Genomic DNA, 57,671 nt, shown 5'->3' on the forward strand with positions numbered 1-57,671 from the left:
AGTGATATCGTTCATCAACGACCAAGCCCTTTAAATGGAAGCTGTTATTATCGTGCTGCCATAAACGCAGCGATAAAGTGCCATTGTCTAAATATTTTTGACGTTTAGCTAAAAAGCTCGCGAGTAAACGCTCATAAATATAAGGCACAATTTCAACCGTTGAAAATGTTGCTTCATCGGCATTATAAAAGTCGTTGGCTTTTTTATCACCTACGGTCAAGGTGACTTTAACACCTCGTTTTAACGCGGCATCTAGGTCTCTTAATAAAGGCTTGGGTAAGTTAAAGTAAGGCGTAAAAATAACTAATGTATTACGACTGCTGCGCACTAAATCTCGGATCACCCGGTTTAATTGGTTACCCCTGCGACCACAGCCAACAAACATCGAGGCTTGAATATTAGTAGATTCAGTACCAATTTCACTGGCACTGAAAGGGCGATATTTTGACGATTTTAATAAGCGAGTTAAACGAAGAATATTACGTTTTACTACCTTGTTGTCTGGTAACTCCCCTTGGTTTAATAGTGGGGCCAAGTTTGAATCAATGAAGTAGCGCTGGAGATATTGGCAAAAATTATCAGCTAAGGCTTGGTTATTTAAGCGATAGTAGCGATCAAGGCGGTATCGCTCTGCTTGTTGCAGGTATATATCATTAATACTGGCGCCAGAATAAAGCAGCACGTTGTCGATCACCATGCCTTTTAAATGCAACACACCGAGTAATTCTTTACGCTTAACGGGCACACCATAAATATTAATTGAAACTTGATGCTGTTGTTCAAGTGCTAAATAAAGATCACGATTACCACCCGATGCTTTGTCACCAATCAATCCACGTTGTGCACGGTGAAAATCTACAAACAAACAAATATCTACTGTGGGAGTTTTTTGCTTTGCTTGATATAAAGCGGCTAATACTTCTCTGCCAGCCGCATCGTCTTGTATATAAAGCGCAGAAATATAAATGCGTGATTTTGCCTGGGAAATTTCTGCCAAGAGTAGCTGTTTAAAATCAGCGGCACTGTGGGCAATGTCTATATCTGAGGCTGCAATACCAGCAGTAGAATTAACGGTTACCATATTATCGGATATCCGCTAGCACGATGGCTAAATTAAGAGTTTTATTTTTATTCATTCAATCTGGTTATTTATTTCTTTAAAGTAAACTGAGCTAATTGTACCGCAAGATCTTCTGCGAGTTGAGAAATATTAATGCCAGTATGTGCAACACTTTGGCTTTACAGGCTTAACCTATCATTAAACTTAACTTTATTATGCTTTATTATGCTTTTTTTGCTTTAAAACAGAATATTAAGGTGTTGTTCAAGGTTTATAGCCACTTTAACAACACCTTCTTTCTCGAGTGAAGCAATTATATTTTCGCGGCTAGCTCTGCTGCTTGCCTAATAGCTCGTTTTGCATCAAGTTCTGCAGCGACGTTCGCCCCGCCAATCAAATGTGCACTTATACCTTGGGCTTCCAGCTGATGATAAAGGCTGCGTTCAGATTCTTGTCCCGCACAAATAATAATGTGATCTACTTTCAAGGTTTGCTGTTCTCCATCAACAGAAATCACTAAACCATCATCATTAACCTCGTCATAAGTAACGCCAGCTAACATTTTCACACCATTTTTTTGTAAGGTCGCGCGATGGATCCAACCCGTAGTTTTACCTAAACCTGCGCCCACTTTTGTGGCTTTACGTTGCAGTAAGTAAATTTCACGACTTGGCGCTTCTTGTACAGGTGCACCTGATAAACCACCATTTTCTTGGTAGTTTTTATCTACGCCCCAGTTTTGTAGCCACTTTTCAGGATTTGTAGTCAACGACTCTTCTTCGACTAAAAACTCAGCCACATCAAATCCAATACCACCGGCGCCAATAATGGCAACGCGCTTACCTATAGGTTCTTTATCGCGTAATACTTGAATATAAGATTTTACTTTTTCGTGATCGATACCTTTGATATCAAGCGCTCTGGGTACAATACCTGTTGCTAATACAATTTCGTCAAAGCCTGCAGCGGCTAATTGTTCTGCACTTTGCTGCTGATTTAAATGTAGCGTTATGCCCAACAGTTCAATTTGCTTATTAAAGTAACGTAAGGTCTCAAAAAACTCTTCTTTACCCGGTATTTGCTTGGCATAGTTAAACTGGCCGCCAATTTCACTACCACGGTCAAATATTTCGACATTATGACCACGTTGAGCGGCATAAACACTAAAGGCTAGTCCTGCGGGCCCTGCGCCAACCACGGCAATTTTTTTCTTGGTGTTTGTTTTTTCAAAGGTTAATTCGGTTTCATAACAGGCGGCAGGATTAACTAAACATGACGCGCGTTGCTGCTTAAATACATGATCTAAACACGCTTGGTTACACCCAATACAGGTATTAATTTCATCACTTTTATTTGCCGCGGCTTTAGCAACAAAGTTTTCATCGGCTAAAAATGGCCGTGCCATCGACACCATATCGGCTTGGCCTGAAGATAATATTTTTTCTGCGACTTCAGGGGTATTAATGCGGTTTGTGGTAATTAATGGTACCGATACCTCTTTTTTCATTCGCTCGGTGATCCACGTAAATGCTGCACGTGGCACTGATGTTGAAATAGTTGGAACACGCGCTTCGTGCCAACCAATACCGGTATTAATTAACGTTGCGCCAGCGGCTTCAACCGCTTTAGCCATAGTCACCACGTCTTGCCAGCTGTTGCCGCCGTCAACTAAATCAAGCATAGATAAACGGAATATTATAATAAATTCATTACCGGCACTTGCCCGTACAGCACGAATAGTTTCAATGGCTAAGCGCATTCTATTTTCAATGCTGCCGCCCCATTCATCGGTGCGTTTATTGACTTTGACACAGCTAAATTGGTTTATGAGGTAACCTTCAGAGCCCATAATTTCCACACCGTCATAACCGGCTCTTTTTGCCAGCTTAGCCGAATGGGCAAAGTCTTTAATCGTGCCTTTAATTTGGCGCACTGACATAGCTTTGGGCGTAAAAGGGTTAATCGGTGACTTAACTTTACTGGCTGAAACACTGAACGGGTGGTACGAATATCTGCCTGCATGTAGTAACTGCAAACAAATTTTTGTTGGATATTTATGTACGGCTGAAGTGATTTTTTTATGCTTGCCTACGTGCCAAAATTTGCTTAGCTCACAACCTAAAGGCGCTAAACGCCCGCGTAAATTTGGGCTAATACCACCGGTAACAATTAAACCTACACCACCTTTTGCACGCGCTTCATAGAATGCGGCGAGTTTATCAAAGCCACCCTTTTCCTCTTCAAGACCGGTATGCATTGAGCCCATTAAGGTTCTGTTAGCTAAGGAGGTAAAGCCTAAATCTAATGGCGCTAATAAATGTGGAAAGGCAGCATTATCATTCATGTTAAGTCACTTTTTGGTTGTTATACCCATCTTATTTATTATCTGATCATTTATACTGGTTACAATGATCAACTACTGTGTTATTTATTTAATAATGAGAACAACTAGTTATTAAAATAAATGCCTTGTATTTGACCATTTTTCCTACGTATAAAGTGGATCACCTAATAAATGAAACTGGTATTATTCTAATTTATAGCAATGGTGTTATCTAAAGCTAGTTCATATTTTTTGGTCGAGCTTATTAATATATAAAATATCTGCTCGTAAGATAAAACTCAAGCTTTATTTTGACACCTGTCAGATAGCAGCAATAATCGGCTGACATCTAGATTGCACAAAGCACTAGTTTACTTTCGATATATTCTACGTATGCTGCGTTATAGCAATCGGTTACAACAAAAAAGAGAAGTGTTATCTACATCGACAAAAATATCATCATTGACCAAGTCACTGAACAATTACAAAAAGAATTAGCGCTCGCATTAGTTGCTGCAAATAATGCTCATAAGGCAGCTACCGACGATCAGTCTGTCGCTGAAACACAATATGACACTTTGGCAATCGAGCAAAGCTACTTGGCAGAAGGTCAATCTAGACGGGTCGATGAAATTAAATACGCCATCAAACGTTTGCAAAATATCCCTTTAGCAGCGTTGAAGCCTAAGCTAGAGATAAATATTGGTTCAGTTGTGCAGTTAGAAAGAGATATTGATAAACAGCAGTGGTTTTTTCTGGCGCCAGTCGCTGGCGGTTATCGCTGTAAATTGGCCATGCAGATTGACACTATTACTATTGTTGTTATAACGCCAGAGTCACCTTTGGGCGCTGCGATAATGGGTAAAGTCATAGATGATGAAGTCAATATTAACATAGCTGAAAAAAGTATTACTGACTTCATTTCTATGGTGATTTAAATTCCATTTTTGTTCGGATTAAACGCCTATAATCAAGCTTAATTATTGATTAAGCAAGGCTTTGATACTCGCTAAATCAACAGTTTTATCGTCTACCTTCAAATACGCAACAGCTTCGTCATGCATGATAGTCGCTTCAATAACGCCGGGCATTTCACTGAGTTTTTGCGCCACTTCACGTGCTTGTTCATCATTAATAATTCTGGTTGAAAAGCTATACGCCTTAGATTTTTTCAACGGCTTCATGCCAAAGGTTAACAACAACCACACTAGCGCAAATAAACCGGTGACCAGAAATATAGTTTGCTCGCCAAATTCACCGGCAATAAAACCACCTAAAATACCGCCAGCAAATGCGCCTAAAAACTGGCTACTAGAATAAATACCCATCACACTACCTTTAACACCGGCAGGGGCAATGCGCGACAGTATTGACGGCATGGTCGCTTCTAAATAGTTAAAGGCGGTAAAAAACATCATCACTAATACAATCAAAGTGGTCATGCTCGTTGGTAGATACCAAAGTAATAATAACGCTAACGTTAGCAGCGCAACAGCAGCACTGAACATTTGCGTTTCTTTTTGCTTTTTCAACCCAATAATCATAAATGGCACCATCAGAAAAAATGAGCCTATTAGCGTCGGCAAATAAAGCTGCCAATGCTGTTCAAGCGCTAAACCATTAGCAACAAATTGCTTAGGTAACGTTACAAAACACGCGGTTAACGCCATGTGGAGAATGAACACTCCCCAATTTAATCGTGACAGTTGTCCATCACGAATTAAACTGCCTAGCTTTGAAGGCAGTGCAACATTGTCACCTTTGGGCGCGGTATTAATTGAATTAGGTACGATAAATTGAATGGTTAGCATGGCAAAGATTGTTAATATCGCGATAAACCAGAACAAGCCACTTAAGCCAAATGCTTGCGCGACTATCGGACCAATAATCATAGCAACAGTAAACGAGAGACCAATGAACATGCCGATAGTTGCCATAACCTTTGGGCGCTGTTCCTCACGGCTTAAGTCTGCCGCTAATGCCAATATTGCACTAGCTATCGCGCCTGTGCCTTGTAAAGCTCGACCAAACACCACGCCATAAATAGTGTCTGACATAGCAGCCACAACACTACCGATAAAAAATATAACCAACCCGGCTAAAATTACCGGCTTTCGACCGAATTTATCCGATAAAATTCCCATAGGAATTTGTAACATAGCCTGCGTTAAACCATAAGCACCAATCGCTAAACCAAGCCAAATTGGGCTGTAACCGATAAGTTCTTCACCATAAATGGCAAAAACAGGCAAAATCATAAACAAGCCGAGCATCCGCAAGCCGAACACTGACGCCAGCGATAACGCGGCCTTTTTCTCAATACTATTTAAACCGGATGCACTCATGAAGATTTTTAACTCTTAATTTATTGGGAGCGGGAATATAAACGGGCATATCTTAACACGCCTACCGAATGAACATAAACAGAGATTTTAGATGAATTTGGATTAAAAATTGTGCGATAATAATCGGTTCTAACTTTATGTTCGGCTAAAAACAACCTTGAGTAAAATTGACTGTAAAAACAACCTTGTTTAGGAGGGATTTTAAAGTGAACTATTATGTGCAATGTTGCTAAAACGTAAGGTAATTTACAATCAGTCTGATCTTGGCATACAACTCTTTCGTATAACAATTCTCGGGCGTTAAACTGGTCACAAAGTCATTATGAAGAAAATTGAAGTCAGGGGTGCTCGCACTCATAACTTAAAAAATATTAATGTAGATATTCCTCGCGATAAACTAGTTGTTATTACCGGTCTTTCCGGCTCAGGCAAGTCTTCATTAGCCTTTGATACCCTATACGCTGAAGGACAAAGACGCTATGTAGAATCACTTTCTGCTTATGCGCGCCAGTTTTTATCCTTGATGGAAAAGCCTGATGTTGATCATATCGAAGGCCTGTCTCCTGCTATTTCCATTGAACAAAAATCGACTTCGCATAATCCGCGTTCAACCGTGGGCACTATCACCGAGATCTATGATTATCTGCGTTTACTTTATGCTCGAGTTGGTGAACCGCGTTGTCCGACTCACCACTTACCACTTGCAGCACAAACTATTTCCCAAATGGTTGATCGAGTTTTAGAACTCGACGAAGGTACTAAGGTGATGGTACTAGCCCCAGTGCTACAAGACCGTAAAGGTGAGCATGTTAAATTATTAGATAATCTTGCTGCGCAAGGCTACATTCGCGCCCGTATTGACGGCGAAGTTTGTGATTTATCCGATCCACCAACATTAGAATTACATAAAAAACATACAATTGAAGTGGTGGTTGACCGTCTGAAAGTACGTGAAGACATTCAATTACGCCTTTCTGAATCTTTTGAAACCGCACTCTCACTTACCTCAGGCACAGTAAAAGTCGGCTTTATGGATGACCCCAAAAGAGAAGAGTTAGTTTTCTCGGCTAATTTCGCTTGCTCTAAATGTGGCTATAGTATGCAAGAATTAGAACCACGCTTGTTCTCATTCAACAACCCAGCGGGAGCATGCCAAACTTGTGATGGTTTAGGCAACCAACAATATTTTGATAAAAGCCGCATCATTACCAACCCAGAATTAAGTTTAGCCGGTGGCGCTATTCGTGGTTGGGATAAACGTAATTTTTATTATTTTCAAATGTTGAAAGCCTTAGCTGATCATTATGAATTTCCCTTAGAGCTTCCATTTAGTGAATTAGATGAAAAAACGCAACAACTGATTTTAACAGGCAGTGGCAAACAAGAAATTGAATTTAAATACATGAATGACCGTGGTGACATTGTTATTCGCAAACATCCGTTTGAAGGTATTTTAAATAATATGGATCGCCGCTACCGCGAAACAGAATCTAACGCGGTGCGTGAAGAATTATCGAAATACCTGAACAGTCAAAGCTGCCCAGATTGTAAAGGCAGCCGATTACGCTTAGAAGCACGTAATGTATTTGTTGGTGATACACCATTAACAGAAGTAGCTGAATTTGCCATTGCTGACGCCTTAGCATTTTTCCAAGGGTTAGAATTAACCGGTCAAAAAGGACAAATTGCCGAAAAAATTCTTAAAGAAGTTTGCGACCGTTTAGGCTTTTTAGTGAACGTCGGCTTAAATTATCTTAACTTGTCGCGCGCTGCAGGCACATTATCAGGTGGTGAAGCACAGCGTATTCGCTTGGCTAGCCAAATTGGTGCCGGCTTAGTGGGTGTAATGTACGTTTTAGATGAACCGTCAATTGGTTTGCATCAACGTGATAACGAACGCTTATTAGAAACCTTGATACATTTACGTGATTTAGGCAACACCGTCATCGTGGTCGAACATGACGAAGATGCCATTCGCGCTGCCGATTATGTTATTGATATTGGCCCTGGTGCTGGTGTACATGGTGGCCATATAATTGCCGAAGGTAATGTCGATGACATTCTAGCTTGCGAAGACTCACTTACGGGCCAGTACTTGTCAGGTAGGGAGCGCATTGAAATACCAAAAACCAGAATACCTTTTGATAAAAACAATGTAGTTGAGCTTAAAGGCGCTACCGGCAATAACTTAAAAAATGTCGATTTAGTTATTCCAAATGGCTTAATGACCTGTGTAACCGGCGTTTCCGGTTCAGGTAAATCAACCCTGATTAACGATACCTTGTATAAGCTGGCTCACATTGAATTAAATGGTGCAACCACACAAGAGCCTGCGCCACATAAAGAGATTATCGGTTTAGACCTACTCGATAAAGTTATCGACATTGACCAAAGTCCGATCGGGAGAACACCGCGTTCTAATCCGGCTACTTACACCGGTATTTTTACCGCTATTCGTGATATTTTCGCGGCGACGCAAGAGTCACGTTCGCGTGGTTATAAGCCAGGTCGCTTTAGTTTTAACGTGAAAGGTGGACGCTGTGAAGCTTGCCAAGGAGACGGTTTAATTAAAGTTGAAATGCATTTTTTACCGGATGTTTATGTGCCTTGTGATGTTTGTAAAAGTAAACGTTATAACCGTGAAACCTTAGAAGTAAAATACAAAGGCAAGAGCATTCATGAAGTCTTAGATATGACTATCGAAGATGCTTTTGAGTTTTTCTCTCCTATTCCAGCGGTTAGACGTAAGCTGCAAACCTTAATGGATGTTGGCTTGAGTTATATCAAACTTGGACAATCAGCCACAACATTGTCAGGTGGTGAAGCACAACGCATTAAATTGTCTAAAGAACTCTCAAAGCGAGATACCGGTAAAACCTTATATATTTTGGATGAACCGACCACAGGCCTGCACTTTCACGACATTAAACAATTGCTGCAAGTCATTCACCGCTTGCGTGACCATGGCAATACCATCGTAGTGATTGAGCATAATCTAGATGTAATAAAAACGGCAGACTGGATTGTTGATTTAGGCCCAGAAGGCGGTGGCGGCGGTGGTGAAATATTAGTAACCGGTACACCAGAGCAAGTAGCTGAACATAAAGGCTCGCATACCGCGAGATTTTTGAAACCACTACTAGCTAAAGAAAAACTGTCTAAAGCAAAACGATCTAAATAAGTCATTCGCTAAAGCTAAATTAGTATAAACATCAATGATGGTGAATGCCCAAAGGCTTGTTTTTTGTAACAAGCCTTTTTTGTATCTAGCATCTGATAGAAGTTATGTTTAATATGACTCATCTCAATTGAATTAAACTCTAAAGCAGTAAGTTAAATGACTAATAAAAAAAACAATAATGGGCCTTGGCAAAACCCGCTGATTTATTTACTGGCCTTTTCTAGTGGCTTTTGCATTATGGGTATAGAGCTACTAGGCGGGAGAATATTAGCGCCATTTTTCGGCAGTAGCGTTCATATTTGGGGCAGCATCATTACGGTATTTATGCTGAGCTTATCGTTTGGCTATTTAGCTGGCGGCAAACTATCAACTAAAAATGCATCTTTAAATCGTTACGGGTTAATTTTCATCTTTGCGGGTATTGCTGTTTTGCCCGTGGCATTTTCTTCAGAATGGGTAATGGAGGCTATTTTCCTAGCTGTTGAAGATACCCGTTATGGCTCTTTACTCGCGTCAATGGCCCTGTTCTTTGTGCCAACCGTGATACTGGGTATGATTTCTCCATACTCTGTGCGCTTGTTAGTTACTGATAAAGACAAAAGTGGCCAAGTGGCTGGTTTCCTCTATTTTGTGTCAACACTGGGCAGTGCTTTGGGCACCATTATTACCTCTTTCTACTTGGTTTTACTGTTCGAGGTTAACGATATTATTATGGTGTTCAGTACTGCACTTATTCTACTTGGTATTAGCGCGATGATCTTCAATCGTCTAAATCAACAGAAAAAAATCAGTAACGACAGTTCGGTTAACGCACAGGAAGCTGCACATGAATAAATTATCGATTACGCTCCTGTTTGGGATAGTCACTAGTTTGCTCATAAACGCGGCCTTAACAACACCAGCGATTGCCAAAACTATTCACAGTGAACGTTCGTTATATCGCAATATATTAGTCGAAGAAAAAAACGGACTACGCTGTTTAAAATTCAATGTTAGAAGCACGAAAACTCAGCAAAGCTGTATGTTAGTGGACGACCCACAACGTTTAGTTTTTAACTACACTAAAATGCTATTTTCCAGCTTATTATTAAACCCTAACCCAGAGCGTATTTTAATTATTGGTTTAGGCGGCGGCACTATGTCGAATGCCTTACATCAAATTTATCCAAAGGCGACTATAACCAATGTTGAAATAGACCCGGCGGTAATTAAAGTCGCGAGAAACTACTTTAGCTTCTTCGAAAACGACCATATTACGGCTGTGGCACAAGACGGGCGTATTTTTGTTAAACGTGAGTCGATAAAAAAACAGCAATACGATTGGATAATTCTCGACGCCTTTAATGGTGACTACATACCTGAACATTTAATGACGCAAGAGTTTTTGCAAGAAGCGAAAAGCTTACTCAGCGAAAATGGTGTGTTAGCGGCAAATACATTTTCGGTCAGTGATTTATACAATTACGAGTCGGCTACTTATAAATCAGTTTTTGGCGATTTTTTCAATGTTCGAAATAATAAAAACAGTAATCGCATTATATTAGCCAGTACAAAACCCTTACCTACTAACGATATTATAGCGGCGCGCGCGATAGAATTAAGTGAAAAGTTATCACTTTTTGATGTCGATATCACTGAGATAAGCCGTCAAATGTCCTCAACGGCGACAAGTCAAGATTGGCCAAAAGGTTCACCCCTTTTAACCGATCAATATTCGCCAGCAAACTTATTGAATTTAAAAAACTAGCATAGCCCGATGATCGCAAAACGGGCTAAACTACAGCCGATTTCTCCTACAACCTATGTTATCTAACACATATGATTAGAGAGCTGTTTTATAGCCAGGAAAACGGAAAATATAAGCCATAAACCAAGTTAATTCATAAACTATAATTTGAATTTTTATGGCTTAACTTTTCTTTTTCAAGCTTAGGCGTTTTTTACCCGTTGATGTTGTTGCCGGTTTTTTCACATCGATACGCGTTAATGTACGTGAAGAAGCAGGTGATTTAGACGCTATAGTTTTACTCGCGTGCTTAATATCAGAGATGTCGACTTTTACTGCATCATTTTTAACATCTACTTCCGTTAAATCAATTTCACTTTCATCTAACTCAGTAACGTCAGTAAAGTCATCATCAAGTGAGGTTTTACGAGAGTGTGACACGGCCGCATTTATCTCAGTCATTTCGCTTTGTGTTAAGTCGCGCCATTCTCCAGAACGTAATTTACCTAATTCAACATTCATAATGCGCGAACGCTGAAGCTCAATCACTTCATAGTCTAAGTATTCACACATACGGCGAATTTGTCGATTCAAGCCTTGCGTTAGAATAATGCGAAAGACAAACTTACTGTCATGTTTCACAACGCAGGGTTTGGTTATTGTACCTAAGATTGGTATACCTTTTGACATACGTTCAATAAAACGTTCACTGATTGGCTTATCAACTTTCACGATATATTCTTTGTCGTGAGCATTTTCAGCACGTAATATTTTATTCACTATATCACCGTCACTGGTGAGGAAAATCAAGCCTTCTGAAGGTTTATCTAAACGGCCAATAGGAAATATACGTTTAGTATGGCCAATAGCATCAATGATATTGCCTTTTACATGTCGCTCGGTTGTACAAGTAATGCCAACTGGCTTATTGTAAGCAATATAAACACGGTCAGTGTGATTACTGGCACTGGCTTTAATCTCATTACCGTCAATGCAAACCCTGTCACCCAACAAAACTTTAGTGCCAAGTTCAGGTACTTTGCCATTAATCGTCACGCGATTATTTTCGATCAATTTATCAGCAAACCGACGCGAGCAATAGCCCGAGTCACTAATGTATTTGTTTAAGCGTTTTTCGTAACTTGACACTGGCTATCCTAAAAAAAGCAGTAAATAACTGTAATTTCGAAATTTGATTAGCGCTATTTTACCTAAATTTAGTCACACTGTAGAGTAATGTTATAAATAGTTATAAAAAATCGTTCAATAGGGCTTAAATATCAACATAATTGCTCATAACGTAATAGTCTTATGTTTTAACTGTTGTATCGTATTAAGTATTAACGCCTTAAAATATTCACAATTAAAACATGCCTGACAATGGTAAATAAAAATATGCAAAAACTAACTTTTGAGCAACTTCCCCAAGACGGTTTTGCCGGATTAATTGAACGTCATTTTGTTATTAATCAAAATTATTTTGGTCGTTCAAAAACATTAGCCCTGCCTGGTTTGGGTAACTTCGTTTATTTATCTGATGCAAATTTTTTGCCTTTTGGTGAAACACATATGCATGGCCACAAAGAAGTTGATGTTATTTCTGTTATGGTTGCTGGTGAAGTTGAACATCAGGGTTCATTAGGTCATGGCGAGCTTTTGACTGCAGGCTCGGTGCAAGTGCAACGTGCTGGCGCTGAGGGTTTCCGCCACAATGAAGTCAACCCCGGTGATCAACAAAATCAAATGATTCAACTTTGGGTGCTACCAGACGAATTAGGCGAACCTGCTGGTTATAAGGTTTATCAACCTAAGTCTGGAGAACTAACAAAAGTTTACGGCGGTGAAAAAAATCAGCAAAGCACATTTAATAGCACTATTTCCATTTCAGTTAGTAACACTGTCGAGCAACAAAACATTACTATTTCTGGCGAAACATTAGTTTATCTTTGCCATGGTAAAGCTAACATTAATGGTGAGTTAATAAATGCTCGCAGCCTTATACACGACAAATTTGGTATCACTTTTACGGCATTAACCGCCGGCCAAGCGATATTTATTTACCCTTCAACACAGTTAAACTTAACAAACAAAGAAAAGGCAACGTTATCATGAAAATAATCGCATTTGGTGCAAGTACAAGCCGTCAGTCAATCAATAAGCAGTTGGCGACCTATGCTGCCAATTTAGCCACTGAAATACAGGAAAATACAGTCGTTGAGATACTCGATTTAAATGATTTTGAATTACCACTTTTCAGTCAGGATAAGGAAGCAGAATTAGGTCAACCTGAAGCAGCGAAGGCCTTCTTTAATAAGCTCGGCGAAAGTGACGCTATTATCATTTCATTTGCCGAACATAACGGGAGTTACAGTGCGGCCTATAAAAATTTATTTGATTGGACCTCTCGTATTGATCAAAAAGTTTTTCAAAATAAATCTATGCTATTTTTGGCAACATCACCAGGACCGGGTGGTGCAAGTAGTGTGCTAGCAGCAGCTTCAAGTTCAGCATTTTATTTTGCTGGCGATGTAAAAGCGTCGCTATCAGTACCTAGCTTTTTTGATAACTTTGATGTGGAAAATACTAAGTTAATAAATGATGAATTACAGCAAAAATTGACCGATGCAGTTAAAAGCTTAATGACATAAGCTAAGGTCTATCTAAGCGCTAAAAATTGCCTCGCAAGCTTTAGCGCTATCCCTTCTTTTTACCATTCTCGCTTAAATTGTCGTTCACATTCTCGTTAACATTGTCGGTAACATTGCCGTTAACAATAACGTTTGGCTGTTTAGGCTTACTTTCAACAGTAACTTTCGCACCGCGATTGCTTACAGAAATAGAGCCACACGCCGCTATATAAAATATGACTATTGTTACTAATAACACCCTCTTCATTCTATCTAATTTCATAGATAACTCATTAACTCGCAACAGAAACGTTTATTTTAGCCAATTGACGATCATGATATGTAGCTAAGACAATAATTGAAACAATTGCCCCTAATAATGCTAATGCCATGTCCGACTGCGTATCCCAAATATAACCTTGTGTCCCCAAGAAGGCTTCAGCATTTTCACCTGAGGCGACAGCAACCCACCATTCTATTAATTCATAAAACGCGCTAAAGGCTAAGCAAATAGATACAATAATGACATTTAACCATGCTTTACCATTGACTATATTTTTACGAATTAGAATCTCGCGGGCAAGTAACGCGGGTACAAAACCTTGGAAAAAGTGGCCTACTTTATCGTAATTATTTCGCTCAGATCCCATCCAATTAGCGATGTTATCGAAAAGCGGCACTTCCGCATAAGTGTAATGACCACCTACCATCAGCACGATGCAATGCAGTAAGATAAAATTATAAAGTAAACGCGTAAGCGGGAAGCTTCTCAAGCTTATCGCCATCAGCACCAAACCAATAATCGCCGGTAATACTTCCAAAAACCAAGTAAATTGATCTTTTGGTCCAATTCCCGACCAAATCAAGACAACAAAAAAGATCGTTAACCAGAAGGCCTTTAACATTTTATTCACCATTTAATAAATCACATGTTCATCAATAGCGGTAATCACTATTGATTTTTATATTACCAAGTAGTGTAAATGATATAACTACCAAAAATGAAAGAGAAAAACCAGAAATTCGAAACCTAGAGCTAAATTTTTCTGCTGACCACAAAGCAAATTTTCGGTGTTTATTAGCACCAATAACTAACAACAATATTGCGGCAAATATCATTAAGTAACCTAGCGCTGCATTCATACTTGGCGCTAAGGTCAAAGGTGAGTAATAGACAAAAACAACACCAAAAAATAAACGGCTTAAAATTTCAACAACATGAAAATATGTTTGTTGGCTAAACTTAATTATACCGGTAGCAAAAGTCTGAGGGTTTTTGATCATCACCAAACTTATCACCATCATCAGCAAACCAAAAAAACTTAATAGCCACACTTTACTTAATCTTCCGCTAACCAAAAAAACGTTATCGCAAGGCGTTTATCTCTTTTCTCTTTACCAAAATAGCTACTGGCGCTATGCGCAATATTACCTTTAAACAAAATGAGGCGATTAAATTTATTCTCAATCGCGACATCTTCATACCAAGCCCCCTTGGGTAAGCTCTCTGTTTTAAGCGCATCAACTAAGTTTACATATGGCGCTTCCACCAAATTGCCGCCGGCAGCACCGTTACTATATTTAAGCCGATAAAAACTAGTACCTGAATGCGGCTGAGGGTTTTGACTTAAATAAAGTACTGCGCCGAAACGACATAACTTTCGATTATCAACATGGGGTCTTGCTTCACCCTCTTCAGCACCCACTAAAATGGCGGTATTGCTGTCAACCACCACACTGTCTGATTCGGCCACCCAAAACTCAGCTTTATTAACTTGCGATTTAGCCCACGTTTCAACCAGTTGTAAATCACTCTTACTTAAAGCGTTTTTTGATCGCATTCCTGGCCAAAGCTCTTTCGTGTACGGAGAACCGAGCTTCCATTTCTTTTTGTTAAAACATTTATTGGCTAATTCAACAGCCTTCTTTTGTGGGAAGAAGTCATCTTGAATCCAATAATTCACCCCTAATTCTGGCTTTTCATAAGGTAATGTTGGTGAATTATATGGAATTTCTGGTAATGCCGTATTGTCATCATATTTTTCATACATACGAATTATTATCTATATCCTTAGCTAAATTTAAAAAACGATGCAGCAGGTTTACAACTTGTAATAATTACCCTTAGGCGCAGCACCAAATAAACTCATCGCTGCTTGCATATCATCTTGTGGATAATTAGTAATGGCAAGTTGGTGGCTTTCAATACAATCCCATCGCTCAATAATCATAAATTGCTCGCCATGCTCATTGTGCTTTAACAGTTCACAGGAAAGACAACCTTCTGCACCAGAAATATAAGGTAAGAGTGCTTTTAGAAAAGCATACAGTTCTGCCGATTTTTGAGCTGCAGCGGTAAATTCATTAACTCGGACTATACTCATAGTAACCTCTTTAAATATAATGATTTATTTTAATATTTTTAACCAAGGGCTTTTCTTAATGTTTATTATTCAACTCACTTTTCGCTGCACTTATCCGCGTTAAAACTCATTGTTAAAACCACGGTGTTAACTTTGTTTATACCGTGGTTTTCTTTAACGATGTAAGTAAATTAACAACTTCATCTTTATTATATAATACGCCACAATTTTCGGTAAACGCAGTCAATTGCTCAGTACTTGGAAAAGTAAAATAATCGCCTGCCTGAGCTTGAATATCTGTTGTTAATTCGCCACTATTTTCAAGTATATTAATCGCTTGTACAATTAATTGGCAACCGCCTATATACAAAGACAACACATGCCAGAGATATGACTTGTCTTGCTGAACTGTCAGTGTTGAATTAGCAATAACTCGGCCGGTATCTATCGTACTGTCATCTATAAAATGTAAACTCGTCGACAGTTGCGCATCGCCATTTAACAAGGCCCAAAACGTGGCCATAACACCCCGGTAGTCTGGTAACTTTCCAGAGTGCAAGTTAATAACACCGTGTTTTGCCAAGCCAATAATGGGCTTCTTCAGGATAACCCCGTAACGAATAGAAATAATTAAATCGGCTGCAAGCGACTGAATTTTTTCTATGCCCTGCGCTGAATTAATTTCATTTAAGGTTTCTATTTTAATACCGCAGTGCTGATGTATTTCAGCATAGGTTTTAAATATTAGCGACTTTTCTGCACTATCTGGCTTCTGCTCTAGCGCCCGATAAACATCGTGTTGTTCAAATTGCGCTAAATCCAGTAAGGCTTGAGGCCGTGTGGTATTACCGCCCACTTTACTAGATAAAAACACGGTAATATTATGCGTTTTCAACGCTGGCAATAATAAATTTAATGCTAAGTTGCTAGCGATGTCATTATTCAGCAATAAAACAATGTTCATGGCGACAATTCCTGTAGCTGTTGCTTATTCATTTTGGGTTAAAGACTGAATGAAGGCTAAATGTGTAATCAAACCTTCATTCCCGTCGATGTTTCCCGATTTATTTATTCGCTTAACTGCTTCATCATATAATATCTACAGCCAGTTTTGGGGTAGCCTTGCTGCGTCCATTGTACTTGATAACCGTGTTTTTCATAAAAGGGCATAGCTTGAAAATTTAAGGTGTCGAGTAACGCTTTATTACAACCTCTTGCCTTGGCTGCCTGCTCCATTTTATGCAATATTTTGCTACCTACCTGCTGTCCTCGCAAAGTATCTGAAACCCATAAAGTGTTGATCATCAGCCAATCACCAAAAGTTCTTCCCGCAGCACCGGCAATAACGTCACCATTTTCATCGTTTAACTTCACGGCAATCGCTTTACGTTCACTCACTTCCCAATGCGCCCAGTTAAATTCAGCAATTTTTGCATCTAAAAAGGCAATCAATTCTAATTCAGGGTTTTCTATAACTTCAATTTTCAAGGTAGCATTCTCATAAGCTATTTTTGTAATAGTTTTCTATAAGCTATTTAATAACATCAACTCTTTTGGGTGCGGCTTCATATAATATGACTCGGTAACGTAATCATGCGGGAAGCGTCGAAAATGGTGGCGTAATAATGTTATCGGTACAATCAATGGCAGTAAACCATTACGATATTGGTCAATAATATCGACAAGCTCGGCTTTATCGTCAGCACTGATTGAATTTTTTAAATAACCTTGCAAATGTTGCAAGGTATTCACGTGTCCTTTGCGACTAGCTCTTAACTTTAATAGCGTCATCATTTTTGATAAATATTGTGGCAATACTTCGCTAGGCTCTTCACCGTGAGCTTGTGCTAACCAATGACCTAGTTCTTTTGCTATTGATTGACTATGGCTCATAAAAATATATTTATGCTGGGCATGAAAACGGTTTAGCGTTTGTAATGAAAACCCTTCTGCTGCAAGCTTTTGCCAACGCGCATAAATAAACACTCGCTGAATAAAGTTTTCACGCAAAATAGCATCACCTAATCGACCTTCTTCTTCGACCGGTAAATCAGGGAAGTTTTCCATCAACTTTTGTGCATAAATACCAACACCGATACGATCTGGCATATCACCTTTATAAAGTCTAACGCGCTCCATCCCGCAACTAGGAGAGTCTTTCTTTAAGATATAACCACTGAGGTTTTGTTGCCACGGCTTTTGCGCTTCAGCACAATCTTTAAGGCGGTCAGTGACATCTAAATCTGGATTTTTTGAACCAACACAGTGTACTTTTTCATCCAGCAAGACCAATCGAATAGTTTCGCGAGGAATACCTAAGCCAATATCCACTTCTGGGCAAAAGGGAATAAAATCGAAATACTCACTTAAAGTATTATTAATATATGAGTTGTTCTTGTGGCCGGAATCAAATCTCACTTTATGACCCAATAAACAGCTACTGATGCCAATTGATATTTTGTTATCCATGCTTAATTTCCCTAATACTAAATTTTTATATTTTGTTTAGATTCAGTATAACTAAAAGCCTAATCAAGTTAATCATTTAAATAATGTTTTAGTTTTACCCTCCTGCTTTAACTTCAGCGTAGAAAAATATCCTCATACTGCACAGCCATGGGTGCCTCGAAAGACAGGATGTCTGAGAGAGGCCTGAACATAAAAAGCCCGGAAGTTCCGGGCTTTTTCTACAACGGCGGTTAGAACATTAAACGTTATTTTTCAAAATAAAATTTAGCACGCTTATTATCGTAGTTACCCACTTCATTCATCGTTTCAGCATTATACAAACGACCATTAACCATGGTGTAAATAACTTTATCAGATAAACGAATATCTTTACTCACGTCGCCATCAACCACTAATATATCTGCCAATTTACCAACTTTTATCGATCCTAACTGGCTGTCTAGACCTAAGGTGTGTGCTGGTGCCATGGTTGCCGTGCGAATGGCATTTAATGGTGTCATACCACCTTGTGCCATCATCCACATTTCCCAGTGCATCGCTAAACCTTCACGTTGGCCATGACCACCAGAATTCACCACCACACCTAAGTCTTGCAACTCTTTCGCTACTTTCGCAACATTAATGTGGTTGTAATGATGATGTGGTGCTTTGGTGCGTCGCATTGAGCGCGGATCTAAGAACTCGCTCGGTACATACTGACTCAAACGTGGATGTTTCCATACCTCTGTTGTGTCATACCAAAAATGCTCGCCTGAAATACCGCCATAGGCTACGCCCATCGTAGGCGTGTAGGCCATTTCAGATTGCGACCATAATTGCTTAATATCGTCATAAATTTTCGCGGTCGAAATTGAGTGCTCTAACGTCGTATGACCATCAATAATCATAGATAAGTTGTGTTGTAGTAGCGAACCACCTTCTGGTACCACTAAAATTTGGGCTTCACGCGCTGCTTGGATCATTTGTTGACGTTGATTACGACGCGGTTGGTTATAGCTTTTAACACTAAAAACCCCTGCCTTTTTCAAACGTTCGATATGAAATTTAGCATCATCTAAACTATCAACATGCGAGGTATAACCAGCAATAGTCGCACCGTATAAAATACTGCCCGTAGAGAATAAACGTGGTCCAACAATATCACCGGCTTTTTGCATTTCGCTAGCAGCAAAGAATTCAGTGGTGTCGTTCGATGGGTCATGAACCGTTGTTACCCCTAAGGCTAAACCAGCGTAGTTTTTCCAGTTTTGTTGTGGAATAATTTCATCACTGCCTTGCGGACCATGGGCATGGGCATCAATCAAGCCAGGCATAATCGACTTACCGGTAACATCAATAATCTTGGCATTTGACGGAATACTCACTTGCCCTTTTTTACCGACGGCAATAATTTTATTACCTTCGACAACCACAACACCATTTTCGATTATTTGCTCACCTTCCATAGTGATCACTTTACCACCAACAAAAGCGACACGACCTGAAGGCTTATCAGCTTTTGCTTTAAAACCTAAATAGGTTTTAAGTGGCTCAGGTGTTGTTTCTGCTTTTTTCTGCTCTTCGTCACTATCAACATCGTTGCTTTCAAGGTCAGTTTTCGCAAGTGCTTTGGTGTCCGTTATATCAAATAAACCGCCAACACTTGCTTGGTATAAATCTGGCCCTAAGCTCCAGTAAAGCTCATTAGACTCACCATTCCAGTTAATACCTTCGCCAGCGCGTAATGATAATTTTTTCACTGGTAAGTTTTTTGCTTTCGGCCCAATATCAATCACTTGTCCACGCTCAACAAATGGCGTTACAAATACTTTAAAACGTTCAGCAAACGCTAAATATTTACCGTCAGGTGATACTTTAAATTCGGTAGCAAACTTACCTTGATAAAGCGTTTGCTCCTTCTCAGCATTTGATGAATTATTTAAATTAATTTTCACCAGTTGTGGCTTTTCACCGTTACGTAAAACATAAATACGATCGTTTTTAGCGCCAAAATGTGGCAATAAGCCAGACTCTGTTACCCGCTTAGGCGTTCCACCTTTAACACTAACGGTATAAACCCCTGAGTTTAATCCCCACGTTGGGTCGGTGATGTAACCGCCAGAAACTTTGCGAAATACCACGGTTTTTCCGTCTGGAGAAAAGCTAGGTTCTATGTATTTACCTGGTTCTTCGGTTAATAAACGGCTCTTACCACCTCGCGATGATACGGTGCGAATTTCACCGAGTTCTTTATCATTCCAAGTGCTATAAACTACCGTTCTGCCATCACGAGAGAAGCTAGGGTTCAATTCAAAATGGGACTTTTGCTTAGTTAAACGCTTCGCTTTACCTTTGACTTTGCCATCCGCAATACTACGGACATAAATATGGCCCATTGATTCGTAAACAACTTTACGACCATCCGGTGATATTTCAATATCACGGAGCATTTTCACGTCAAAGTTATCTTGATCAATATCTTGTTGAAAGCGCAACGCTGTTTGGATTTTTTTCTCAGTTTTTACATGAAACGGGATAACCGTTGTCTTTTGGCTTTCAAGATCTAGTTTGTTGATTTGTCCGCCAGACCAAAACACCATACCAGCGCTATTTGGCAACCACGCCATATTAGGATACACACCGTGAATTGCCCATGTTTCCTGCATATCGCGGTCTAAGTTTTCAAAAATCAGGCTTTCTTTGCCACTTTTTAAATCGTAAAGGTAGAGATTAGATTGGAAATCGTCACGGCTAATATAAGCTAAGTACTTACCGTCAGGTGATGGCACAGGTCGTATTGCGCCACCTTTGCCAGAAACAACGACTTTAATTTCACCGGTTTCAAGTTCAAGGCGCTTAATTTTATAAATGCCTTTTTCTGAATCTTTACTGTAATGGAAGGTTTTTCCTGGAGTAGCATCTTGTGAGAAATAAACGTATTTCCCGTCATGTGAAAATGCCGGTTCGCCTAAATCTTTCTGCTCATTCGGACGTTTAGTTAACATTACGCCATTACCACCGGTTTTGTGGTACATCCATACTTCGCCAGCTCCCAAAGAACGAGAACCGGTAAAATGTTTACGGCCGACAAGATAGTCTCCGTCTGGTGACCAAGCGGGGCTATTTAATAAACGAAAGGTTTCTGAGCTAACCGCTTTGCCAGCACTGCCATCTGCTTTCATAATCCATAAATTATCACCGCCATCTTCATCAGAGGTAAAAGCAATATGTTGACCGTCTGGGCTAAAGCGCGGTTGCATTTGCCAAGCAATATCTGTCATTAACGCTGTGGCTTCACCACCATCAACTGGCAAGGTATAAATGTCACCAAGTAGATCAAACACTAAAGTTTTACCATCTGGGCTTATATCAACATTCATCCAAGTGCCTTGGCGAACATCAATTTTTGCTGTGGTGAATTCACCTTGTGGGCTATTAACTGACCACTTTTCAGCTTTGGATTTTTCTGGTGTTTTCGCCGTATTTTCTTCAGCAAAAGCTTGATGACCGGCACCTGCGACTAATGCAATGCTAAGTGCTAGTGAAGAGATCCGAGCGGTAAATCTAGACATATATTCAACCTAATCAGCTATGTAATTTATTTTTATAACCTTACTACAACACATCATTATTGAAAACTTAAGTCGAATGCGACAAATAGTCGCTATTTGCCGTTCAATACCCGTTACATAACGCTAAAAGCATTGTTGTCATCAAGAAGATATTATGCAGAAAAAATAGACAATATTTTTATTTTTCAGTATGGTATGTAAGTACTATAACTGTTCTCGACTGACGACTATTCGCATTTCGAAATAGACCAGTTTTAAAACAATAAAAACAAGGACTGATTTTTATGAAAAGACTAGAAGAAGCACAAGCAAGTTTAATAACCACATACTCGCTCTACAATGCCGCAAGTGAAAAAAAGTTGCCGGCAATTGATGCTAACGATACTGAAACCTTGAAGACTTTGTTAGAAGTTATTCAAAATCGTGAAGCCATTGCTTACGTTCAAAAAGTAAAGAAAAGCATTCCCACTGAAGTCACCGAACTTAAAAGATTACTCGCTGATGTTATGCTGTTACTTGATGGTGTCGATATTAAAATTCTTAAAGCAAAAAGCAAAGTTACGGCAAGCGCTGAATAACGCGCTGTTAAATTAAGTACCTTACTTAAAGCTCGCTACTTTAGGGCTTAATTTAAAATATAAATTTATAGAAATATAAGTAATCAACTTGGTATAAAGTTATCTACACAGGCTTATTTATATCTGATGGATAGTAAATAAGCCTGCATTATCATATCAATAATAAATATAATCGCTCAATACACCTTGCCTGAACAGAACAGGCTTTATTGCGTTTGTGTGGGTGATTGATAGCCCCAGCGTGGCATAATCGATTGTTCGATATTTAGATGATCGAGTATTCGACCAACCATAAAATCAATCAGATCATTAATCGACTCAGGTTGATGATAAAAACCAGGAGATGCCGGCATAATGGTTACGCCCATTTGAGATAACGACAACATATTTTGCAAATGTATCGTTGAAAAAGGTGTTTCGCGTGGCACTAAAATTAATTGCCCTCGTTCTTTAATGACCACATCCGCAGCGCGTTCAATCAGGTTGTCACTCATCCCTTGGCTAATGGCCGCAAGCGTGCCAGTAGAACACGGACAAACCACCATAGTTTTCGGTGCAGCAGAGCCAGAAGCTACCGGAGAAAACCACTGTTCTTTGCCAAAAACAATAATTTGCTCAGGCTTTGCATTAAATTTCTCAGTAAAAAATTGACTAGCAGCGTCGGGCGAACTCGGTAACTTTAAGCCAACTTCGGTATCAAAAACCACGCGAGCAGCGCTAGAGCATAATAAATATACTTGATAGTTTGCTGCGACTAAACATTCCAATAATCGCAGCGCATAAGCTGAGCCAGAAGCACCTGTGATGGCCAAAGTTATTTTCTGCTCAAATTCGCCATTGTTATTAATTGTCATTGCTTTATTTTGCACACATTCACCTAAATTGGGTAACGTAAATTAACGGTTACCCTGTCTATACTCATAACATTAATGAATTGTTCACTAATAAATTCTTTACAAATAAATTCTTCACTAATAAATAGATTGCACTGGCTATTATAGCTTAGAAAGTGCCGATAACAGTTTTTCATGAATACCGCCAAAACCGCCGTTACTCATCACGACAAGCGTATCGCCTGCTTCGGATTTTGCCACAATATCGGCCACCATTTGGTCAATATTCTCACCGACAAAACAAGGTTGAGAACAGTCGGCAATTAACGCATCAACTGACCACTGCACTTGCTCACCTTGATAAACAAATACCATATCAGCGTCAGTTAGCGATTTTGCTAGGGTGTCTTTATGTACACCTGACTTCATGGTATTCGATCTGGGCTCTAGTATCGCTATTACGCGTTTGTTGCCAACATTGGCCCGCACACCCGCTAATGTTTTAGCGATCGCGGTCGGATGATGAGCAAAATCGTCAAAGACTCTTACTTGATTAACTTCACCTTTAAACTCAAATCGGCGCTTAGTATTTACAAAGCTTGCTAACGCTTCAATGGCTACCGCTGTTGGTACACCAGCATGACGCGCCGCCGCAATCGCCATTAAACCGTTATCAATATTAAAGTCGCCAATGAGCGCCCAATTTACTTGTCCTTGTTTTACACCTTCAAAACTGACGATAAACTCACTGCCATCAGCAATACATTTTTCGGCATGCCAACCAGATAATTTATGCGTTTCGTCGACACTATATTCAGTCGGTGTCCAACAGCCCATCGCCAGTGTTTCAGTAATGGCTGATTCATTTTTTGGCGACAAAATAAGGCCATTGCTTGGCACCATACGAATTAGGTGATGAAATTGACGTTGAATGTCGCTGATATCATCAAAAATATCCGCATGGTCAAATTCCATGTTATTGATCACTAAAGTATTAGGGCGATAATGGACAAACTTAGACCGTTTATCGAAAAAAGCCGTATCGTATTCATCGGCTTCGATAACAAAAAATGGCGCATTACCTAAGCGCGCAGAACAATCAAAGTTTTGCGGTACGCCGCCAATCAAAAAACCCGGCTCCATGCCTGCATATTGCAATATCCAGGTCAGCATAGAACTGGTGGTGGTTTTTCCGTGTGTACCCGAAATAGCTAACACCCAGCGGTCTTTCAAAACATTGTCTAATAACCACTCTGGACCTGACGTATAAGGAATTTTTCTATCAAGCACATATTCCACCATAGGGTTACCACGCGCCATGGCATTACCGACGATGACTAAATCAGGCTCGTCATCTAAATGTTCCACTAAATAACCTGACTTTAATTCGATACCCAATTGTTCGAGTTGAGTACTCATTGGTGGGTAAACATTAGCGTCACAGCCAGACACTCGAAAGCCCATTTGCTTGGCAATAGCGGCAATACCGCCCATAAAGGTGCCACAAATACCTAATATATGAAGATGCATAAAAGCTCATTTTGTTAGCTCTTACACCACATTTGCTAGTGCGAGCTTAGGTTTAAATCAGAATGGCCTCAATATACCTTAATCCACCAAAAATACATATTGCAAAATCAATGCATTTTGCCCACTATCAAGGTGATTAACACTAACGGAAATAATTACTGCCTCCTGAGGAGAATTAAGCCCATTAGTATTACCATTAGCAGTATTTGAGGGAGTTCATGAGTCAGGCTATTCTGCAAAACATCCATATTTATCCAATTAAATCTAGCGCCAGCATCGAGCTTTCAAATAGCTGGGTTGAAGAGTTTGGCTTAGCCTTGGATCGTCGCTTTGTTGTTGCGAGCCCAAATGGTGAGTTTTTTACCGCTCGCACGCAGCCAACTTTGTGCTTAATTCAAGCGAGCCTAACGTCAACCGGACTGATGGTTACCGCGCCCAATATGCCGACATTGGTGATTGAGTACCATAGTCTTTGCCAAAGTTATGTCCCGGTTAATGTATGGCAAGACACAATTAAGGCACAGCAATGCCATGACAATATAAACCAGTGGTTCAGTGACTATCTTAACCAACCTTGCCAATTACTATTTTTCGGCGCAGACTCGCAGCGCTTTGTTAAAAACAAAAATAGCCAAGTGGGCTTTGCAGATGGCTACCCTTTATTGCTTATTTCACAAGCATCGCTTGATAGCTTAAATAGCCAATATAAACCTGATACTGAAAGTATTGCCATGGCGCAGTTTCGGCCAAATATCGTCGTGAATAACTGTGATGCATTTGCAGAAGATACTTGGCAGCATGTTCGCATTGGTGAAGTAGAATTTGAAATAACAAAACCCTGCACGCGCTGCATTTTTACCACGATTAACCCTGAAACCGGCGAAAAACATCAGCAGCAAGAACCTTTAAAAACACTAAAAAACTATCGTCAGTTAGCGAATGGCGATATTTTATTTGGGCAAAATTTAGTGGCGCTTAATCAAGGTCAAATTAAACGTGGTGATAAAGTTGAAATAATCAAACGCCAAGTCGCCCCAGTGTTTGCTGTAAGAAATAAGTCCAATATAAATATCACCAATAGTGACACGAAACCCCAGCTCAAAAAGGAGCCTGTCTTGAGCAAAAAGAAGAGTAAACCGTTAGTGACATTTAGTAGTCACAATAAAACTATTACCGGCAACAACATCCAAACTCTCCTTGAACAAGGTGAAGATGCAGGCTTAATACTGCCATACTCATGCCGCGCAGGCATGTGTGGTAGTTGTAAAGTAAAATTAGAACAAGGTGAGGTAGAGCAACTTTGTCAAGATGGTTTGTCCGACGAAGAGCAACAGCAAGGTTATATTTTAAGTTGCAGCTGCACACCAATTACCGATGTTGTGATCAGTCATCCACCACGACAACGTCGTCATATAAATGACGACTAAATAGAGCGCATACAATGAAGTTGAATTGTGATTTAGGTGAGTTTAAAGAAAATAACGATGCCGATATTATGCCATTGATTGATATGGCCAATATCGCCTGTGGATTTCATGGTTCTGATCCTTTAACGATTAAAAAAACCATTAAACTTGCCCAGCAACATCAAGTCATTATTGGTGCTCACCCTAGCTATCCCGATGTAGAAAACTTTGGCCGTCAGTCAATGAATTTATCGCAGAATGAATTAATCGCTAATGTGCAATATCAAATTGGAGCCTTACAAGCACTTTGTTCAGTGGAAAATACCCAACTTGATTATGTTAAACCCCATGGGGCGTTATACAACGACATGATGAAAGACTTGAAGATATTTGAGCAACTTTGTCTGGCCATAGCACAGCTAAATCAACACAACAGCAAGCCACTATCTTTAATGATACAAGCAGTAACCGACAGTGATAAATTTGATCAGATAGCAAAAAAACATCACATTTCACTCTATTATGAAGCCTTTGCTGATCGCCAATATTTAGATAATGGTTTGTTAGTGCCTCGTAGTGAAATTGGCGCCGTATTAACCGATAACCAAACCGTGGTAAGTCGCTGCCAAGCCCTGCTTAATAAGCAACCTTTACTCAGCCAAAATCAACAACCTTTGCAGTTTCACATTGATGCCTTATGCGTGCATGGCGACACCCGTAACGCTTTAGAAATGCTTAAAGCGTTACGAGCAAGCATTAATAATGCACAAGGTCAGCGTTAATACGATGAGTAGTTATCAATACAGCGATAAAAATGACGCTAAACAAAGTGCAAACTTTACTATCGACGTAGTCGCCGAAAATGCTTTACTGCTAAGTTGGCAAGCAAAAATATCGCTTACCCAACATAATAAAATCATTGCATTACAAGCCATTATTGTAAAACAACTGGGCGAACAAATTCTAGAAACGGTGGCAAGTTATCATTGTTTAATGCTTTATTTTAACCCTGAACATAACACTAGCACGCAAGTGATCGAAGCAATAAAGTGTATCGCTAAAACTCATAACGTCAGTTTAGAAAAAGAACACGGTGAAACAGCAAACGTTAAAAGCCTAAATAACAATTGCATCAAAATACCGGTGTACTACGATACTGAACAAGAATGGGATTTAGCCGACGTTGCAAAGCGCTGCAATATGTCGATAGAAGACGTTATTAAACAACACAGTGCTGAAACTTATCATGGTTTTGCCTTAGGTTTTACGCCGGGTTTTTGTTACTTAGCTAGCTTACCCGAAAGCCTGCATTTACCAAGAAAGTCCTCACCGCGCATAAAAGTACCTAAAGGTGCCGTCGCTATTGCTGAACAACAAAGTGCTATTTATCCGATTGAAAGCCCCGGTGGTTGGCATATTATAGGCCAAACGCCATTACCTATGTATGAAAGTAAAAATGGCCAGTTCAATGCCACCATTAACGTTGGGCAAAATGTACAGTTTTATGCCATTACCAAAGCTGAATTTATAGCACTACAACAAGGTTTACCGGCATGAGCCAACATTATCTTGAAATTATCAGCATAAATGGTCAGGCAAGTATTCAAGATCTTGGCCGCCTCAATGCACAGCATTTAGGATTTAGCGCCAGTGGCGCCGCCGACGAATTCGCTTTTCTTAGCGCTAATAAGCTTATTAACGATAAATTAACGGCCAATGACATAAGTGTCGCGCAGGACAATAAACAACGTCATTGTGCAACCATTGAAATTACGCTTGGGCAAGTCAGTTTCGAAGCCAAAGCGGCTTGCATAATTGCGATAACGGGAGCAGATTGCCAAGCGACAATTAATAATGTCGCCGTTAAACCCTGGCAATGTTACCAACTAAAAACTGGCGATATACTTGATTTTGCCATGCCCAAAAACGGTTTGCATAGTTATCTGGCGGTATTCGGTGGATTTACCTGCCAAAAAGCACAACAAGCCTGGTTAGGAAGCTACGCTCAAACGAACAATGAAATGGCTTTAGGTTTTACAGGCGAAAAATTAACGGTTGGCAGTAAACTGTATTTTTCAGTCCAAACAAAAGCGTTAACTCAGCTAGCATCAGCGCAACCAAGTAAGCTAAAAGAAGCAAACAAGCCATTTACCGCACCCACTCAGTTTTACGCTCAGCAACATCTAACCATACGGATGATGCCCAGTAGCTTATTTTTACAAATGAGTAGCGCGCAACAACAACGATTTTTGAGCACCGAATATATTATTTCACCTGATAGCAATCGCATGGGTTATCGTCTTGGCGTTTCGCATTCACAATCCTATACACCAACGTTACCCAATGCATCAGTCAACGAAAAAATACTTTCTGAGCAATTACGCAGCCGTTGTTTATTATCAATGCCAGTGACTTACGGCATGGTGCAATTTCCTGATAACGAACAACCTATAGTATTAATGAAAGAGCGACAAACCATGGGGGGTATCCGGTGCTTGGTACCGTAATGCAAACTGACTTATTTAGATTAAGCCAAATGCGTCCAGGCGAAAAAATTAACTTCACTTTAATTAACCATCAACAAGCCCAACAACAATTAATGGCATTTTACCAAAAGTTCCGCTCATAATTCTTATCAAGGCACGTTTCAGAGCTTTAATCGAAGTGTTTAAAGGTAGAATGGCGATCAATAAAAGATTAGAATAACGCCCGCTTTACGATTTAGTCTTACGCAGGTGTTTTTTTGTTATTAATGATCGACAATTACGACTCTTTTACTTTCAACCTAGTCCATTATTTTCAGGCGCTAGGACAGCAAGTTAAAGTGTGTAGAAACGATGAAATAAGCTTAGATGCAATCGAAGCGTTAGCGCCCCAATATATTGTTATTTCACCCGGTCCTTGCGACCCAGATGCTGCCGGCTTGTCACTCGCGATAATCGAAAGATTTAAAGGTCGCATTGCCATACTTGGCGTTTGCTTAGGTCATCAATGCATCGCCCAGCACTTTGGCGCTAAAGTCATTAAAGCGAAGAAAGTTATGCACGGTAAAACCAGTATCATTAACCATAATGAACAGGGATTATTTGCCGCTTTAAAGCAGCCATTAACGGTCACGCGATATCATTCGTTAATTGTAGATATAAACTCTTTGCCTGATGAGCTAGAAATAACCGCTTGGGTCACTGAAAATGGTCAGCAAGAGATCATGGCCTTACAACATAAACAATTAGCCATCGCCAGTGTGCAATTTCATCCTGAATCTGTGTTAACAGAACAAGGTCATCAATTATTACAAAATTTTATTGACCAATATGCAAATCAAATAGATGATAATAATAGCGCCTAATGAAATAAGCTAACAGGCCGATAACTTAGCTAACCTCACAAATTATAAACTAATAACGAAAACCAATAATGAAGTCCTGATGCAAATATTTGAAAATAATAAATTAGTTAAGCCTATTTACAGTCGTGTGCTCAGTCTCGCGATCAGTAAAGATTTTGCCAATCAAAAAAATGGCAAAATAAATATGTCTCAGCATCAAGACAGTGAGCAGTTTAACCGCCGACGAGAGTTATTAGCGGTAGAAGAAGAAGCACACAAAAATAAAATTATCCAAGCGCACGGCCAAGAACACTTTAAAACACAGGTGAAAAATAAATTTTTTAAGCGTGTCGATATCCAAGTTAATAAAGAGTTTGATAATAAAGAAAATCTCTACTTGAATGTGCTAAAAATAGAAGATGCCGCCCCTTCTATTATGGAAATACTGGCAGTAAAAGCAGCCAGTATTAATCGCATTACACCTTTAGCTAAATCACTGCCTTGGCTTTGTAGTGAATTAATTAACTTGGTTAATAAACCCCAATACCGTAAACGCTCTGACATACAAGTAACTGAGCCAAACTTAGCGCTAAGTTATGTTGGCTTAGATAACCTTAAATTGGTTATGCCAACATTTATGCTAAAGCATTGGTTACCCACTAGCACCTCACCTTATCCGCTAATGAAACGTAAACTATGGAACGATAGTTTATCTATTGCGCTAGCGTCTCAGTTATTAGCCAAAGAACAAGGTCTAGATGAATTCACTGCCTTTACAGCTGGCATGTTAAGCAATTTAGGCTTATTAGCAGTCACCCGTGGTTTTTTAAATACTTATAGCAGTCTCTATACACAAGAGCTAAAAGCAGCTTATGACAGTAAAGATAAAAAACTACACGACATATTAGTGACGCTCGATACCGCACCAGAATTATTACTAGAACAACTACTACTACGCAGCAGTAACGTGGCTGCAGATATGGTCGAACTCATGCGTTTTGATCGTTTACAAATTACTGAGCCGTTATTTGATCTTGCCTACGCAACTGACATAAATCACATGTGTCCAATTGCTAAGTTAGTCACTAAAGCCAAAGCTTATGTTGCGTTTAGAGGCTTAGCAAAAGAAAACCTCATCAGCACAGAAGAAGCAAAAATATTGCTAACCGCAGGTCGATTGACAAAAAATGACATAGCCTTATTAAAGAAAAGCGATATTGATCACATAAAGCTAATTTTTAATTAACACTCGTCACAATTTCAGTCCAATGTACGGACTTATTTATATCAAATCTTATCTGGGTTAGGTCCACTTAGCCCTATCAACCTTGTCTAAAGCTGAAAAATAGCCATAAAATCACCTAAAATGCTCAAAACAATAATTTATTTTTGATTAATTATGAAACATGGTCTGTTATTACAGATCAGCTTAGGTGACATAAGAATCTCATTACTAGCCACAGTGTAGAAAAACACAGCAAACATAGTTATGCAGTAATACTGAATAAAAACGGAGGAACCTTTATTTTACAAGGGCTTCAGCGCATTTTGACAAGACACTGGCTATTTTTTCTGTCATAATCCGTGCCTATTTTTAATAAGTCTGTATTTAAATAATAGCTGACTCATTAATACATTTAGTTCTGCTAGCGTTAGCGCTCCAAACTAATAAACAACTTTTGATTACAATATCCTAAATATAAGAGGAATTTACAATGTCTAACCATTTCCCAGTAAATCGTGAATTATTTGATGATGTTATGGTACCTAACTATTCACCATCTGCAGTTATCCCCGTTCGCGGTCTAGGTTCACGTGTTTGGGATCAACAAGATCGTGAATTTATCGATTTTGCCGGTGGCATTGCTGTTAACTGTTTAGGACATTGTCATCCTGCATTAGTTGGCGCATTAACAGAACAAGCTAATAAAATTTGGCACTTATCAAATGTTATGACTAACGAGCCAGCATTACGTTTAGCGAAAAAATTAACTGACAGCACTTTTGCTGATAAAGTTTATTTTGCTAACTCAGGTGCAGAAGCAAACGAAGGCGCTTTAAAACTAGCTCGTCGTTGGGCACTTGAAAACTTTGGCGCAGAAAAATCTCAAATCATTGCTTTTAAACAAGGTTTCCACGGTCGTACTTTTTTCACAGTTACTGTTGGTGGTCAAGCGGCTTATTCTGACGGTTTCGGCCCTAAGCCTGGCGATATCGATCATGCTGAATACAACAACTTAGATAGTTTAAAAGCGCTTATGTCTGACAAGACTTGTGCCGTAGTAATGGAACCATTACAAGGTGAAGGCGGTATAATCTCACCAACTGATGAATTTGCTAAAGGTGTGCGCGAACTTTGTAATGAACATAACGCTTTATTAGTTTTTGATGAAGTACAAACCGGTGTTGGTCGTTTAGGCGAGCTTTATGCATACATGGGCTTAGGTGTAACACCTGATATTTTAACCACAGCTAAAGCACTTGGTGGTGGTTTCCCAATTGGCGCTATGATCACAACAACTGATATTGCTAAGCACCTTAAAGTGGGCACACACGGTAGTACATACGGCGGTAACCCATTAGCTTGTGCTGTAGCAGAAGCTGCATTTGATACTGTGAACACACCAGAAGTATTAAATGGTGTTAAAGCCAAAGCAAAACTTTATGTTGCTGGTTTAAATGCCATTAATGCAAAATACAATGTATTCAGTGAAATCCGCGGTAAAGGCTTGTTAATTGGCGCTGTATTAACTGACGCATACCAAGGTAGAGCAAAAGAGTTTTTAAATGCCGCTATGGACGAAGGTGTAATGACACTAGTCGCTGGCGCTAACATTATACGTTTTGCTCCTTCATTAGTTATTCCAGATGAAGATATCGCTGAAGGTTTAGCGCGTTTCGAAAAAGCGGTAGCTAAACTAGCTAAGTAAGCCTTCCTTTATTATAGCGTTCAAATACCGTTGACTATGACGGTGTTTGAACGTCTCATTGAGAGTTTTCTATGATTATTATTCGCCCTATTCAAAGCAGTGATTACGATGCACTTCATCGCATTGCTGTGGAGTCAGGACACGGTTTCACCTCACTACCGGTCAACGAAAAACTGCTGAAAAATCGCATTTCTCACGCGGAAGCTTCTTTCAACAGCTCAGTTACTGAGCCAGGTAATGAAGGTTACCTGTTTGTTATGGAAGACACCAAAACGGGTGCAGTAGTTGGCACGAGTGGCATTGAAGCGGCTGTTGGTCTAGATGATGCATTTTACCATTACCATTTAGGTAAGGTCGTGCACAGCTCTCGTGAGCTTAATATTTACAACACCGTTGAAACATTATCTTTATGTAATGACTATACTGGCGCCTCTGAAATTTGTACTTTATTTTTGAGCGAAAGTCACCGTAAAAACCGTAACGGACGCTTGTTATCGCGTTTTCGCTTTCTATTTATGGCCGAGCACACCGAACGTTTTGCTGAAACGGTTATCGCAGAAATGCGCGGTGTTTCGGACGAAGATGGCGCATCTCCATTTTGGAAATGGTTAGAAGAGCATTTCTTTTCGCTCGATTTCCCCACGGCTGACTACCTTACAGGTATAGGTAAAAAAGTATTTATTGCTGAATTAATGCCTAAGTATCCAATTTACGTTAATTTGTTGAGCAAAGAAGCGCAAAAAGTTATCAACAAGGTACATCCAAAAACAGTACCCGCATTAAGATTACTTGAAGCTGAAGGCTTCTCACGTCGTGGTTACGTTGATATTTTTGATGCCGGCCCAACGGTTGAAACGCAAACAGCCTTAGTGAAAACTGTACGTCAGAGCCAAAAATGCCAAGTCATCATTGGTGATGTCGTAAACGATAATAAATATATTATTTGTAATGACAAAGTTGCAGATTTTAGAGCAACGCAAGCACCCATTTTATTACGAGAAACCGCCAAACAAGTGGTGATATCACAGGCGGTTGCAGATGCGCTAATGGTTATTGAAGGAGACTGGGTGCGCCTAGTTTCAAATTAAGCATTAAGCATTAAGCAAAACTAATTACTCGCGATACACGCGCAGAGGAATAAATAATGTCACACAATATACAACTTATTAATGGTCACTGGACAGCCGGTTTAGGCCATGAAATTTTCTCAAAAAACCCGGCTAAAAATCAAGTAATTTGGCAGGGAAATACCGCTTCAGCAGCACAAGTTGACGAAGCCGTTATGTCAGCTCGTGCAGCATTTGACACTTGGTCTAATATGCCGATTGAAGAACGTATTGCCATCGCCGTTAAGTTTGCTGAGTTATTAACTGAACACAAAGAAGCATTCGCCACAACTATCGCGCTTGAAACGGGTAAGCCACTTTGGGAAACCCGTACAGAAGTCGGCGCTATGGTAGGTAAAATTGCTATTTCGGTACGCGCAAATGAAGAGCGTACTGGTACCGTTGAAAACCCTATGCCAGGTGCAAAAGCGTTTATTCGTCATAAACCTCATGGTGTAGTTGCTGTTTACGGGCCTTATAACTTCCCAGGTCATTTACCAAACGGTCATATTGTTCCAGCGCTAATTGCCGGTAACACCGTGGTATTTAAACCGAGCGAATTAACACCAATGGTTGCTGAAGAAACCTTAAAACTATGGTTGAAAGCAGGTCTACCTGCTGGCGTTATCAACATGGTGCAAGGTGAAGTTGAAACCGGTAAAGCATTAGCAAATCATCCACAAATTGACGGTTTGTTCTTTACAGGTAGCTCAACAACGGGTCACTTCTTACATGAACAGTTTGGTGGCCAACCGGGCAAAATATTAGCGCTAGAAATGGGCGGTAATAACCCATTAGTCGTTAAAGATGTTAGTGATGTAGATGCCGTAGTACACGACATTTTACAATCAGCATTCATCACAACTGGTCAACGTTGTACTTGTGCTCGTCGCTTATTTATTGAAGCGGGCCCACAAGGCGATGCTATTTTAGCTAAATTAGTCGCCAGTACAGAAGCGATTAAAATCGGCTACTTTGACGATGAAGACCAGCCATTTATCGGTTCAATGATTTCTGAAAAAGCGGCATTAAGCTTAGTAGCTGCTCAACAGCAATTGCTTGAACTTGGCGGTGAATCAATTGTGATGATGAAGCACCTTGAAGAAGGCACAGGCTTTATCTCACCAGGCATAGTCGATGTAACAAACATCTCTGAAATGCCAGATGACGAGCACTTTGGTCCGTTATTAAAAGTGTACCGTTATACTGATTTTGACGCAGCTATCGATGAAGCGAACAATACTTCATTTGGTTTATCTGCCGGCTTATTAAGTGACAGCGAAGCGCTATATACTCACTTTTTCCGCCGTATTCGTGCCGGTATCGTCAACTGGAACAAGCCAATTACTGGCGCCAGCAGTGCTGCACCTTTTGGTGGTATCGGCGCAAGTGGTAACCACAGAGCCAGCGCATTTTATGCCGCTGATTATTGTGCTTACCCAGTAGCATCGGTTGAAGCTGAAAAAGTGTCATTACCCGCGACGCTTAGCCCTGGTTTAACGATTAAGTAAACAGAAAAATTTACGCTTAATGAAATACTACTGCCCATTAAAAAAAGCTGGGATCCGTCCCAGCTTTTTCAAGAATATCGATCAAATATAGTCGCTAACCCTGAGTGTCTATCCATCACGCTATCCTAAATATTATCTTCTTAACGAGAAAATACCTGAGTTAAATACTTAGCTATTGAATAAGTTAAAAACCTTTTTGAAGAATAAATAGCCTTGCATATCACTCAACCGATTTTAGTATTCGACTTTAGCAATCGACAAAAATTTAATTTATACATTTAGGAAATACCCATGACTCCCGTTAAAAATTTATTTAACAATATTTGGCAAAACTACTTAGAAGTTACACCGTCAGCTGACAAAGTACATAAACTTTTAAGCACTGGTGACGAGCTAATCAACGACCACGTTGCTTACCGTACCTTTAATATTGCTAAAGTTAATATCGCTAAAATTTCAGCACACTTGCTTAACTTAGGTTACAAAGAATGTGGTGAATATCATTTTGAAGCCAAAAAACTCTATGCAAAGCACTTTGAGCACACTGACACTAATTTACCGAAAGTATTTATCAGTGAACTATTAGTAGAAGAGTTTTCTCCACGTGTACAAGCCATCATCGAAAAAATGGTCGCTGGTATAAACGAAGCGGATATTAACGTTGAAAGCTTTTTATACTCAGGTACGCATTGGCAAGTGAGCCACCAAGAATACTTAGATTTACTCGCCGAAAGCGAATATGCAGCATGGGTTGCAGCCTGGGGCTACCGCGCTAACCATTTCACGGTAAGCATTAACCACTTAACAAACTATGATTCAATTGAAGCCGTGAATGAAGCCGTTAAAGCCGGTGGTTTTACGCTAAATACTACAGGTGGTGAAATCAAAGGTGATGAAGCCGTTAAATTAGAGCAATCTTCTACTATGGCCGATCACGTGTTAGTTGAGTTTTCTGATAAAACCGTTGCTATTCCAAGCTGTTTTTACGAGTTTGCCAAACGCTATCCGATGGAAAATGGCGAGTTGTACACGGGGTTTGTGGCTGCTTCTGCCGATAAAATCTTTGAAAGTACTAACGCTGCTTAAATAAACGATAAACCAGTTCACCAAAAGCTACATGGGTTTTGGTGAACTTTAACTTTTTTCTTGCCTTTTACCTTTCTTTAACTCCAAATCGACGCCATATTGTAGTAACCTTTATACTCCATTTTTTGATGTAGATAACAAATTGACTGACTTAGAACTGGCCAACAGTGTCTTAAAAGATGTAAAAAATCAACAGCGTACTAGCGCCGCAAAAACCATCCAAGCATTATTAGATAAGAATGCTGATCTTAAAGAAAATTGGGGTGCTATAACAAGACTAGCCATATCGATAGGTGAGTTTCAATTAGCTGTACTGTGCAGCAAAAAATATTTAGCTATTTCACCAAAAGAAGCAAAACGCATTATTCAATGTGCAGCAATATTAGCAGAGTGTAGAGAAATAGAAGCAGCTATTGAACTTGTAAACCCGCTGCTGCAAGAAAAAAATACGCCCGATGTACTGCACTTTTTAGGCACAACTCATAGCCAAATTGGCAATATCGAACTCGCTAAAAAGTACCTAGTCGAACTCGTTAAAGTAGCGCCTAAATCAGCGATATCTTGGTTAACACTGGCTGCGATTCATCAGTTTTCAGAAAATGATGAGCTTTATACTCAAATTACCGCCGTACAACAGCAGCTAGAGCATGACAAAAGTGCACACAATGCGCCATTTTGGTTTGCCTTAGGTAAGGCCGAACTAGACGTAAAAAATGAGCAACAGGCCTTCGACTACTTCTCGCGTGGTTGCCGTTTAATGCACAATGACAAGTCTTATATCCCTAAACAACACAGTCAATTTATTGATGATATTATCAGTCATCAAAATGCCGAATATTTAGCGACGCTGCCCAGTTTAGAGCAAGCTGAAAGCTGTCCGCCAATATTTATAATCGGTTTACCGCGCAGTGGCACAACTTTACTACAACAAATGCTAAGTGCGCATAGTGCTATTGGTCAAGGCGGCGAATTAAAGTACTTAAGTTATTCAACAGCTGAAATTGGTCAGGCTAAACTTAATAAGTTAGCCGATAACGAACCATCAGATAACTTAGCAGTTTTTAAAAAGATACACGCTGATTATCAACACTTGCGCGCGCAGCAATTTAGCTTAGACAAACCTATGGTCGATAAAACATTAAGCCTTAATCATCATTTAGGTTTAATAGCTAAAGTTTTCCCAAGCGCTGCGATTATTCGCATTACCAGAAACCCAGCAGATAACGCTTGGTCTTGTTTTCGTAACTTCTTCAATCAAGGTTTGGGCTGGAGCTACGACTTAGAGAATATTGCTGAGTTCTTTCATCATGAAAATCGTCTTGCTAAGCATTGGCAATCATTACTTGGCGAAAGAGTATTAGAAATTAGCTATGAAGATCTAATTAATCAGCCTGAAGCTACACTCACAAAATGCCTAAGCCATATTGGCTTAACATTTGAAGAGTCAATGCTAACCTTTTACAAAAACAATGCGCTAGTGCAAACCGCCAGTGTAGGACAAGTTAGAAAGCCTATTAATAAAGCTTCAATGAATACTAACCTTTCCGTACAAACGCGCTTAACTGCCTTTAACGAGCGTCTGCAGAAACTAGAAAACGCTTAACGGAGTGCGAGAGTTATACTAATATGACTCTCGCTTCTTGATTGCTCAACCACCACTACTTAGACGACTTAAACTACTTAGACACGCTATTATTTTTCGCTAAATCCGTGATAGAAGTTCGATATTCACTGCGATCTAAAGTTCTTAACATAGCATCTGCATTTTCACCATGCTGTTGAACGTAGGCCAAAATACTTACCCCATTACACTGCACATTCTTAGCGATAAATTGCTTGCTATAACCTGAAGATTTAATATTGTTATGCATTGCTGCACGATTACCGGCTAATGCGGTCATACATAATTGTGTAAAATTTGATTCATCTGCTGCTACCATTTCATTCGCTTGGCTCATCGTCGATGCAGCACCTAATATAAACATGGCTAAAACTATTTTTTTTACAGTCATTTAAATTCTCCAAAGAATAATTAATTAATCGCTTGCTAGAAAGGCGATATAGCCTTGTTCATATATAGTGGCGTAAATTATAAAAATAGTTGTAACAAGCAGACTGACAAATGTAAGTAAAAAACATTATATGATGACAGCAGACGTAGGATTATTTAACAAAAAGTTAGGTTAACTGGCTGTAATTAGACTTATTTACTCACGGATATTACAGCTCAAGACCGGATACACCCGCTTACATTTAGTAATCTATAGACATAAAAAAACCTCGCTAGGCGAGGTTTTTTAGGTCAGGGATTTAACAAATCCTTAATTAAAACTCAGCAGATACGCTTATACGCACGTAACGTGGTTTCTGGAAATCAGTTGGTAAACCGTAAGTCGGATTCGCTTCACCGCGGTAACCACCAAAGGCACCATCATATGAAGCAATACGTTCATTAACTTCATTGAGTTGCGTTGCTTTATCATTATTAGTCACGTTAAAGATATCAGCGCGGAAAGTAATTTTACTCTCATCAATGTAGTAATCGTAAGTTGCAGAAAGATCTAACGTCCAAGTATTAGACGTTCTACCTTCAGAGCCACGAGTTACTAACTGACCATCTTTAACAAATGATTCTGCACCATATAACGATGCAAAAGCATCAGTAGGATGTAAACCAAAAGCGTTTAGCGGGCGACCAGTAGTGAAGTTAAAATTTGCGCCTAAAGATAAATCTTCTGTAACCGCATAAGCACCATTAATTTTTACATTATGACGACGGTCGTTCGGTAGATTACCGTTTGCGCCATCAGTTAGGCCAGGTTGGTCAAAGTTAGTTGTTAAACCAGAATCATTTTGATCGTTGTCTGAACGAACAAAACCTTCATTGTTACCCCAGCTATGAGACCAAGTATAAGTTACGTTTAATAGCCATTCGTCATCCCAAGCACGGTTCAATGTTAAATCAACCGCAGCATATTGACGCTTAGCTTCTGGGTAACCTAATTGGTCAGCTGTAATAGTGTATTCTTTTAATTCTAAAGGACCATCACCATCAGGGTCAGTCGTAATCGTTACATCTTGGCCAGGGTTAGTTAATACATAGTAATGGAAACCAGAACAAAGCGTACAACCACCATCTAAAGAATCGTCGAAACCTTTATCGATAGCAACATCTTCCAACGAACTACCCAAATCACGGTAAGTTGCTTTAACGCCATAGCTCCATGAATCATTAATAACTTGCTCATAACCTATCATGAACTCATCTTGATACATTGGATCTAAATCAGCATTAACTGTTTCTTTGGTATCTTTTAATTGACCATCAGCAAAAGTAGAAATAGCACCACCACTTCCTGGCACTACATTAGGCGTGAAGTCTGCATTGATGCTTTCTACATCAAAGTTTTGGCGTGTATATAATTCATCACCGGCTAAACGTACGTTAGTATTAGTTGCAACTGGCAAGAAGTAACGGCCGTAGTTAGCATAAACTTTACTATTACCATCGCCTTTAATGTCCCAGCTCAAACCAAGACGAGGAGCTAATTGATTAGTAACATCAACGAATTTATCGCCAGCTTTATTATAGTTTTCAAACGATTCGTTACGTAAACCAATACGAGCAGTTAAATCATCAGTCACTTGCCATGTATCTTCAATATAAAACGCAGCACTTTTAGTTTCAAAGTCGCCTTGGTTTACATAATACTCTTCTCGCACAGTATCACAATCAAGCTCATTATTTGCTAATTTAGCTGAATCACAGTCTTCATATCTGTAAGCTACTCCGCCCGCACGTTGCGTATTTTCAGTGGCTTCCAATTCTTCATAATCGATACCAAATCGCAATGTATGGTCGTCATGAACATACCAATCAACATCAAAACGATAAGCGGTACGTTTATCATTTTGAACTGATGGAGTACCTAAACCATAAGAGCCGAATTTCTTACCGCTTCTTCGTTCATAAATAACTGGCTTGTCACCCAACGGGCTTGAACCAACATTTAAGTTACTATAACTGGCTTCATTTACTGAGTATTGCGCACTTACTGTTAAATCGTCAGTTAAAATACCTGTATATTTAAGACCCCAAGTTTTACCACCACGCTCTAAATAATAATCACCAAAATTTTCTCCTTTGGTATCAGAGTCCGCGTCATATCCAACTTCGTTAGTATCAAGATCTGAGCCGTTATCCCAACCAGTAAACTCTAAAATATGCTCATCTGTTATATACCAGTCAATTTTTGCAGCATATAAGGTATCACTTGCATCACGACTATAAAAACTAGAAGTGTTTGCATAATCACGTGTGCGATCTTCTTGATTCAATAAACCAAAAAAGAATAATTTATCTTGAATTAATGCGCCGCTGGCCCATAAATTGTAATTAGTTGAACCAGTTTTATCTTGGTTGTTAACTACGTAATATTCGCTGTCTGCTTCTATAATATTATCAGCATCGGTGCGCTTAACATCTGGCGAATGTGCTTGCCATGAGCTAGGTTCCCAAAACGCACTTGCACCAAATTTAAACTCGTTTGAACCACTTTTAGTTGTTGCATTAACAACACCACCAGTTGAACGGCCAAACTCTGCTGAGTAACCACCGGTTTTAACTTCAAAAGTTTTATACATTTCAAATGGTAATTCTGAACCGCCTAAACCGTTACGGAAGTTAGTCGTGTTTATACCGTTAATGTAATAAGTGTTTTCACCAACTGATGAACCACCAAAAGAAGCATTTTTACCAAAATCAGAATCACCAGACACTGTACCTGGAGCAAGAAGAGCTACTGAAGCAACGTCGCGTGCAACCGGTACTTTGGCTAAATATTCTAAATCTACAACTAATTGCGACTCACTTGATGAAACATCAATAGTTGATACAACAGCACCAGTAACACTGATACGCTCAATATCTCCAGTTTCTAAAGTAAAGTCTGCACTTGTGCGACCAACAGAGCTAACTTTTAGCTTTTCCTGTTTAACCATTAAAAAGCCATCTTTTTTAGCTTCTAATGAATAATTACCGGCTGGTAATAGTGGGAACTTATAATTACCTTGGCTATCAGTCTCTATTGTACGGGTTAAACCAGTATCAATATTGATAATAGTAACCGTTACACCTGAAAGTACATTACCAGAATTACTTAGCGAGGTACCAGCAAGTAAACCATCGTTTGCCATTGCTGGCATTGCTAAACCTAACGATACTGAAACAGCTACTGCTGTTACCGAACGTTTGAATGTTTTAGAAAAATTATTTCTCATGATTGTGTTTCTCTCCGAGATTATATTGTTTTTATTTTGTTACTATTATCTATTATAAATGTTTCATAATGTTACTAGCTGTAACATTTTCCCTATCTTTACTTGAATTGAAAATATATTCAAGCATTTAATTGTTACATTGAATACAATATACAAAAATTAAAAGTAGAGTAAAAACAATTTATTAATATAGAACAAGAAAGTAACGCAACATTTATATAACATATATGCAATATTGCTTAATTTTTAACGCATAAATTAATGAAAAAGCAATTTTTATGTCTGCTGTAGATGTTTCATTTTGTGAATTACTTCATATTGAATCTATATTTATTGGCTTAACGTAGGAAATTTGACTGTTTAAAAACGAAAAACACACCAGTTATCTTCATTATCGACTTCGTATCTGAGGTCACTTTGCTTTATATACTGATATAAACTCTTTCTGGTTTTAAAAGCCGCTTGATCAGCACCTTAATATGCGAGTAAAGTAAGACAACGATAAATAGTACAGATACAAAGATGGTCACCGATACTGATGGTTATATTCATGTTGTTGAATATTTAACTGCTCATTTAAACTTATTTGAAAATAGTATCAATATTGAGAATGCAAACAGCTCGGTATTAGAAGTTATTGAACAAGAAATGAGTGAAAAAATTATTGCTTTATGCAATCAAAACCAAAACTTAACCTTTAAGCAACGAAATACTATTATTAGAGAAGTTGATGCGATAGTTTATGACTTACAAGAAATATTATCGGGTGTAGTCAATAATTCGGTAAATAATGAGCAGCTAGCGTTTATTAAAGAGTTTGCTATTTTAATTAAAAATTTATTTGATACAGAAATTAACAATCAATTTATACGCTAGTCATACTATTGGTCGTTTAAAACGCTCGACCATTTTTTTCCTATAACAACAAGTAGAACTATGTCATCTGAATTACCGCAAAACCATTTATGCACCGTTACCCTTTTAGGCAACTTGGTTAATAAGCCTGATATTCGCTACCAAGCTAACCCTGTTGTTGCTTTTGCTGAATTTACGTTGGCAACGCATAGCCGTTGGTTTGATAAAACCAGTAACAAATTTAAAGAATGGACCAGTTATCATACCGTAAAAGTTATTGGTGACATTGTTGAACGTGCCCTGATTCACGCTGACAAAGGCGATATCATACTGCTACAAGGCTATTTAATTAATAGTAAAAAGAATAATCGCGAAATTATCCACGCGAGTTACGCACAAACTTTTCCAAAGGGCTATGCTCAATCTATTAATCAAATTCATTGTAGTGGTAATATAGTTTCTGATATTAAGGTTATTACCACTGAAAACAATAAAGAATTAACCGAAGTTATTATAGAGTCTCAGCAGCATATATTTTCCGCCATTACACATAAATACCATATGGTCACAATTCAGCGCCCAGTCCATATTTGGGGTAAACAAGCACTTTATCTTGCTGAACACGGAACAAGAAATGATCAAATAATAGTTGACGGAAAATTAAGCTATCTTAATAATAAGGATAAAAACCAATTTATAGATGCGCAACAAGCTGTTTTAATAGCAAAGAATTAAGCTTAAACTCCCTCTAACTAATTTTTTAAAGGAATATGCTGTTTTATGGACAAAAGTATCTGGTTCAATCGCTGTAAGTTATATTTTATTTTTACATTAATGGCTATGCTTAGCCAAATTTCTCATGTTGCAGCACAAATTGCTAACGAACTAGAATTATCGGCAATAGCCAGTCTTGATAAAGCAGTTTTAGCAAATGATCAGTGGCAAAGCGTGTTACCTGTTTCAGGCGACGAAGATCAATACTTTGTAGCTACAAAAGCGGGTAAAATTTACCATTTAAACCATAACGAAATAGCACAAACTGCTTTTTTCGATCTAAAGTTAGCGTTAAAAAACCCTAATATTATTGCCTTAACCGCTGTAACTTTAGATCCAAACTTTCATTATCGTGATCGAGATGGATATCAAACTTTTTATACAGCCCATACTGAAACAAGTAAAAAAACCAAGTCGAAGTTAACCCCCAAAAATACTGAAATTATCGCCCCATACGATGCGGTTATAATACGCTGGCAAATAACAGGGCTACAAAATGAAACACCTCAACTTAGTCAACAATATGAAGTTATGCGTATTGCTATTATGCAACCTCAAGAACATATCCAGCTGCTAAGCTTTAATCCTTATGTTGAATCTTGGCACGATGATTTTGGTTTACTTTTTATAGCCCTTGCCCTCAATGAAACATTAAAGAGTGAGGCACTGTACGCTGGGAGCATTCTGCGTATAAAACCCGAAAAATACGGTTTACTAAACTACACTATTCCAGTTGATAACCCTTTTACAAAAACAGATGATATTCGAAATGAAATTGTATTTATAGCCGGACACAAATCAGAGCATTTTGATTGGATAAAGAAAAGCACCTACAGCTTCCTTATACAACTTAACCAACAAGACGTAAATATGCTAGTAGAAGCAAAAATAGGTGATGATTGGCGTAAAGCTATCCCACAAGCACAGATAAAAAAGAGCTTACCTGTAGCGACTACAAAGCATAAAACTATACTCTATCACGGTAGAGAGCTGAAAACCTTATGGGGTAAAGCGTTACAGTTACAAGAAACAGAAAACGCTTGGCAATTACAAGCAATAACATTAAATTCAAGTCTTGATAGTGAAGATGAAATTCAAGACATCCCCTATAAACTGATAAAAGAAAATCCTAGTGAGCAATCAAAATTCAGTTTGCATCAAAACCACAATGGCGAATTGCTACTGCTCGAACATAACCAGCAACGCTTATACACCATCAATATACCTATTATTGCTGAGACTAAAAACGCAACTAATGAAGTATCAATAAGCAGCTCAAATACTAAGAGTATTTTTGCTTTCTTGTTTGTCATGATACTTATTTTAGCCAGCTACTTCTTGTTTTTGAAAAATAAAGGCGTTGTGAAAAAGAGCTTCTTGCAACGTCAATGGGCTAATTTTGAATTAGATGTTGCAGAAAAATCGTTATCTTTGTATAAACGCCACGCTAAAAATGCAGACAAAACCATCGATATATCGTCACTTACCCGAAGTGAACTGTTACTAAATGATGAGGTTATTTCAACGGTTAGTGACGACTCATTACAAGCCTTCCCTGAAGATGCAGAAGATATAATTCTGACATTATTTGCGAAAGAGCGCCGATTAAAAATGAGTAATGAAAAGCAAAGAAGCATTCAGATACGCTTAACCGATGATCAAAAAAATCATTACTTATTTTGCCTTTATTTTCGCGTTGGAAATATTCGCCATACCAGACTTACATACCAAGAAGTGACTAATAAAGCTATTGATTGGCAGCAGTTTTTCGCACAATATATCAATCAAAATATAACCGTTAAACGAAAAAATAAAGTTAATTTACCTCACGAAATACCATCACCTAGTGAAACAAAAGAAACCTCAACTGTGCCTAAAACTCAACCAGAAACGCACGAAGATAATTCGACACTCGTAACGTCGCATAGCAACAATACTGACTTACCAACGAATAATACTCAAGATGGCTATTCTGACCCTGATAGTAAGCTTGTTGAAGCTTTAGACAAACTGATTATAATGAAAAAACAAGGTTACTTGAGTGAAAGCGAATACAATGTTGCTAAAACAAATATTTTACAAGAATTAACGAACGATTAGTGCTTTTATTTTACTCGACATTAATTTGACTCTCATTGTCCTATTAAAAAATAACAATGATTTATACTTAACCATAAATCATTGTTAAGTAAGGTCACTTAGCACTCGTTAATGCCAATGCATTAGAGTGCTAACACCTAACTAAGATTTTATTTACGTTAGCCTGTGATAAAATATATTCCATTCATACAAAACCAATGTCATACCGAAGTGATTAATTATCTACTCAAATTAAATTTTCTCGTAAAACAGTAGTCACCTTCGATGTAAAAAGAGCCTAAATAAGCATAAAGAGCCCGCAAGTGTTTAAAACAAAATCAGCAGTAAAAGTAACCGTTATCGCGACCCTAATATCAATATTGTTGGCGATTACCTTGGCTACACTATTGCTAGGTAACTATGGCGCTATTATTCAAAACTATTTGAACACTATCATTCCCAATACCCTATTTGGCGCTTTATTATTTGTATTAATACTGACTCCAGCAATGGCTGTTGGATTGCCAAGACAAATTGCCGCATTAAGTGCTGGTTTTTTATTTGGTGCAAGCTTAGGTATGGTGCTAGCAACAATATCTGCAGTTTTGGGATGCCTAGTAACCTTGATCTTAGCTCGAAAATTTTTTGCGAATATCATTGAGCGAAATTACCCACAACAACTCGCAAAAGTAAGCCATTTCTTTAGTCATAATACATTCTTAAAGGCGCTGATTATTCGACTTTTACCTGCGGGTTCAAATTTTCTGACTAATGTACTAGCAGGCACAGCACGCTCACCAGTAAAACCCTATATATTAGGGTCGGCACTGGGCTTTATTCCACAAATGACAATATTTTCATTAATGGGCGCAGGATTACAGGTCAATGGTCAACAGCAACTGATTATCAGTGTTATTTTGCTTGTTATCGCATTGTTATTGGGTGGCTACCTGTATCGAAAAACTCACAATAAGTTAACCTTGAATTGAAGTGCTACTGAATTGCATTAAGTGCGCCTGATAATCTTTAGATAAGGTCGCATTGGGCTTATATTTAGGACTTTAGCTTCTCATAGTGAGTAGCAGTATATTTACCATTTGACGGCATAAATACCGACCTACAATCGTCACTTCACGACATCTGTTTATTGGTTTTGCTTTGTTAAATTTTTGCCAATAAAAAAGAGGCCGCAGCCTCTTTCTTAAATCACTTACTCGCTTATTTTAAGGTTAATAAGTGATTTACAAGATTAATGTAATCTTGTTCAAAATTATTTCTATCTAAACCTTGAGCATCTACGCGGTACTTGCCGTTAACAATAACTGCTGGTACACCCGTTAAAGCGCCTTTGCCAGAAAAGTAGTCTTGGTGTTTCTTCATCGCATTAGCTTTACTTACGACACCAAAGCTTTTCATTAACTTATCGAATTGCTCACCATCTGCACCATTAAGTACAAATACGTTACGAATATCTTTTTCAGAAGTAAATACCGCTTTTTGAACGTGAATGTAATTAAACATTGCACCAACCATTTTTTTCTCTAAGCCCATTTGATGAGCAACAACAACGGCTTTACTCAGCATTTGTTGTACTTTAGGCGAAGCAGCACGTAAGAAGTCGACATGGTTCATTTCGAACTTAGCATTTTCTGGTATTGATGTTTTTAGCTTCTGCATAAAAGGTTCAAACTGAAAACAATGAGGGCAATAAAACGAGAAAAACTCACGTACTTCTTGTTTCGCAGTGACTTCCTCACTGACTTTAGTGTAATGCTCGCCTTCAGTATAATTTGCTGAGAATGCGAATACTGGTAATAACATTAAAGCGAATAAGCTCACTAATTTTTTCATAAAATTAAAATTCCTAATCAATAATAAATCAAAATAATTTTGCTGAACTTACTTATACTTAATAAGGTAATAAGCTCAACGGAGGCTGTTGCAATGCTGACATTTGCTCTTTAAGCATCAAAATTTGTTGTTCCCAATATTTTTCAGTATTAAACCACGGAAAGTTATGAGGAAAAGCAGGATCTTGCCAACGTTTACATAGCCATGCCATATAATTAACTACTCGCATAGTACGCAATGATTCAATTAAAGGCAATTGATTGGTCTCAAAGCGATGAAATTCATCGTAGCCCGTTAATATGGTATCTAACTGCAATAACTGCTGCTGACGATCACCACTGAGCATCATCCAAATATCTTGAACTGCAGGGCCCATGCGACAATCATCAAGATCAACAAAGTGTGGTCCTTTATCCGTCCATAAAATGTTACCAGCATGACAATCGCCGTGTAAACGAATCTGCGACTTAGGTTGGTACTGCTGGCTTGCGATGGTGATCACTTGTTCTAAAATAGTGAAAAAAGGCAGCGTCAAACTCGCGGGAACAAAGTTAGACTTTTCAATAATAAGTTGTGCTTGCTGCAGCATTTCTTCACTAGTAAATGTTGGTCGTTCTTTAAAGTCTTTTTTAGCCGCAACCGCATGAATACGACCTAAAAATCGGCCCATCCACTCTAATTGGTCTAAATTATCGACTTCGAAAATACGACCACCGCGGCAAGGAAATATAGCAAAGTGATAACCTTCATGATTAAACAAAGACTCACCATCTATTTTCATCGGAGCCACTAACGGCAGTTCGCTTTTGTCTAATTCAAACGAGAACTTATGCTCTTCTCTAATTTGAGCTTCTGTCCAGCGTTGCGGTCGATAAAACTTGGTCACATATTTAGTTTTATCCATATCATGAAACTGATAAACGCGATTTTCATAGCTATTTAACGCCAGCAAGCCGCTATCAACCGTTAAGCCAGTGCTTTCTAGGCCATCTAGAATTAGGTCTGGCGATAGCGAAGTAAAATCAAAGACTGACATTAGCGTTTATTAAAGAAGCGGCTTTCATGTTCAAGCTTAACCTCATCCGTGTCTGATACTAATTCAATAACAAAACTTATATCTGTCATATAACCTTCTAGTTCGTATGGGTCAACTGAAATACTGATCGGTAAAGTATACACTTTAGCCGCTTTTACAAGCACTTCTTGTTCGCCATGCCATTTAGTATTATTAATACCTTTGATTGACAAGCGATAGCGGTTGTCTTTTTGTGATTTATTAAGAATTTTCAAGGTATATACATTCTCAATATCACCATTAAAGTTTTCTTTTGCTAATTCATTTCTATCACGAATAATGTCCAATGATACTGGCGATCTGTTGGCCATTTCAAAAACCAATGAACTGGTCATCACAATCAATACCAGAGCATAACCAATGAGTTTACCCCGAACAAGATGTACTTTTTTACCTTCTAATTCATGCTCAGTGGTATAACGAATTAACCCTTTGTCGTATCGCATTCGCTCCATAACATCATCACAGGCATCCACACAGGCACCACAATTAATACATTCATATTGTAAGCCGTTTCGAATATCGATACCCGTAGGGCATACCTGCACACAGAGATTACAATCGATACAATCTCCTAAACCTACATCTTTTGGCACATCTTTTCGGGTCCGTGGTCCACGATTTTCACCACGTTTTGCATCGTAAGAAACGGTTAACGTGTCTTTATCAAACATGGCTGACTGAAAACGAGCATATGGACACATGTGCAAACACATAATTTCTCGCATCCAGCCCGCATTACCATAAGTACAAAAAGCAAAAAACCATACCGTTGCAGCTAAAGCAAATGAGGCATTAAAAGTGAAAAAATCAACAAACACTTCACGCATCGGGGCAAAATAACCCGCAAAAGTAAGCGCCGTTAAAATAGAAAAGAAGCCCCAACAGAAGTGTTTTAGTGCTTTACGCCAAAATTTATTGATATTCATCGCTTGGCTATCGAGCTTTTTCCGCTGATTCGCTGTACCTTCTATTTTTTCTTCAAACCAAATAAATATGAAAGTCCAAACGGTTTGTGGACAAAGGTAGCCACACCAAACTCGCCCTAAGAAAGTGGTAATAAAGAACAGTAAAAAGGCACTAAGAATAAAAAGCCATGCCAGCAAGGTAAGATCTTGTGGCCAAAGCGTGACACTCCACAAGGTAAAGCGTTGTTCACTAATATCAAACAAAATAGCTTGATGCCCGTCGTACTGCAACCAAGGTAAAACAGCAAATAAGGCTAAAAAGAAAAAATTCATTTTTTGGCGTAGCTTTTGAAATACACCTTTTACTTTACGGACATAAATTTGATCGCGAGGTGCATAGGCATCGCTTTTAGCGGGTTGATGAATTTGAACATTTTTAATCGGAATATGCTGACTAACTTTAATGTCTTTATCTTTTGTTTTCAAAGCGGATCCTTTATGTCGGTAATACCAGATAATTATAACGGATTAGCCGCTGTTACCCATCAATAAAATAGCAAAATATTGCTTTGTTAGTATAAAATTGATTACTCTAGAGCTATTCACATGACATTTCGTCTACAAAAACAATAATACTATGTGTGGTTGCTTCAATAACAACAATTAATTGTTAGTTATTTGTGCGCCCCGAAGATTATAAGGCAAGGTATGAAAAAATTATTGATCTTGATCGTGGCTGGTGCGATATATTTTCATTTTTATCCCAATGAAAAACTTAACAACTGGGTATTTGAACAAAAAGAATTTGTGCTGAGTCACTTTTCAGATGCTACGGATACCAAGGTGCGCCTAAAGTCAGATAAAATATATCAAGACTTAGCGAAAGATTTTGGCCAATTTAACAGCCAAGAAAAAGCATACGTCGCTGAAATCACTAGCAGTCGTGAAAAAGTAAAAAGCTTTAACGAGCAATACTGTAAAAGTAAAAAACAAACACCAAAATTACATCGAGATAATTTAACTAAGGTGTGCCTCTCAATTAGCAAATATAGTAATTTATTGTAGTAATAGATTATCGTAATTGATGATATTAATAGATGGTAGTAAATTTAATTGCTACCAGATGAGCCTTAGCAGAGAATCAAGACGATTAGGTTCCTAATACCAATTGAAATAAATAATCGATCATTTTAAGGCGGTTTAAAATTGGTCAATAGCTTATTACATTTGGTATAACTAATCGTCTATACGCGATAATCGTATACGTTAAGCTGAAATCTTAGCTAATAATTGTGCAAAATTATCTGCGCTTTCCTGCTCTAAAGCATGCGCTGTTCCACTAATCACCCAACGTCCATTAACCATTACGTCTAATACCGGATTACGCTGGCTAGCAAATATCACGCTGTCGAGTAGATGAAGGTCGTCGTGGGCAAATAAGCGTAAATGGCTGTCATCTAAAACCAATAAATCAGCCTGCTTGCCAATAGCGAGTGCACCGGTATTACTATTGGTACTTTGTGCCCCGCCGGCAGCAGCTTTTTGCCACAAATTAAGCCCGACAGACTTTTGTTTGCTAGTGGCTAGCATTGCACGTTGCTGCTTACTTAAACGTTGCGCATATTCAAGCCAGCGTAACTCTTCGATGGGGTTGACCGAAATGTGGCTATCAGAACCAATAGCAAAAGTGCCATTTTCCATCAAGAATTCATTGGTCGGGAATATACCATCCCCTAAATTAGCTTCTGTCGTAGGGCAAATACCGGCGATTGCTTGACTAGCAATAATCCCCTTGCGCTCTGCTTCATCAATATGCGTGGCGTGAATTAAACACCAATATTGGTCTAAATCGGCATTGTCGAGTAACCATTGCACAGGTCTTTGGCCATAATGAGCTAAACAGTCATCGACTTCTTTTTGCTGCTCCGCAATATGAATATGGATCGGGGCTTGTGCATCAAGTGCTCGAACATGCTCAACAGCCGCTAACAATGAGCTTTTATCAACTGCACGCAAAGAATGCGGTGCAATACCCACATTACAATTAGGCTGTAATTGCGCCAGTTCAAAACAATCACTGACTAAGTCATTAAATTGTTCAACTGAATTAATGAAACGTTTCTGACCTTCAGTCGCGGCTTGTGGGCCAAAACCACTAAAGCGATACAAGACCGGCAATAATGTTAAACCAATGCCTGATTGCTTGGCAGCTGCAAAAATAGCTTCTGCCATAGTGGCCAGTTTTTCATGGTTTTGGCCGTCAATATCATGATGCAAATAATGAAACTCAGCAACACGGGTATAGCCCATTTTCAACATTTCAATATAGAGCTGTTGTGCAATGACTTGCGCATCTTCTGAGGTTAGTTGCCCCAAAAATTTATACATAATATTACGCCAAGTCCAAAAGCTGTCTTGGCCTTCACTGCCTTGCTCACTGAACCCAGCAAAAGCACGTTGAAAAGCATGAGAGTGACAATTCACCATGCCCGGAATTACCACGCCATTTGCTCGCTCTGCGCCGTCAAGATAACCCGCGGTAATATCGGTAATAACGCCGTGTTCAATGGTCAAGGTTTGCTCGCTCGCCCAGCCATCAGCTAATAATATTTTTTTAGCAAAAAGTTTCATCAATACCTACCATTAATTCGTAGCGTTTTTATTTGAAGTTGCAGCAAAAGTTATCAGTGCTTTCACTAACGCTTCAAGTTTAGGTTGAACTTGCATAGCAAGAGTTTCGTTATATGTCATGGCTTGCTCATTCATATAAGTGAACTGCGAAAGTTCTAGCTGAATAGCATGAAAGTCATTATCAGGTTGGCCGAATGCGCGCGTAATATAGCCACCTTTAAATCGGCCATTACACACCATAGTATAAGGAGCGTAATCTAAACCGACCAAGATTGAAATTAATTCAGCCGCACAACTTTTACCGTCAGCATTGCCAAAATTAAAATCAGGTAATTGACCTTGAAAAAATCTCGGCACATGTGATTGAATTGAATGTGCCTCAAGCAACACGGCTTGACCGAATTCGGCTTTAATTGCCTGCATGGTCGACTTTAGAGCCTGATGATAAGGCTGCCAATAGTTTTTAACACGTTCGGTTATTTGTTCAGCAGTAGGCGCACATCCCTCTTTATATAAAGGCGATAAATCAAATGCGGTAGTAGGACAAAGCTCAGTATTATTAGCACCAGGATATAAATCAACACCATCAGGATCACGGTTTAAGTCAATGACATAACGGTTATATTTAGGAATTAATATATAAGCGCCAAGCGCTTTTGCAAAAGAATACAAGCGATCCATATACCAATCAGTATCGGCAACTTCACGGCCTTTCGCTGTCATAACCTGTGCAATATCTTCCGGTATTTCTTCACCATTGTGTGGCATGCTTATAAGCAAAGGCACAGAGCCTTTAATTAAGGTGTAGCTGTCTAACATTCATCCCCCTTAGATTGTATATACAACTTCATTAAAGTTAATTTACCACCTCAGTAATAAAACAGGAAATTATTTCTCGCTTTAGCTAGTCATTCGTTTTGTTAATATTTTCAAAATCAGGACATATCCTCAGCTAAATCAAAGGTGGCCGAAGTGTTGATACTGGCAGTAAAACTTCTTAAGATAAGATAAACATTTTATAAAAAGTGTTATCTAAAATGATGCCAATCGATTTTATCAATCATAAAGTACAATATTAATCACTTTATTTAAATTAGAACTTATTCGATAATAGCCACATATCGAGCAACACCACTATTTTAGAAACTATAAACGGAGCCATTATGTTAGAAAATAAAGAGCAACAAAAAGTCCCTAATGTTACTTTCACATTAAGAGCAAACGACGAGTGGACAACGCGCAGTAGTGATGAAATTTTTAACGATAAAACTGTCGTAGTTTTTTCATTACCTGGTGCTTTTACACCTACTTGTTCATCGTCACATTTACCACGCTACAACGAATTAGCACCAACGCTATTCAAAAACGGCGTTGATGAAATTATTTGTATGTCAGTTAATGACACGTTCGTAATGAACGCTTGGGCAGAGCATCAAGACGCCGACAATATTAGTTTTATTCCTGACGGTAACGGTCAATTTACTGATGCTATGGGCATGTTAGTAGACAAAGCTGATATTGGTTTTGGCAAACGTAGCTGGCGTTATGCGATGCTAGTTAAAAATGGCATCATTGAAAAAATGTTTATCGAACCTGACTTACCAGGCGACCCGTTTGAAGTTTCTGACGCCGACACTATGTTAAAGCATATTAATCCGTCAGCATGTCAAACATCAGCTATTACCGTTTTTAGCAAGCCAACTTGCCCATATTGCAAAAAAGCAAAAGCATTGTTAACTGAAAAAGGCTTAACATTTGAAGAATTAGAAGTCGGTAAAGATGTTAACTTAACCATGTTTAAAGCGATCACTAACTCAGACACTGTACCGCAAGTATTTATCGACGGAAAAAATATTGGTGGCAGCGAAGCTTTAGAAGCTCACTTTAGTTAATACGCAGTGAACAAAATAAGCTAAATTTAGCTTAACCACTAAAAAACGACGCAATAGCGTCGTTTTTTGTTTTAGCTTTTTAACTATTTAACTTCGCCATGGTAGAATAACGTTTAAAATTGCTAAGGCCGAACATATGGATAATCAACCCTACAACCCATTGCACGGGTTAACGTTAAAAGTTATCGTGACACAATTAGTCGAACACTTTGGTTTCCCTTACCTTGGCAAGGAAATAAAAATTCGTTGTTTTACCGATGATCCTAGTATTAACTCAAGCTTAAAATTTCTTAGAAAAACTCCATGGGCTAGAGAAAAAGTTGAGGCGCTTTATATTCAAAACAAAAGTAAACTCAGCGATGAAAACGAACCTGCATGAATTGGCATTAATATATAGCACAAAAGTATTTATCAAAATGGCATTAAAGTGCCAAACTGCTGACATACAACCAAAGAATTTTTTCATATGACAAAAACCCATCATTACATTTTAACTTGGCAGTGCCCCGATACTTCCGGCGTGCTAGCAAAAGTCAGCCAAAGTTTATTCAAACACGGCGCTTTTATTACTGAAACTAGCCAATACAGTGATCCCTATACTGATACATTTTTTTCTCGTATTGCTTTTGATGACCGAGAGCTTACCGTCAGTTTTGATGAGTTTAGCCAAGCCATTGAGCTGCTAGCAAAACCTTTAAATATGCACTATCACCTGCGAGAAAGAGATAACTTCCCGAATGTAGTAATTGCTGTTTCTAAAGATGATCACTGCTTAGTTTCATTGCTAACAAAATGGAAAGCGGGTGCTTTACCCGTGAATATCGTTGCGATCACTTCAAATCATCAAGACTGCCAGGCGCTTGCACAATGGCATAATGTGCCATTTCATCATCTACCGGTGAATAAAGAAAATAAAGCACAGCAAGAACAAGCCTTACTCGATATTTATCAGCAATATAATGGTGATTTACTGGTACTTGCTCGCTATATGCAAATATTATCGGATGAACTGTGTAACAGCTTACGTGGCCAAGCCATTAATATTCACCACTCTTTTTTACCCAGCTTTAAAGGCGCAAAACCTTATCATCAAGCTCATAAACGTGGTGTTAAAATTATTGGCGCAACAGCACATTACGTGACAGCAGACCTTGATGAAGGCCCAATCATCGTTCAAGAAGTTAAACCTATCAACCATGCTTTTACCATTGAGCAAATGGTACATTTAGGTCACGATTTAGAAGCAACAGCTTTGTGCCATGCTGTAAAAATGCATGTCGAGCAACGCATCTGTATCAATAAAGATAAAACCGTTATTTTAAATTAAATTTAATCTGAACGTTCGCTGCTAAGGCTTACTTTCAAGCTGTTTTATTCAGTTAACTCTGCTACATTGGAGCACAAATATCTAGTCAACATTTGTGCGCCAATATGATCCAATATCAAATATCTCCTTGCAACCCAAATAGTCACTTATTTGAGGTTTTATTATCTTTTGAAAGTACCCCTGGACAAAGCTATACCTTAACTTTACCTGCTTGGTTACCTGGCAGTTATATGATCCGCGACTTTGCCAAGAACATTACCGAAATTTGCGCCAATGACAACAATCAGCAAGCTATTAGCTTAAGTAAAATAGACAAACAGACTTGGACATTACAAGCAAGCGATGAACAAGTTCAGGTACGCTATCAAGTATTTGCTTTTGACTTATCAGTACGCACCGCTTATTTAGATAGCCTGCGCGGTTTTTTCAATGGCAGCTCAACATTTCTGCAAGTACAAGAGTTAAGTGAGTTGGCATGTGAACTAACGATACAACCATCAAAGTTAACTGAACATAACCAATGGCGAGTAGCGACGGGACTGCCAAGAGCGCAAGGCACAGAAAAATATCAGTTCGGTCAATACATTGCCGATAATTATCAACACCTAATCGACTGCCCAGTAGCGATAGGTGAGTTTGACAGCACAGAATTTACTGTCGAAGGCGTGGTACATCACTTAGTTTTCACCAGCAAGCATTACGGAGATACTGAACGATTAGCAGCTGATATTAGTAAGCTATGCCAACACCACATAAGTATATTTGGTGAAGCGCCTTTTAAAGAGTACTGGTTTATTACCCATTTACTTGCCAATGGTTTTGGCGGTTTAGAGCACAAAAACTCGACCATTTTACAGGCCAGTCGTTTTGACTTACCCAACCCGCAACAATCATCGACGGAGCGTTCTGAAGATTATAAAACCTTCTTAAGCTTATGCTCACATGAATATTTCCATGCTTGGAATGTTTGTCGAATAAAACCGAAAGAATTTGTGCCCTACAATTTAAAGCAAGAAAGCTATACTAAGCAATTGTGGGCATTCGAAGGGATAACGTCTTACTATGATGACTTTTCACTTTATCGCACGGGTTTGATTGATTTCGAACAATATTTAGCCATATTAGCGAAAGCAGCCACACGAGTAAACCGAGGTGTAGGTGAGTTGAAACAAAGCGTAACCGCTTCAAGCTTTGACGCTTGGACCAAGTTTTATCAACAAGGTCCTGATGCCGTTAACAACATTGTAAGTTACTACGTTAAAGGCTCTTTAATTGCACTTTGGCTAGACTTAACTATTCGCAGTAAATCGAATGGCCAGTATAGTTTAGACACATTAATGCGAGAGTTATGGATCCATTTCGGACGCACGAATATCGGTACCAGTGAAGAAGACTTTATCAACATTGCTAACCTGCTTTGTGGCGAAGATATTTCATCAACATTTAAGCACTATTTATACAGCAACGAACGCATAGATTTAAGCTCTGAGCTGGCAAGTTATGGCGTAGAACTGCAAAAACAAAAATTCAAAAAATTAAATAGTGTAGAAACGACTTCTGCAGTGCATTACCACGCCTACTTGGGTGCGCAATATAAAGCACAAAACTTTGGTTTAACAATCACCCAAGTACTAGAAAACTCACCTGCCGCAAAAGCAGGCTTAGCGGTGAACGATATTCTTATTGCCGTAGACAAAGTCAAAGTTACAGAGCAATCACTGCAAGCACTATTTGATCACCTCCCCGCTGACAGTGAGCTAGCTTGCCATTTCTTTCGTGATGATCAGTTACTAAGCTCGACAATAACAGTGACTGACTCACCACTAGCTGGCATAGCGTTTACAGTCATCGATGAAAAATTAGTGAAACGTTGGAAGGATATTATATCGACCGAATAATCTATACTTGTAAACTCATGCGTACCGTATTACTGACAACATTTAGCGAATATACTCGTCATTATTATAGTGCGCATTATCGAGTTATGGTAAAAATTAACTTATTATTAACTTATCCGAGATTCGCTTAACTTCTAACTTAAGTAAGTACATTATGATTAATTTGAAACGTATCCACCATGTGGCTTATCGATGTAAAGATGCAAAAGAAACCGTTGATTGGTATCAAAAACATTTAAACATGGAACTCACCGTTGCTATTGCAGAAAATGAGGTGCCATCAACAAAAGCGCCAGATCCATACATGCATATATTTTTAGACGCTGGCATGGGCAATGTTTTAGCATTTTTTGAGATCCCCAATTCTCCTGAAATGGGCCGCGATGAAAACACACCACAATGGGTGCAACACATTGCCTTAGAAGTTGAAGATGTTGACGCTTTAGTTGCAGCAAAAAACGATTTGCAAGCGCTTGGCTTAGACATTTTAGGCCCGGTTAATCATGGTGTATTTAAATCTATTTATTTCTTTGATCCAAATGGTCACCGCTTAGAATTGGCGGCAAATACCGGCACAACAGCGCAATATGACGAACTTAAACGGGTAGCATCGTTAATGGTTGAGGAATGGTCAAAAACCAAAATAGCGCCAACTCATGCCGCTTGGTTACATGAATTAGACGATTAAGAGTTTGAAATAGCACTCGTTTTTCAGAATTTTGTAAGACATTGACCATTTGAACTTAGCGTAAAAAAATAAAATTACATTTATTAACATAATTATTACACTTAAAAACAAAGACTTGCTGAAAATTTGATTTTAGTACAACAAATAAACGAAAAAAACAGCTTGATGCTTTATCAAACTAACGTAAAGTATGGGGCAGCTACATAGGTAGCACTACACAAAACGGATAATATTTGCACGGAAAGCAATAAGCGTTAATTGACGCAGCACATAATTTAAAACATGGATTGTTTACTAAAGCTTAGGATGAGTATTGCAGTATTTTGCCCAAGAGGGTATCAGGGAAAGCCTAAAAAAGCGTCAGGACGACCGAAAAAAATAAAATTACGCACGGAAATAATAATAACAATAAAATTGGAAATTAAAAAATTCACAGGGATCGTAACAAAAGGCTAGGACA

General features: G+C 38.8%; 50 protein-coding genes and 1 pseudogene (1 of these 51 only partly in view). 29 read left to right on the forward strand and 22 right to left on the reverse strand.

Going from position 1 to position 57,671, the window contains the following annotated elements:
- Window positions 1-1,081: the 5' portion of a CDP-diacylglycerol--serine O-phosphatidyltransferase gene (pssA, locus tag A3Q33_RS06835; RefSeq protein WP_081179301.1), read on the reverse strand. The gene continues 251 nt to the left of window position 1, outside the view; 1,081 of the gene's 1,332 nt are visible here — the first part of the coding sequence; the start codon lies at window positions 1,079-1,081; its stop codon lies beyond the left edge, outside the window.
- Window positions 1,082-1,373: 292 nt separating this feature from the next.
- Window positions 1,374-3,404, reverse strand: coding sequence for an NADPH-dependent 2,4-dienoyl-CoA reductase (locus A3Q33_RS06840; protein WP_081179302.1), 2,031 nt, complete (start codon window positions 3,402-3,404; stop codon window positions 1,374-1,376).
- Between the two features lie 578 nt (window positions 3,405-3,982).
- Between A3Q33_RS06840 and A3Q33_RS06845 the strand changes: the two genes are divergently transcribed.
- A complete protein-coding gene (locus A3Q33_RS06845; RefSeq protein WP_231295798.1) occupies window positions 3,983-4,321 on the forward strand; it encodes a GreA/GreB family elongation factor in 339 nt (112 codons plus the stop codon).
- A gap of 42 nt (window positions 4,322-4,363) precedes the next feature.
- Here A3Q33_RS06845 and A3Q33_RS06850 read toward each other — a convergent pair whose 3' ends face one another.
- A complete protein-coding gene (locus A3Q33_RS06850) occupies window positions 4,364-5,728 on the reverse strand; it encodes an MFS transporter (protein WP_081179304.1) in 1,365 nt (454 codons plus the stop codon).
- Between the two features lie 322 nt (window positions 5,729-6,050).
- Here A3Q33_RS06850 and uvrA point away from each other — a divergent pair, with 322 nt between their 5' ends.
- From uvrA to A3Q33_RS06865, 3 genes are all read left to right on the forward strand, one after another.
- The gene (uvrA, locus tag A3Q33_RS06855; protein ID WP_081179305.1) at window positions 6,051-8,909 is read left to right on the forward strand and encodes an excinuclease ABC subunit UvrA; all 2,859 of its coding nucleotides are present in this window, start codon (window positions 6,051-6,053) and stop codon (window positions 8,907-8,909) included.
- A 156-nt stretch (window positions 8,910-9,065) separates the two neighbouring features.
- Window positions 9,066-9,743: a fused MFS/spermidine synthase gene (locus tag A3Q33_RS06860; protein WP_081179306.1), complete on the forward strand. Its 678-nt coding sequence runs from the start codon at window positions 9,066-9,068 to the stop codon at window positions 9,741-9,743.
- Window positions 9,736-10,656 carry a spermidine synthase gene (locus tag A3Q33_RS06865; protein ID WP_081179307.1) on the forward strand — a complete coding sequence of 307 codons (921 nt, stop codon included), beginning with the start codon at window positions 9,736-9,738 and terminating at the stop codon, window positions 10,654-10,656. The genes A3Q33_RS06860 and A3Q33_RS06865 overlap by 8 nt, the downstream gene beginning before the upstream one ends.
- A 162-nt stretch (window positions 10,657-10,818) precedes the next feature.
- On the opposite strand, the gene rluF is transcribed toward A3Q33_RS06865, so the two are convergent.
- Complete coding sequence (gene rluF / locus A3Q33_RS06870) at window positions 10,819-11,784, reverse strand: 23S rRNA pseudouridine(2604) synthase RluF (protein ID WP_081179308.1); 966 nt, start codon at window positions 11,782-11,784, stop codon at window positions 10,819-10,821.
- A gap of 246 nt (window positions 11,785-12,030) precedes the next feature.
- Between rluF and A3Q33_RS06875 the strand changes: the two genes are divergently transcribed.
- Both A3Q33_RS06875 and A3Q33_RS06880 read left to right on the forward strand, forming a co-directional pair.
- Window positions 12,031-12,747, forward strand: coding sequence for a pirin family protein (locus tag A3Q33_RS06875; protein WP_081179309.1), 717 nt, complete (start codon window positions 12,031-12,033; stop codon window positions 12,745-12,747).
- Window positions 12,744-13,283 (forward strand): NADPH-dependent FMN reductase, encoded by a 540-nt coding sequence (locus tag A3Q33_RS06880; RefSeq protein WP_081179310.1) that lies wholly within the window; start codon window positions 12,744-12,746, stop codon window positions 13,281-13,283. Before A3Q33_RS06875 ends, A3Q33_RS06880 begins: the two co-directional genes overlap by 4 nt.
- A 46-nt stretch (window positions 13,284-13,329) precedes the next feature.
- Here the strand turns inward: A3Q33_RS06880 and A3Q33_RS06885 are convergent, their stop codons facing one another.
- The 9 genes from A3Q33_RS06885 to A3Q33_RS06925 all read right to left on the reverse strand — a co-directional run bounded on the left by A3Q33_RS06885 (window position 13,330) and on the right by A3Q33_RS06925 (window position 21,645).
- Window positions 13,330-13,545 (reverse strand): hypothetical protein, encoded by a 216-nt coding sequence (locus A3Q33_RS06885; RefSeq protein WP_081179311.1) that lies wholly within the window; start codon window positions 13,543-13,545, stop codon window positions 13,330-13,332.
- Window positions 13,546-13,555: 10 nt separating this feature from the next.
- Window positions 13,556-14,167 carry a DUF2238 domain-containing protein gene (locus A3Q33_RS06890; protein ID WP_081179312.1) on the reverse strand — a complete coding sequence of 204 codons (612 nt, stop codon included), beginning with the start codon at window positions 14,165-14,167 and terminating at the stop codon, window positions 13,556-13,558.
- 31 nt (window positions 14,168-14,198) lie between these two features.
- On the reverse strand, window positions 14,199-14,546 hold the full coding sequence (locus A3Q33_RS06895; RefSeq protein WP_155866719.1) for a hypothetical protein: 348 nt from the start codon (window positions 14,544-14,546) through the stop codon (window positions 14,199-14,201).
- 56 nt (window positions 14,547-14,602) lie between these two features.
- Window positions 14,603-15,313, reverse strand: coding sequence for a DUF6445 family protein (locus tag A3Q33_RS06900; protein WP_081150232.1), 711 nt, complete (start codon window positions 15,311-15,313; stop codon window positions 14,603-14,605).
- Between the two features lie 51 nt (window positions 15,314-15,364).
- Window positions 15,365-15,646 carry a putative quinol monooxygenase gene (locus tag A3Q33_RS06905; protein WP_081179314.1) on the reverse strand — a complete coding sequence of 94 codons (282 nt, stop codon included), beginning with the start codon at window positions 15,644-15,646 and terminating at the stop codon, window positions 15,365-15,367.
- Between the two features lie 136 nt (window positions 15,647-15,782).
- Window positions 15,783-16,589, reverse strand: a complete 807-nt coding sequence (locus A3Q33_RS06910; RefSeq protein ID WP_081179315.1) for a formyl transferase — start codon at window positions 16,587-16,589, stop codon at window positions 15,783-15,785.
- 104 nt (window positions 16,590-16,693) lie between these two features.
- Window positions 16,694-17,113, reverse strand: a complete 420-nt coding sequence (locus A3Q33_RS06915) for a GNAT family N-acetyltransferase (protein WP_081179316.1) — start codon at window positions 17,111-17,113, stop codon at window positions 16,694-16,696.
- Between the two features lie 36 nt (window positions 17,114-17,149).
- Window positions 17,150-18,094 carry a YbgA family protein gene (locus A3Q33_RS06920; protein ID WP_081179317.1) on the reverse strand — a complete coding sequence of 315 codons (945 nt, stop codon included), beginning with the start codon at window positions 18,092-18,094 and terminating at the stop codon, window positions 17,150-17,152.
- Window positions 18,095-18,339: 245 nt separating this feature from the next.
- The gene (locus A3Q33_RS06925) at window positions 18,340-21,645 is read right to left on the reverse strand and encodes an amidohydrolase family protein (RefSeq protein ID WP_081179318.1); all 3,306 of its coding nucleotides are present in this window, start codon (window positions 21,643-21,645) and stop codon (window positions 18,340-18,342) included.
- Window positions 21,646-21,929: 284 nt separating this feature from the next.
- On the opposite strand from A3Q33_RS06925, the gene A3Q33_RS06930 reads away from it, so the two are divergent.
- On the forward strand, window positions 21,930-22,223 hold the full coding sequence (locus A3Q33_RS06930; RefSeq protein WP_081179319.1) for a hypothetical protein: 294 nt from the start codon (window positions 21,930-21,932) through the stop codon (window positions 22,221-22,223).
- A gap of 206 nt (window positions 22,224-22,429) precedes the next feature.
- Here A3Q33_RS06930 and A3Q33_RS06935 read toward each other — a convergent pair whose 3' ends face one another.
- On the reverse strand, window positions 22,430-23,077 hold the full coding sequence (locus tag A3Q33_RS06935) for a flavin prenyltransferase UbiX (protein WP_081182371.1): 648 nt from the start codon (window positions 23,075-23,077) through the stop codon (window positions 22,430-22,432).
- Between the two features lie 141 nt (window positions 23,078-23,218).
- The gene (mpl, locus tag A3Q33_RS06940) at window positions 23,219-24,586 is read right to left on the reverse strand and encodes a UDP-N-acetylmuramate:L-alanyl-gamma-D-glutamyl-meso-diaminopimelate ligase (protein ID WP_081179320.1); all 1,368 of its coding nucleotides are present in this window, start codon (window positions 24,584-24,586) and stop codon (window positions 23,219-23,221) included.
- A gap of 218 nt (window positions 24,587-24,804) precedes the next feature.
- On the opposite strand from mpl, the gene A3Q33_RS06945 reads away from it, so the two are divergent.
- The 12 genes and pseudogenes from A3Q33_RS06945 to A3Q33_RS07000 all read left to right on the forward strand — a co-directional run bounded on the left by A3Q33_RS06945 (window position 24,805) and on the right by A3Q33_RS07000 (window position 37,556).
- Window positions 24,805-26,013: a YcbX family protein gene (locus A3Q33_RS06945; RefSeq protein ID WP_081179321.1), complete on the forward strand. Its 1,209-nt coding sequence runs from the start codon at window positions 24,805-24,807 to the stop codon at window positions 26,011-26,013.
- A 14-nt stretch (window positions 26,014-26,027) separates the two neighbouring features.
- Window positions 26,028-26,774 carry a 5-oxoprolinase subunit PxpA gene (locus A3Q33_RS06950; protein WP_081179322.1) on the forward strand — a complete coding sequence of 249 codons (747 nt, stop codon included), beginning with the start codon at window positions 26,028-26,030 and terminating at the stop codon, window positions 26,772-26,774.
- A gap of 4 nt (window positions 26,775-26,778) precedes the next feature.
- On the forward strand, window positions 26,779-27,549 hold the full coding sequence (pxpB, locus tag A3Q33_RS06955) for a 5-oxoprolinase subunit PxpB (RefSeq protein WP_196798063.1): 771 nt from the start codon (window positions 26,779-26,781) through the stop codon (window positions 27,547-27,549).
- Window positions 27,546-28,498 (forward strand): annotated as a pseudogene (locus A3Q33_RS06960) (5-oxoprolinase subunit C family protein); the annotation flags it as partial. The gene pxpB and the pseudogene A3Q33_RS06960, both read left to right, overlap by 4 nt.
- On the forward strand, window positions 28,499-28,621 hold the full coding sequence (locus tag A3Q33_RS20960) for a hypothetical protein (RefSeq protein WP_081179325.1): 123 nt from the start codon (window positions 28,499-28,501) through the stop codon (window positions 28,619-28,621).
- 114 nt (window positions 28,622-28,735) lie between these two features.
- Window positions 28,736-29,341 carry an anthranilate synthase component II gene (locus A3Q33_RS06970; RefSeq protein ID WP_081179326.1) on the forward strand — a complete coding sequence of 202 codons (606 nt, stop codon included), beginning with the start codon at window positions 28,736-28,738 and terminating at the stop codon, window positions 29,339-29,341.
- Window positions 29,342-29,420: 79 nt separating this feature from the next.
- Window positions 29,421-30,566, forward strand: a complete 1,146-nt coding sequence (locus A3Q33_RS06975) for an HDOD domain-containing protein (protein WP_081179327.1) — start codon at window positions 29,421-29,423, stop codon at window positions 30,564-30,566.
- Between the two features lie 469 nt (window positions 30,567-31,035).
- Window positions 31,036-32,250 (forward strand): aspartate aminotransferase family protein, encoded by a 1,215-nt coding sequence (locus tag A3Q33_RS06980; RefSeq protein WP_081179328.1) that lies wholly within the window; start codon window positions 31,036-31,038, stop codon window positions 32,248-32,250.
- Window positions 32,251-32,321: 71 nt separating this feature from the next.
- On the forward strand, window positions 32,322-33,338 hold the full coding sequence (gene astA / locus A3Q33_RS06985) for an arginine N-succinyltransferase (RefSeq protein ID WP_081179329.1): 1,017 nt from the start codon (window positions 32,322-32,324) through the stop codon (window positions 33,336-33,338).
- Between the two features lie 56 nt (window positions 33,339-33,394).
- Window positions 33,395-34,867 carry a succinylglutamate-semialdehyde dehydrogenase gene (astD, locus tag A3Q33_RS06990; RefSeq protein ID WP_081179330.1) on the forward strand — a complete coding sequence of 491 codons (1,473 nt, stop codon included), beginning with the start codon at window positions 33,395-33,397 and terminating at the stop codon, window positions 34,865-34,867.
- Window positions 34,868-35,158: 291 nt separating this feature from the next.
- A complete protein-coding gene (locus A3Q33_RS06995; RefSeq protein ID WP_081179331.1) occupies window positions 35,159-35,953 on the forward strand; it encodes a DUF1338 domain-containing protein in 795 nt (264 codons plus the stop codon).
- Window positions 35,954-36,095: 142 nt separating this feature from the next.
- Entirely contained in the window at window positions 36,096-37,556 is a 1,461-nt protein-coding gene (locus A3Q33_RS07000) for a tetratricopeptide repeat-containing sulfotransferase family protein (protein ID WP_081179332.1), read from the forward strand.
- 73 nt (window positions 37,557-37,629) lie between these two features.
- Here A3Q33_RS07000 and A3Q33_RS07005 read toward each other — a convergent pair whose 3' ends face one another.
- Together A3Q33_RS07005 and A3Q33_RS07010 are read right to left on the reverse strand one after the other, a co-directional pair.
- On the reverse strand, window positions 37,630-37,965 hold the full coding sequence (locus tag A3Q33_RS07005; RefSeq protein ID WP_081179333.1) for a DUF3718 domain-containing protein: 336 nt from the start codon (window positions 37,963-37,965) through the stop codon (window positions 37,630-37,632).
- Window positions 37,966-38,278: 313 nt separating this feature from the next.
- Window positions 38,279-41,233 carry a TonB-dependent receptor gene (locus tag A3Q33_RS07010; RefSeq protein ID WP_081179334.1) on the reverse strand — a complete coding sequence of 985 codons (2,955 nt, stop codon included), beginning with the start codon at window positions 41,231-41,233 and terminating at the stop codon, window positions 38,279-38,281.
- A 522-nt stretch (window positions 41,234-41,755) separates the two neighbouring features.
- Between A3Q33_RS07010 and A3Q33_RS07015 the strand changes: the two genes are divergently transcribed.
- The 4 genes from A3Q33_RS07015 (at window position 41,756) to A3Q33_RS07030 (ending at window position 45,930) form a co-directional block, all read left to right on the forward strand.
- Window positions 41,756-42,109 carry a DUF3802 family protein gene (locus A3Q33_RS07015; protein ID WP_081179335.1) on the forward strand — a complete coding sequence of 118 codons (354 nt, stop codon included), beginning with the start codon at window positions 41,756-41,758 and terminating at the stop codon, window positions 42,107-42,109.
- A gap of 60 nt (window positions 42,110-42,169) precedes the next feature.
- A complete protein-coding gene (locus A3Q33_RS07020; protein ID WP_081179336.1) occupies window positions 42,170-42,823 on the forward strand; it encodes a single-stranded DNA-binding protein in 654 nt (217 codons plus the stop codon).
- 45 nt (window positions 42,824-42,868) lie between these two features.
- Entirely contained in the window at window positions 42,869-44,962 is a 2,094-nt protein-coding gene (locus tag A3Q33_RS07025) for a hypothetical protein (RefSeq protein ID WP_081179337.1), read from the forward strand.
- Window positions 44,963-45,264: 302 nt separating this feature from the next.
- Window positions 45,265-45,930, forward strand: coding sequence for a TVP38/TMEM64 family protein (locus A3Q33_RS07030; protein WP_081179338.1), 666 nt, complete (start codon window positions 45,265-45,267; stop codon window positions 45,928-45,930).
- Window positions 45,931-46,159: 229 nt separating this feature from the next.
- Here the strand turns inward: A3Q33_RS07030 and A3Q33_RS07035 are convergent, their stop codons facing one another.
- The 3 genes from A3Q33_RS07035 to ccoG are packed head-to-tail and all read right to left on the reverse strand — an operon-like array spanning window position 46,160 to window position 49,261.
- The gene (locus tag A3Q33_RS07035; protein WP_081179339.1) at window positions 46,160-46,792 is read right to left on the reverse strand and encodes a thiol:disulfide interchange protein DsbA/DsbL; all 633 of its coding nucleotides are present in this window, start codon (window positions 46,790-46,792) and stop codon (window positions 46,160-46,162) included.
- Between the two features lie 58 nt (window positions 46,793-46,850).
- A complete protein-coding gene (locus A3Q33_RS07040; RefSeq protein ID WP_081179340.1) occupies window positions 46,851-47,828 on the reverse strand; it encodes a serine/threonine protein kinase in 978 nt (325 codons plus the stop codon).
- Entirely contained in the window at window positions 47,828-49,261 is a 1,434-nt protein-coding gene (gene ccoG, locus A3Q33_RS07045) for a cytochrome c oxidase accessory protein CcoG (protein WP_081179341.1), read from the reverse strand. The genes A3Q33_RS07040 and ccoG overlap by 1 nt, the downstream gene beginning before the upstream one ends.
- Before the next feature lie 222 nt (window positions 49,262-49,483).
- Here ccoG and A3Q33_RS07050 point away from each other — a divergent pair, with 222 nt between their 5' ends.
- Window positions 49,484-49,840 (forward strand): hypothetical protein, encoded by a 357-nt coding sequence (locus tag A3Q33_RS07050; protein WP_081179342.1) that lies wholly within the window; start codon window positions 49,484-49,486, stop codon window positions 49,838-49,840.
- A 201-nt stretch (window positions 49,841-50,041) separates the two neighbouring features.
- Here A3Q33_RS07050 and A3Q33_RS07055 read toward each other — a convergent pair whose 3' ends face one another.
- Together A3Q33_RS07055 and hutG are read right to left on the reverse strand one after the other, a co-directional pair.
- Window positions 50,042-51,406, reverse strand: a complete 1,365-nt coding sequence (locus A3Q33_RS07055) for a formimidoylglutamate deiminase (RefSeq protein ID WP_081179343.1) — start codon at window positions 51,404-51,406, stop codon at window positions 50,042-50,044.
- A gap of 12 nt (window positions 51,407-51,418) precedes the next feature.
- On the reverse strand, window positions 51,419-52,225 hold the full coding sequence (gene hutG / locus A3Q33_RS07060; protein ID WP_081179344.1) for an N-formylglutamate deformylase: 807 nt from the start codon (window positions 52,223-52,225) through the stop codon (window positions 51,419-51,421).
- Window positions 52,226-52,569: 344 nt separating this feature from the next.
- Between hutG and A3Q33_RS07065 the strand changes: the two genes are divergently transcribed.
- From A3Q33_RS07065 to A3Q33_RS07085, 5 genes are all read left to right on the forward strand, one after another.
- Window positions 52,570-53,298: a glutathione peroxidase gene (locus A3Q33_RS07065; protein WP_081179345.1), complete on the forward strand. Its 729-nt coding sequence runs from the start codon at window positions 52,570-52,572 to the stop codon at window positions 53,296-53,298.
- Between the two features lie 136 nt (window positions 53,299-53,434).
- On the forward strand, window positions 53,435-53,677 hold the full coding sequence (locus A3Q33_RS07070) for a VF530 family protein (RefSeq protein ID WP_081179346.1): 243 nt from the start codon (window positions 53,435-53,437) through the stop codon (window positions 53,675-53,677).
- Between the two features lie 87 nt (window positions 53,678-53,764).
- Window positions 53,765-54,625: a formyltetrahydrofolate deformylase gene (gene purU / locus A3Q33_RS07075; RefSeq protein ID WP_081179347.1), complete on the forward strand. Its 861-nt coding sequence runs from the start codon at window positions 53,765-53,767 to the stop codon at window positions 54,623-54,625.
- A 104-nt stretch (window positions 54,626-54,729) separates the two neighbouring features.
- Window positions 54,730-56,523, forward strand: a complete 1,794-nt coding sequence (locus A3Q33_RS07080) for a M61 family metallopeptidase (RefSeq protein WP_081179348.1) — start codon at window positions 54,730-54,732, stop codon at window positions 56,521-56,523.
- Window positions 56,524-56,677: 154 nt separating this feature from the next.
- On the forward strand, window positions 56,678-57,211 hold the full coding sequence (locus A3Q33_RS07085; protein WP_081179349.1) for a VOC family protein: 534 nt from the start codon (window positions 56,678-56,680) through the stop codon (window positions 57,209-57,211).
- The last annotated feature ends 460 nt before the right edge of the window (window positions 57,212-57,671 follow it).

Source organism: Colwellia sp. PAMC 21821 (genome assembly GCF_002077175.1).
Taxonomy (GTDB): domain Bacteria; phylum Pseudomonadota; class Gammaproteobacteria; order Enterobacterales; family Alteromonadaceae; genus Cognaticolwellia.

Excerpts from the sequence above, each read along its gene's own strand:
- astD (WP_081179330.1), top strand. The coding sequence starts at position 33,395 with ATGTCACACAATATACAACTTATTAATGGTCACTGGACAGCCGGTTTA.
- A3Q33_RS06975 (WP_081179327.1), top strand. The coding sequence starts at position 29,421 with ATGCAAATATTTGAAAATAATAAATTAGTTAAGCCTATTTACAGTCGT.
- A3Q33_RS06880 (WP_081179310.1), top strand. The coding sequence starts at position 12,744 with ATGAAAATAATCGCATTTGGTGCAAGTACAAGCCGTCAGTCAATCAAT.
- A3Q33_RS06945 (WP_081179321.1), top strand. The coding sequence starts at position 24,805 with ATGAGTCAGGCTATTCTGCAAAACATCCATATTTATCCAATTAAATCT.
- purU (WP_081179347.1), top strand. The coding sequence starts at position 53,765 with ATGACAAAAACCCATCATTACATTTTAACTTGGCAGTGCCCCGATACT.
- A3Q33_RS07035 (WP_081179339.1), bottom strand. The coding sequence starts at position 46,792 with ATGAAAAAATTAGTGAGCTTATTCGCTTTAATGTTATTACCAGTATTC.
- A3Q33_RS06885 (WP_081179311.1), bottom strand. The coding sequence starts at position 13,545 with ATGAAATTAGATAGAATGAAGAGGGTGTTATTAGTAACAATAGTCATA.
- A3Q33_RS06850 (WP_081179304.1), bottom strand. The coding sequence starts at position 5,728 with ATGAGTGCATCCGGTTTAAATAGTATTGAGAAAAAGGCCGCGTTATCG.
- A3Q33_RS06900 (WP_081150232.1), bottom strand. The coding sequence starts at position 15,313 with ATGTATGAAAAATATGATGACAATACGGCATTACCAGAAATTCCATAT.
- A3Q33_RS07070 (WP_081179346.1), top strand. The coding sequence starts at position 53,435 with ATGGATAATCAACCCTACAACCCATTGCACGGGTTAACGTTAAAAGTT.
- A3Q33_RS07020 (WP_081179336.1), top strand. The coding sequence starts at position 42,170 with ATGTCATCTGAATTACCGCAAAACCATTTATGCACCGTTACCCTTTTA.
- A3Q33_RS07055 (WP_081179343.1), bottom strand. The coding sequence starts at position 51,406 with ATGAAACTTTTTGCTAAAAAAATATTATTAGCTGATGGCTGGGCGAGC.
- A3Q33_RS07005 (WP_081179333.1), bottom strand. The coding sequence starts at position 37,965 with ATGACTGTAAAAAAAATAGTTTTAGCCATGTTTATATTAGGTGCTGCA.
- A3Q33_RS06840 (WP_081179302.1), bottom strand. The coding sequence starts at position 3,404 with ATGAATGATAATGCTGCCTTTCCACATTTATTAGCGCCATTAGATTTA.
- A3Q33_RS06925 (WP_081179318.1), bottom strand. The coding sequence starts at position 21,645 with ATGTCTAGATTTACCGCTCGGATCTCTTCACTAGCACTTAGCATTGCA.
- A3Q33_RS06905 (WP_081179314.1), bottom strand. The coding sequence starts at position 15,646 with ATGAGTATAGTCCGAGTTAATGAATTTACCGCTGCAGCTCAAAAATCG.
- A3Q33_RS06875 (WP_081179309.1), top strand. The coding sequence starts at position 12,031 with ATGCAAAAACTAACTTTTGAGCAACTTCCCCAAGACGGTTTTGCCGGA.
- hutG (WP_081179344.1), bottom strand. The coding sequence starts at position 52,225 with ATGTTAGACAGCTACACCTTAATTAAAGGCTCTGTGCCTTTGCTTATA.
- A3Q33_RS06890 (WP_081179312.1), bottom strand. The coding sequence starts at position 14,167 with ATGTTAAAGGCCTTCTGGTTAACGATCTTTTTTGTTGTCTTGATTTGG.
- A3Q33_RS07065 (WP_081179345.1), top strand. The coding sequence starts at position 52,570 with ATGTTAGAAAATAAAGAGCAACAAAAAGTCCCTAATGTTACTTTCACA.
- A3Q33_RS06995 (WP_081179331.1), top strand. The coding sequence starts at position 35,159 with ATGACTCCCGTTAAAAATTTATTTAACAATATTTGGCAAAACTACTTA.
- A3Q33_RS06865 (WP_081179307.1), top strand. The coding sequence starts at position 9,736 with ATGAATAAATTATCGATTACGCTCCTGTTTGGGATAGTCACTAGTTTG.
- A3Q33_RS07080 (WP_081179348.1), top strand. The coding sequence starts at position 54,730 with ATGATCCAATATCAAATATCTCCTTGCAACCCAAATAGTCACTTATTT.
- pxpB (WP_196798063.1), top strand. The coding sequence starts at position 26,779 with ATGAGTAGTTATCAATACAGCGATAAAAATGACGCTAAACAAAGTGCA.
- A3Q33_RS07050 (WP_081179342.1), top strand. The coding sequence starts at position 49,484 with ATGAAAAAATTATTGATCTTGATCGTGGCTGGTGCGATATATTTTCAT.
- astA (WP_081179329.1), top strand. The coding sequence starts at position 32,322 with ATGATTATTATTCGCCCTATTCAAAGCAGTGATTACGATGCACTTCAT.
- A3Q33_RS06935 (WP_081182371.1), bottom strand. The coding sequence starts at position 23,077 with ATGACAATTAATAACAATGGCGAATTTGAGCAGAAAATAACTTTGGCC.
- A3Q33_RS07010 (WP_081179334.1), bottom strand. The coding sequence starts at position 41,233 with ATGAGAAATAATTTTTCTAAAACATTCAAACGTTCGGTAACAGCAGTA.
- A3Q33_RS06930 (WP_081179319.1), top strand. The coding sequence starts at position 21,930 with ATGAAAAGACTAGAAGAAGCACAAGCAAGTTTAATAACCACATACTCG.
- A3Q33_RS06920 (WP_081179317.1), bottom strand. The coding sequence starts at position 18,094 with ATGGATAACAAAATATCAATTGGCATCAGTAGCTGTTTATTGGGTCAT.
- A3Q33_RS07015 (WP_081179335.1), top strand. The coding sequence starts at position 41,756 with ATGGTCACCGATACTGATGGTTATATTCATGTTGTTGAATATTTAACT.
- A3Q33_RS06980 (WP_081179328.1), top strand. The coding sequence starts at position 31,036 with ATGTCTAACCATTTCCCAGTAAATCGTGAATTATTTGATGATGTTATG.
- A3Q33_RS20960 (WP_081179325.1), top strand. The coding sequence starts at position 28,499 with ATGCAAACTGACTTATTTAGATTAAGCCAAATGCGTCCAGGCGAAAAA.
- A3Q33_RS06950 (WP_081179322.1), top strand. The coding sequence starts at position 26,028 with ATGAAGTTGAATTGTGATTTAGGTGAGTTTAAAGAAAATAACGATGCC.
- uvrA (WP_081179305.1), top strand. The coding sequence starts at position 6,051 with ATGAAGAAAATTGAAGTCAGGGGTGCTCGCACTCATAACTTAAAAAAT.
- A3Q33_RS06860 (WP_081179306.1), top strand. The coding sequence starts at position 9,066 with ATGACTAATAAAAAAAACAATAATGGGCCTTGGCAAAACCCGCTGATT.
- A3Q33_RS06895 (WP_155866719.1), bottom strand. The coding sequence starts at position 14,546 with ATGATCAAAAACCCTCAGACTTTTGCTACCGGTATAATTAAGTTTAGC.
- A3Q33_RS07025 (WP_081179337.1), top strand. The coding sequence starts at position 42,869 with ATGGACAAAAGTATCTGGTTCAATCGCTGTAAGTTATATTTTATTTTT.
- A3Q33_RS07085 (WP_081179349.1), top strand. The coding sequence starts at position 56,678 with ATGATTAATTTGAAACGTATCCACCATGTGGCTTATCGATGTAAAGAT.
- A3Q33_RS06910 (WP_081179315.1), bottom strand. The coding sequence starts at position 16,589 with ATGAACATTGTTTTATTGCTGAATAATGACATCGCTAGCAACTTAGCA.
- mpl (WP_081179320.1), bottom strand. The coding sequence starts at position 24,586 with ATGCATCTTCATATATTAGGTATTTGTGGCACCTTTATGGGCGGTATT.
- A3Q33_RS07040 (WP_081179340.1), bottom strand. The coding sequence starts at position 47,828 with ATGTCAGTCTTTGATTTTACTTCGCTATCGCCAGACCTAATTCTAGAT.